Raw genomic sequence first — 42,606 nt, forward strand, 5'->3', positions numbered from 1 at the left:
TCGCCCGGCGCGCGCTCCGTGTGCTTGCTAGAGAATCCATAGGTTGCCTATGAAACGGAAAGCCATATGTCCCGTTTGCGGCAAAGAATTTGAAGCGGACCGAATCACGCAGAAATACTGCAGCAATTACTGCCGGCGCTACGCCCACCGGCACGGCGTAAACGATCACGGCCGGTCGTCGCGGAAAAAGGAAGCCCTGCGGACCTTTCACTGCCTGAAATGCGGCAAGCTGGTGCGGGTGACCGAGGCGACGGACAGGCGGACGAAATTCTGCTCGGCTCATTGCGAGCGGCTGTACTGGAAGCACTCGGAAAAAGTCAAATCCCAGACCATACGCCACGCCTTTCACTGCCGAAACTGCGGAACCTACGTGGAAATCACCGAGCCCTACGACCGGCGGATCGCCTTTTGCAGCGCCGCCTGCCGCCTGCGCTGGTTTTCCCTGCATCGAAGCAAAAAAGAACGCGTATTACCATAGCAAGGAGGAACTAGGTATGAATCGAATATATAAAGTCATATGGAGTAAAGTAAAACATCAATACGTCGTCGTATCCGAGCTGGCGCACAGCTGCACGAAGAGCGCAGGCAGCCGCGTCGGCCGGAGCGCCGCCGCCGTATTGGCCGCCTTGGTGCTGACGACGGGCCTCTGCGCCGCGCCCGTACAGGCTGAAGAACTGACGGACCCCTACGCCCTGCTCAACGCCCAGGTAGAAGAAACGAACAATACGTCTTCGGATAAGATAGTAACGCTGGCCTCAAATCCGCAAGCAAAAAGCGTCGCGCCTCTGGCGAATGAAGACGAAGGGCAGCCCGGCGAAGGCGGCAGTTCTACTGTTACGACGCCGGATGGACAGCATACGATCTATAACGAAGAAGGCTTTTATGCCCATAACGGTCAGGGCACGTATAATTCCCTGACCAAAGACGGCCTTTTCGTAGGGGGTACGGATGACGGAGAAGGCCTCTACGTCGATAACGACGGCAATATCTATACCGACGGAAATGCGGAAGTGGAAGGCTCGTTATCGGCGGCAAACAGGAACTTTGAAGTAAACGAAGATGGTACTTTATATGCGCGCGCCGGCCAAAGCCAATTCCAAGTTCGCGGCGATTTAATCGGCATTCAGCAAGGAAATAGCTATATTGCTGTAACAGAAGAAGACGGTGCTGTGTTTAGCAATGGAACAGAAGGTAAAGAAACGCAGATCAACGGCGACGTCGTTACGACGGGAACTGTCAATACAACGAATTTAAATGCCGGTAAAGCTGATATTGAAGGAACGATTACAGCTGGCAGTGCCGTTATTGAAGGCGCTGCTACCGTTGGCGGAAGCTTAACGGCTGGTAGTATCCAGACAGAAGGCCAGTTGAAAGCCGGCAGTGCGGTCATTGATGGAAACACGACCATTGGCGGCATAGCGACGGTCGGCGGCCTGACAACGGAAGGAACGGTCACGGCCGGCACTGTCAATACGACAAATCTGAATGCTGGAAAAGCTGACATTGAAGGAACCATGACAGCAGGAAGCGCAGCCATCAGAGGCAATGCTGACATTACCGGCACGGCGACAGTCGGCGGCTTGACGACGGAAGGCAAAGTCACGGCAACCAATGCGAAAATTACTAATTTGAAGGCTGGCAAGGCCGATGTTGAAGGAATTGTAAGAGGCGGCAGCTTTGCGAATACGAACGATAGCTTTACTGTCGATGACCAAGGAGACGTTAAAGCTCATAATGTAACGCTTACCGGCACGCTGGGAGTAGCTGGCGCGACAACCCTTGACAACACGCTGAGCGTTACAGGAGAAACAACTCTGACTGGCGCGTTGAAGGCTAATGGCACGGCAACATTTGCCCAAGGCGCGTCTATGGACGGTAAAAAGATCACCAATGTAGGAGAGGGAGAAGTTAACGCGACCTCAACAGATGCAGTAAACGGCAGCCAGTTAAAGAAAGTAGCCGATACGGTTAAGACCTACCAAGCTGGAAACGGTATTGCCATAGCTAAGGGCGATACGCAGACGCCGACTATATCGGCTAAAGCAGCTGACGGCGGAAACATCGTCGTAAACGCTGATGGCATCAGCTTAGCGAAAGAAGTGAGCGGCCTGACGAGCCTCGGCACTGATGCGCTGACAGTGAACAATAATGCGACGCTCAGCGGTACGCTGGGAGTAGCTGGCGCGACAACCCTTGACAGCACGCTGAGCGTTACAGGAGAAACAACTCTGACTGGCGCGTTGAAGGCTAATGGCACGGCAACGTTTGCACAAGGCGCGTCTATGGGCGGTAAAAAGATCACCAATGTAGGAGAGGGAGAAGTTAACGCGACCTCAAAAGATGCAGTAAACGGCAGCCAGTTACAGAAAGTAGCCGATACGGTTAAGACCTACCAAGCTGGAAACGGTATTGCCATAGCTAACGGCGCTACGCAGACGCCGACTATATCGGCTAAAGCAGCTGGCGGCGGAAACATCGTCGTAAACGCTGATGGCATCAGCTTAGCGAAAGAAGTGAGCGGATTGACGAGCATCGGCACGGAAACCATTACGGCTAACGGAGCAGCCAAGGTTGGCAGTCTTACGACAACAGGGGCTATCAGTGGCGGTAGCGTAACGGCAGGAACAGGACTGTTTTCTACTTCCGTGACGATTGGAAATACTGCGAGCGGTCTTAAACTTGCCGACGGAGAAATTACCGGATTAGCTACGAGCAAGATTAATGCTAGTACGGATGCCGTTAACGTAGAGTATTTGCAAGACTATGTGAGCAAAAATGGTACAGGAAAGACTTATACGGCAGGAAATGGTATAGTTATTGACGGTTCGAACGTCGTATCGGTGAAGAACGGCAACGGTATAGGATTTGACGCTAGAGGCAACGTAGAAGTGAAAGCGGCACAGGATGGAAACATCGTTGTCGATACTAAGGGAGTCAGCCTGTCGAAGACAGTCAGCGGATTGACGAGCATCGACACGGGAACCATTACGGCCAGCGGAGCAGCCTCGGTTGGCAGTCTTACGACAACAGGGGCTATCAGTGGCGGTAGCGTAACGGCAGAAACAGGACTGTTTTCTACTTCTGTGACGATTGGAAACGCTACGAACGGTCTTAAACTTACCGACGGAGAAATTACCGGGTTAGTTACGAGCAAGATTGGTGCTAGTACGGATGCCGTTAACGTAGAGTATTTGCAAGACTATGTGAGCAAAAATGGTACAGGAAAGACTTATACGGCAGGAAATGGTATAGTTATTGACGGTTCGAACGTCGTATCGGTGAAGAACGGCAACGGCATAGGATTTGACGGCAGCGGCAACGTAGAAGTGAAAGCGGCACAGGATGGAAACATCGTTGTCGATACTAAGGGAGTCAGCCTGTCGAAGACGGTCAGCGGATTGACGAGCATTGGCACGGGCGCTCTGACGGCTACGGGGGACGTTACGGCGGCTAGCTTCAAAGTAGACGATAAAACCTATATTTCGAGTACGGGACTAAATGCAAACAACCAGAAGATTACAAATGTGGAAGACGGCAAGCTTGTTTCTGGTTCGAAAGATGCCGTAAATGCCGGACAGCTGTATGATGTGAAGCAGTCTATCAAGACTTATGTGGATGGCAACGGGATTACGATTGCCGGAGACGACAATAAAATATCCGTCAATACCGGCAAGGGATTAGAAATTGCCGACGATAAAGTACAGGTCAAAGTAAACGGCAGCAACCTGACGCTGGATGAAACAAACGGATTGGGTCTGTCTACAACCTTGACTGGTCTTGAGAGCATAAAAACGGGCACACTGAATGCGACAGGAGCCGTCACAGCGGGAAGCTTTTCTACGACGAATGGTAGCGCCACTATCGGTAATATTATTATCAATGCAAATAACGGTGGAAAGATTACTGGTTTGACTGGCGGCGTTGTGAATGAAAATTCGACCGAGGCTATTAATGGAGGCCAGCTTTGGAAAGTTCAGCAAGACATCCAAGGTATTTCCGATTTGGCTGTAACGTACAGAAATAAAGATAAGCAAGCAGTCGATTTATCCTACAATAACGGTAATGGTACTACGATTACTAACGTAGCTGCTGGAGATATTAGTAGGGCAACGTCTATGGATGCTGTCAATGGCGGACAGTTGTATGCTACGAATCAGATTGTCGGTGATGGCGATTACTCGTCTAATAATTTCTTGATAGATAGCACGGCTGCTGGCGGTATGGATTTAACGGAAGCTGCCAGCGCATTGGATAAGGCTATTGGCACACTTAAATTTACAGGAAATGATGCTGTATTAGCAGATTCTTATACCAATGTTACTGATGCAGTATCTACATTGGATAGAAATATTGGTAGCTTGAAATTTACAGGACGTAACGTATTGTCGGCAGAAAAAATGCCATCTGCGACAAGCGCTCTTGATGCATTGGATCGTGCTGTTGGTTCGGTAGATTTTAAAGAGACGCCTTACTTAGGAACCGCATATACTAATTTAACATCAGCCACAGACAAATTAGCCTCAGCTATGAGTAATATTGCTGGTATTGTAGGCATTCGTACTGATGCTTCAGGTAATCCGATGAATATTGACTGGGGGGACGATCATCCTAAAATTGATCCTAGTGCGAGTGTTGTTACTGCTATTAAAGGTATAGATACCCGTGTTATGACCTTAGAAACTGCTGGCAATGCTCTTTCCGCTTTCTCCCGCTCTAATATCAGCACCCTCAGTGCGCTCAGCAATATGGATGTGAGCGCAGTCAATGCGTTGTCCAGTTTGAGCGCCGATGATCTTTCCAAGCTTTCGGAAATTTCTGTTGCTTCCGATGGCAGTGGAGCTGCGGAAACTAGCGGAACAAACACGACGAACAACAGCGGCAGACCGGACAGAGGGCCGGGCAGCGGAGCTGACGATTCCATTTCTCATGACGGCGACACCGTGACAGTAGATAATAATGTAAAAGTCACGGGCGATACGGACTTGCAGGGGAATCTGAATGTCGGCGGCGACGCAACCTTTAATGGCAACGTCGATATGAACGGTACCCTCAACATGAATGGCAACAAGATTACCGGCGTAGCCGACGGCGAAATTTCCGCAACGTCGACGGACGCTGTCAACGGCAGCCAGCTGTGGCAGACCAATCAGCAGGTTGCGGCTAATACGGAAAACATCGGCATCTTAGGCAGCGCAGTCAACAAGCTGGGCGACCGCATTGAACGGGTCGGCGCAGGGGCAGCGGCGTTGGCGGCCTTGCATCCGCTGGATTTCGATCCGGACAACAAGCTGGACTTTGCGGCCGGCTTTGGTAACTACCGCGGCGCAAGCGCAGTCGCTGTAGGCGCCTTCTATCGGCCCAGCGAAAACGTCATGTTCAGCGTCGGCGGCGCATTCGGCGGCGGCGAAGACATGGTGAACGCCGGCGTATCCTTCAAGGTAGGCGCAGGCTCGGGCAGCGCGACGACGTCGCGGACGGCTATGGCCAAGTCGCTCAAGTCCATGCAGGAAGTCGTGGCTTCCCAGGATGCCCAGCTGGCGCAGCAGCGCGAACAGATCGACAAGCTGACGGCGATGGTCGAGCTCCTGATGGAACAAAACGGCCAGGCGCAGCCGAAGGATGGCGACGCCCAGGCAGGGCAGCCGCAGCAGTAAGATTGTTTGGGCAGCCGTGACGGGCTGACCGAAGGCAAGAGAATACGGGTCGGGGGGATAGCCTCCGGCCCGTTTTTTCTGGGCAAAAATACTTTTTGAAATATAAAAAGTTCATAAAATATAAGGAATATACCTGTATAGTATTTAATCTTTTCGATATCCTGGCCTTTGCTTCGTATGTATGCTAAGAATTTCCTTCTGTTTCTTTCTATTTCTTTTTAAATTAGGGACGAAATTCCGATTTTTAAGGAAATAAATATATTTCTCGATGTCCCATATACAGTAGAGGGGCGAGCAAGGAAGAAGGCGCGCCTCACCGGAAGTATACCGTATCCTAAGAAAGGGAAAGGAGGAAGGACCGATGGCAGAACGTACGCCTGTTTCCAGCAAGCTGAAGCTGACCGTGTCGTATCAGGACGGCAGCGGCGCGCAGAAGACCCGTCAGGTCACGTTGGCTCATTTGAAATCCGGCGCAGAGCCGGCCAATATCGTCGACGTCGTGACGGCTCTCGGCACGCTGCAGGACGACCCGTTTACGGCGATCCGCGAAGTAGTGGAACACGAGATTTCGGCCTAAGGGCCCGACCATACTAGAGAAAGGAGGTACCGGCTATGGCTGTGACGAAAACGAGAACGCTCCAGCTCGAATTTCTCGACGGGGGCGGCAACAGCGTCGTCTACTCCCTGAAGGACCCGAAAGAGGGCCTGGACAAGGCGACGGTCGAAGCGGCGGCCCGGACGATTGTCGAGAAGAAGGTCTTCGCGACGGCTGACGGCGACCTGGCGTCGCTGAAGCAGGGCCAGATCGTGACCCGCAGCGTCGAGACCATCGACGAGTAAAAAAACGCGCCGGGCGGCATGTCTCGGGCCCAATGCCTGAGGCCGCCTGCCGGCGCATAGTATGTGAATAGATTGGAGGAGTTCGAAATGACCGAAGCGCTGCGGCCTTGGATTCGCGAGGCCCAAAACGGCAGCACCGAAGCTGTCGAATTTATTTTAGAGCAGTTTCATCCCCTTATCTGCAAGCATTCGCGGAAGAATCTCCATCACTACGGCTCGATGGACGAGGCCCGCTCGACGGCTCATTTGGCGATTATCGACTGCATTCACGCCTTTGACTTGGACAGCGATGAGGACGCGCCGCGGGCTTTCAACCGCACGATTCAGAGCCGGTTTCGCCGGGAAAGCCGCCAGAACCAGGTGTACTGGGCTCGGGTGGAGAAGAACATCATCGGCGAGGAGGCGGCGACGGATTTGCCGCCTATTATCGACGAGCTGGCTCCGGACCCGCATCACTACATGGATTTCGTCGGCCTGCGGGACGACCTGGATCTGCACCTGAGACGCCTGAGCGAGCGGGAACGGCGGTTTTTGCATCTGCGCTACGCCGCCGATATGACGCTGGCAGCTATCGCCGCTTTGCACGGCTTGTCGGCCTCGCAGGTCTGCAAGGTAATCAAAGGGGCGGAGAATAAATTAAAATCGGCCATGACGGCCCAGGAATATAAGGATATTTCGCCATGACAGCTATGCCGGATGATGCGGACTCGTGCGTCCGGCATCAGAGCGAACGTGGCGAAGACGGGGGAGCTGAGAGGCTCTTTTTTTTGTGCCCGGAACAGGGGGAAGGTGCCGTTTTTGGCATAGGTCATTTGTTGCCGAATCGTACATATGTTTAGTATACTATAAGTAGAAGGTGGCGAGGCCGTGAAGCGAATCAAGGACTGGGAAGAGCTGACCATACAGGACAATTTCCTGTTTTTAAAGGTCATGCAGAATAAAAGGCTGTGCCAACATCTGATTGAGAAAATACTGCAAATCAAGATCGTCGAGATTACCTACCCCGACACGGAAAAGAGCATCGACGTCCGCTGGGACAGCAAGAGCGTTCGCCTCGACGTATACGTCAAGGACGAAACGGGCCGGGTCTACGACATCGAAATGCAGTGCGAAAACGAAGCGAACAACGGCCTGGCCAAACGGACGCGGTATTATCAGGGAATGATCGACATGGAGCTCTTGAATAAAGGCGACGTATATGATAACTTAAAGCCATCGTATATTATATTTATTTGTACCTTCGACGCCTTTGCCAAGGGCCGGCCCATGTATACCTTTCGGAACCGCTGCGTAGAAGAAGACGGCTTGGAGCTGAACGACGAGGCGACGAAGATATTCCTGAACAGCAAGGGCGACAGCGAGACGCTGGACCCGGATATACGGGCGTTCCTGCGGTACGTCGATGGAAAAGCGGCGGAAGGGGCGTTTGTGCAGGCCTTGGATACGGAAGTGAAAGCTATCAAGCAGCATAAAGAAACGAGGCGAGAATATATGACGTTGGCGATGGAGTTAAAGAGAATGTTTGCCGAAGGCGAGAGAACGGGCGAGCAAAAGAAAGAGACAATGATGATATTAGAAATGCTGCGTGAAGGTATTTCTAAAGAGACTATTGCTAGATGTGCGCGTGTATCGGTTGAGTATGTAGTAGAATTAGGAAAAAGGAATCATTTGCTGTAATTTGGGCAAGGTGCCTGCGGGAGTAGACGCCTTATGTTGTAAGATAGAATTTCGTTTTTGCACAGACGACAGCGAGGCCTTGGACCCGGATATACGGGCGTTCCTGCGGTACGTCGATGGAAAGGCGGCGGAAGGGGCGTGCCTTTTGTGAAAGCGACAGCGCGAAGGATATGCAGGTGTTTTTGCAGTACGTCGACGGCGAGGCGGCGCAGAACCTGATAGAGGTCTCAATGGCTGGAGAATGGGACGATATTTCGTTGGGACTATTGTGCTGGATGATGAGGATGCGTGCGTTTGGCACCTGTGGGAAAGCGATGGCGAAGGGCTGCGTGATTTTTTCTCCGAAAATAAGCAATATCCCGGCGCAGGGCATACGAAACAGACCGAAGGACGAGGCATATAGGTCGTCTTTCGGTCTGTGTTTGCTTTCTTGTATTGTCTGTATTGATTTCTGCCGGCCTTACGGAATGCCCGGTATATTGATGGGAAAGGCGTGAGGGCGGGGTGTGTCCGGCGTGTCCGGCACGTAGACCGTCAAAAACGACGGCAGCACTTCCAAATCGAGGGGGAAGGCCGGCCCTTCGTCGCCGTCCATATTGGTCGACAGGGGATGGTCGTCTACGATGGAGATCTTGGCCCGGGTCGTCGTCATGAGGGTCATGTATTCGCTGCTCAGGGGCGCGCCGGCGAGAAATTCCGGCACGAGCTTGAGCAGGTCCAAATAGGTAAAATCCTTGAATACGGCCAGCCAGATCTTGCCGTCGTCTACGCGGGCCTGGGGGGCGATGTTGCGGAAACTGCCGACGGAGCTGGTCAGCATGGCGACGAGCAGAGGCGAGCGGTAAATCATTTTGCCATCGTCCGTTTCGATTTTAAACAGCGACGTCTGGTGGTTCTGCAGGGCCTTGATGCCCGTGAGGAAATAGGCCAACGGGCCGAGGCGGGTTTTCTGCTCGATGGAGACGTGGCCGACGGCTTCGGGCATGATGCCGGCGGCGATGGTGTTGACGAAATAGCAGTCGTTGGCCCGGGCGATGTCGACCTTCGTCGTCCGGCAGTGCTTCAGCATGGCAATGGCTGCTTCAGGGTGCAGGGGAATGCGCAGGGCCCTGGCCAGGTCGTTGACCGTACCCAGAGGGATGAATCCGAAGTTGATGGGGCGGTTGGCCTGTGCCAAGCCGTTGATGGTTTCATTCAGCGTGCCGTCGCCGCCCATGGAAAATACGGCGTGGAATCCGTCAAGGGAGGCTTCTTTCGCCCAGGCTGTCGCATCGCCGGCTTTCTCCGTCTGTCTCAGCTCTACGAAATCAAACATAGTCTCCAGCTGCGCTTTCAGTGCGTCCTTATGATATTTGGCCCGTTCCCGGCCGGCTGTCGGGTTGATAATCAGCATACACCGTTCCAAAGTACATATCCCTCCATGCTGTTAAAATACGCCGTAGCTGTAGGCTGTAATAATGTACTATTATTATAGCCAGAAACGATTCGCAAGTGAAGACGGGAAGGGGGGATTTGTAAAAAAATTTTTACAGCCAAAACATGACGGCTATGGAAAAGGAGTTGACCGCCTGCCGTCGAACTACATATTATAGTAAAATATAGCGGCAGCAACGCGTATCATAAGGGAGGAATGACAATGGATATACAATTTGACGCGGCCTGTTACCCCTACGCCTCGCGCCGCGAAGTCGTATACGGCCGCCGCGGCATGGTGTGCACGTCCCAGACCCTGGCCGCCCAGGCCGGGCTGGATATGCTCAAGCAGGGCGGCAACGCCGTAGATGCCGCCTTGGCGACGGCTATCAGCTTAGTCGTACTGGAGCCGACGAGCAACGGCCTGGGCAGCGATGCCTTTGCCCTCATCTGGACGAAGGGCAAGCTCCACGGCCTGAACGGCAGCGGCTGGTCGCCTCAGGGGCTGACGTGGGAGGACCTGCATGATAAAGGCTGCGACGCCGTGCCGCACCGGGGCTGGACGCCGGTCATGGTGCCGGGCGCACCGGCGGCCTGGGCGGAAATCCACGAGCAGTTCGGCAAGCTGCCCTTCGAGGCCCTCTTTGAGCCGGCCATCTATTACGCCGAGCACGGCTACGCCGTCATGCCGAACCTGGCGGCCATGCTGGCTGAAAGCTGGGAAAGCTTTGCGCCCTATCGGGAGGAAGCGGCCTTTTCCGGCCTGTTTTCCACCTTTTTCCCAGAGGGACGGCCGGCCCGGGCCGGGGAAATCCTGCATCTTCCCGACCACGCCGCGTCGCTGCGCCTGCTCCGCGACACGCGCTGCCGGGCCCTGTACGACGGCGAGCTGGCCGACGCCATAGACGACTGGTCGCGCAAGACCGGCGGCTACATCCGCAAGGACGATCTGGCGGAATACAAGCCCCAGTGGGTCGAGCCCATCCATACGAACTACCGGGGCTACGACGTGTGGGAGATTCCGCCGAACGGCCACGGCCTGGTCGTGCTGATGGCCATGAACATCGCCAAGGGCTTTGATTTTGCTGAGCGGGATACGGTCGAGTCCTTCCACCGGCAGATCGAAGCCATGAAGCTGGCCTTTACGGACGGCCGCCAGTACATCGCCGATCCTCGGTTCATGAAGACCGACGTGTCCTACTGGCTGTCCGATGCATATGCCGACGGGCGGCGCAGCCTCATCGGCGAGGAAGCGGTGCTGCCGACGCCGACAGATGCCAACAACGGCGGCACGGTCTACCTGTGCGCCGCCGACGCGGAAGGCAATATGGTCTCGTATATCCAGAGCAACTTCGACGGCTTCGGCTCGGGCATCGTCATTCCCGGACGGGGCATCGCCCTGAGCGACAGGGGCAGCAATTTCAGTATGGATCGCAGCAGCGACAACTGCGTCGGCCCGCGCAAGAAATCGTACCACACGATCATTCCCGGCTTCCTGACCAAAGACGGCGAGCCCATAGGCCCCTTCGGCGTCATGGGCGGGTTCATGCAGCCCCAGGGCCAGATGCAGGTCCTCATGAACACCATCGATTACCACCTCAACCCCCAGGCGGCCCTCGACGCGCCGCGCTGGCAGTGGGTCGGCGGCAAGCGCATCGAAGTGGAGCCGGCTGTTCCCGATGAAATCGTAGAAGGCCTGCGGGCCAAGGGGCACGACGTCGTCGTCAATCCCAATATCATTTCGTACGGACGGGGCCAGATCATCTGGCGAAACGACGAAGGAGTCCTCATGGGAGCGACAGAACCCCGGGCTGACGGCGTCGTCGCCGCCTGGTAAGGGACGGAGCCAGCGAGCCTGTCCCGGTTCTTCCGACGGGAAACAAGGCCTTATTTGTACCGTTTTTCACAGACAAATTTTTTGCATGACAATAAAAAATTAGGCATAACATTTCTTTGGCAAGACTGACAGCGTACGGCGCCTGCGTACGCTGCCAGTCTTTTTTGTCATGTCCTGAAAGGACAAAATATACTATAAATGCATTACTTATGGCCTGTAATTGCGATTTTAGTATATGGCGAATATTTTTTGCAAAAGACATTGCAAAAATTTTATTGCGATGATAAAATCTTATCGAAATAAGAAAGGAGGGGACGACATGAGAAAATTAGAGACCTATATACCATTAGTAGAATTTTTGGGAAAAGCCTTAGGGGAACATTGTGAAGTAGTATTACATGATGTAAGCGATCCGGAACATTCTATCGTGGCTATTGCGAATGGACATCTAAGCGGACGCAGTATCGGCGGCTCGCTGACCGATATGGTGCTGAAGCTCCTTCGCCAGGGCGACAAGGAACAAACGCAGTACGTCGTCAATTACCACGGCAAGGGAAGTACGGGTCATCTGTTTCGCTCATCTTCTTATTTTATCCGAGGCGACGAAGGCTCGATCATCGGCGTGCTGTGTCTGAACTACGACGTGCAGCCTTACATCACGGCCCGGGAGATCATCGATAAGGAAATCCTCAAGGGCCTGAAGCTGGAAGAATTCCTTCCGGCAAGCCACGAAGACGCCGTGCCTGCCGACGCCGTCGAGAATTTGTATAAAAACGCCGGCGACGCCATCGAGAGCATGATCGACAAGCGGCTGGCGGAATATCCCGTAGAGCCGAAGCGCCTGTCTATGAAAGAACGCATTCAGGTCAGCCATGATTTGAATGAGGACGGCCTGTTCCTGCTCAAAGGCGGGATTTCAGCCCTCGCCGAGCGGCTGGAGGTGTCGGAGCCGACCGTATATCGGTATTTGCAGCGCATCCGCCGGGAAGAATAAGCGGACAAGCTGATTGAATTTTGGTTGATGTATCGGATTTGGAATAGGGGACGAAGCCGGTATTCATTATATTTTTGTCATATATTTTGTAAAGGAGATGGATTTTTAACATGGCAACCACAAAGTTGACTCACGCCCAGAAAGCTGGCATGACGGAAGCGGAATGGAAAGAGGCGATTAAGTTTGACGGCACCGACTGGGGCTGGGTCATTATGAGTATCGGCATGGCTATCGGCGCCGGTATCGTATTTCTCCCCGTACAGGTAGGTATCGCCGGGATTTGGATTTATTTGTTATCTTCTGTTATCGGCTATCCGGCCATGTATTTGTTCCAGAAATTATTTATTAATACCTTGGCTGCCGCAGAAAAAGCGGAAGACTATCCCAGCATCATCGCCGGCTACCTCGGCAAGAACTGGGGCTTCTTCCTCGGCGTATTGTATTTCATCATGCTGGTTATCTGGGTATTCGTATATTCTACGGCGATTACCAACGACAGCGCGTCCTTCCTCCATACCTTCGGCGTAACGGACACGGTCCTTTCGGATAACCCCTTCTATGGATTGGCTATTATCTGCATCCTCGTAGCCCTGGCTTCCCGCGGCGAAAAGCTGCTGTTCAAGCTGTCTACGGGCATGGTTTTGACAAAGATCGGCGTTATTGCCATCTTGGGCGTCATCATGGTACAGCACTGGGATTTGGCCAACTTCGGCTCCTTCCCCGACTTTGAATACCTCATCAAGCAGACGATCATCATGCTGCCCTTTACGCTTACGTCTATCCTGTTCATCCAGAGTCTGAGCCCCATGGTTATTTCCTACCGGGCCCACAACAAGTCCATCGAAGTCGCCCGCTACAAGGCGATCCGCGCGATGAACATCGCCTTCGGCATCCTCTTCGTCGTCGTATTCTTCTATGCCATTTCCTTCAACCTCGCCATGGGTCACGACCAGGCCGTTGAAGCGTACTCCAAGAATATTTCCTCCCTGGCTATGGCCGCACAGGGCTTTGAAGGCAACTCCGTCCGCATCATGAGCCTGGTTCTGAACATCTTCGCCGTTATGACGGCATACTTCAGCGTATTCCTCGGCTTCCGCGAAGCCTGCCACGGCATCGCCCTCAACTGCCTGCGCCGCATGATGCCGGAAGAACGCATCAATAAGGGCGCTCTGAAATTCGGCATCCTCATTTTCGCCGTTCTCGTATCCTGGGGCGCTATCGTGCTCAACGCGCCGGTCCTCAGCTTTACGTCTATCTGCAGCCCCATCTTCGGCCTCGTCGGCTGCCTGATTCCGGCTTACTTAGTTTACAAAGTGCCGATGCTGCATCAGTTTAAGGATCTCAGTCTGAAGATCATCATCTTCACCGGCATCTTGTTAGTTATTTCTCCGTTCTTGGCATTTTCGTAAAAAGGAGCGCATGATAGTATGACAAACGCAAAATGGGAAAGAATGATTGAAATCATGAAGACGGACGTCGTTCCGGCAACGGGATGTACGGAACCCGTATCGCTGGCCTTCGCTGCGGCTACGGCTGCCCGTGAACTGGGCGAACCGGTCCAGTCCATCGAAGCCCGCGTATCGGCAAATCTGATGAAAAACGGCATGGGCGTCATGGTGCCCGGCACGGGCCGTCCCGGCTTATATATCGCCGCAGCTGTCGGCGCCTTGGGCGGCGACCCGTCTAAGGACCTGCAGGTTCTCAACGGCATTCCTGCCGACATCATCGAAGCCGGCAAGCAGATGGTAGACACGGGCCTCGTTACGGTCGGCATCGCCCGTGAAGTTCCCAACGTCCTCTACTCTGAAGCCCTGGTAAAAGGCAAGGAACACACGGTCAAGGCCTGCATCGCTGACTCCCACACCAACGTCATCCGCATTGAAAAAGACGGCGAAGTCATTTTCAACGCAGAACAAGAAGAAGACAACAGCCTGGAAGAAAAGAACGCCTTCCTCAACGGCTTGTCCGTCAAGGAAATCATCGAATTCGCCGAAAACGTTCCCCTGGAACAGGTCGATTTCATGAAGCAAGCCGAAGCCCTGAACGACGCCCTCTCTAAAGAAGGCCTGACGGGCAAATACGGCCTGGCTATCGGCTGCGCCCTCCAGCGCAAGCAGGAAAAAGGCCTCGTAGGCAAAGACCTGATGAACGAAGTCGTCATCCGCACGGTCGCTGCTTCGGACGCCCGCATGGGCGGCGCTCCCCTGCCGGCTATGACCAACTCCGGCTCGGGCAACCAGGGCATTTCGGCGACGGAGCCTGTCGTCGTCGTAGCCGACTACGTGAAAGCCAATGACGAAGATCGTCTCCGCGCCATGGTATTGTCCCATATGATGGCCATTTACACCCATTCCTTCCTGCCGAAGCTGTCCGCCCTGTGCGCGACCCTGACGGCATCGATGGGCTCGGCGTCGGGCATGGCCTGGCTCCTCGACAGAGAACACGCTGAACAGACCATCAGCAACGCCATCTGCAGCATGACCGGCGACGCCATCGGCATGGTCTGTGACGGCGCGGCCAACAGCTGCTCCATGAAGGTCGTAACCTCCGTATCGTCGGCATACCGTTCTGTCATGCTGGCCCTCGACAACATCCGCGTCGGCGGCGACGACGGCCTCGTAGCGCACGATGTAGACGAATGCGTCCGCAACGTAGGCTGCCTGGCCTGCCAGGGCATGAAAGTAACGGACGACGAAATCCTCAACATCATGCTTCACAAAAATAAAGGCTGCTAATCTTGCAGAATACCTGATACCTTACACCCTTCATAATACATAACAAAGAAACACGAGCTTGGGATTCTTCCCACTCGTGTTTTTTTGTTGTGTAACTTCAGGCTGCGAAACGGGATTATCGTACTTAAAACCTGCCGCGAGGCGGTTTACCGTAACTTCAGCGTGTATATATATGACATGATAAGAGCAAGTACAGCGAAAGGTCGGTTCTATTTTGGGCGTAGAACTTGAAGTGCAAAATTAGGGAAAGGGAAAAAGGCGGGGCTGGGCAATAGCCGTGTGTGGATTCATCTGAATTATGGAACCCTATGCTGTGGTAAGGGAGGGGGCAGAGACAGCGGCCTGAACGTCGATGATACGGCGGTGTCGCTTAGCCATGGAGATAACAGCGCATCTGTCGGAGCAGACGGAACGACGGTAACAGGCGATTTGAACGTGACCGGCGACTTGACTTTCAATGGTGATCGGCCTCACCTTCCGCGTCGGCGAAGGCGCGTCGGAAGCTCCGGCTGTTCAGGATACCGAAACGAAGCAGCAGATGGAAGCGATGAAGCAGGAAATCGAAATGCTGAAGGCAGAACTCGAACAGTTGAAGAATAAAGATACGGAAGGCACGAACGATAAGAACTAACTCCGTGTGACAGGGAACCATCTCTTAGGATACTAACAACGCAAAAGCATCGGGTTCAGGTATGTATATGTATCTGAGCCCGGTGCTTTTGTGCAATTCGCTGCTCGTTTTGTGTATTGCCGCTGCTATACAGGGGCGAACTTCGTCATCGTGCCTCCTCCTTTCCTTCGCAGGGCCGACGCCCCTTTTCTGCGTTGGTAGTTGCCCTTCAACATGAAATGGCGGCGTTTTCCATATACCCCCTGCATATTTGCAAAATACCCCCTATGCGTATATAAAATCGGCATACCTGCGGCATAAACCAGATAAGCTCCCTCCCCGCCATGCTGCAAAGCGGAGAAGGAGCTTATCTGGTTTTGCTGTTCACTTGTTGGTAATTCTTTTACAAAAGAAATAACCGCCCTCAGTCCCCAAACTTAGGCGGCATATTTCTTGCTTAAAATTGTAGGGGCTATACCCGTTTGTCGGTGCAATGCCTCATTTTTTATTTCATCTTTTTTATGATATCGGGCGGCGAGAAGACTGTCAAGGAAAATATAAGATCGGCATATGTATTGTTCATGGCCATTTTGATATAGGCTGTTGACATAGGCTGTTGACATAGGCTGTTGACATAGGCTGTTGACATAGGCTGTTGACATAGGTTCATCGGCCATGTATCATATTGCCACAGGCATTACACACACAACGGCAGGCGGTTATATCGCCCCTATCCATTTGAACGGAATGGGGGTGATGCCCATGAACGATATGAACATTTTCTTATTGTTGATCATCGTTTTGGTCCTTTTGACGCAAAAGAAATAACCGCCCGTAGTCGCTAAACGTTGGCGGTATATTTCTACTGTTACTATTAGGGGCTATAACCGTTTGTCGGTGTAATGCCTCATTTTTTATTTCATCTTTATTATATCGGCTATGGAAATCTTCGTCAAGGAATTTCGCCGCCCGGCTATGCATATCCTGACAGCGGTCTTAAACAGGGATTGTTCTTATCGTATCAGGCGGGACAGGCAGGGTTCGAACTGGACGCCTTCGCGGTAATCCGAGCCGGAGCGGTAGGTGTACTCGATGGCGCAGCTGACGAAATCCATGGCCTGCAGCACGGCTTCGTGGAGCGACGCGCCGTTCATCGTCGCGCCGGTCAGGACGCTGGCGAAGAGGTCGCCGGTGCCGCAGGTGCTGAAGGGGATGCGGGGCGTCGAGCTTTCGTCGAAGGTGGCCGTAGCCGCGTCGTAGCTGGCGACTTTGATTTCTTCGTTCGGAGCGGGCACGCTGGTGACGACGATTTTCTGCGGGCCCAGCTCGGCCAGTCCGCTGCATACTTCCCGGATGCGCTGGGTATTGGGAACTGTTTCGTCGAAGGACGTGCCTAACAGCAGGCAGGCTTCCGTATAGTTCGGCGTGATGATGGTCGCGCGGCTGACGAGCTTTTTCATTTCCGTGATGATATCCGGCGTAAAGACGGGGTACAGGACGCCGTTGTCGGCCATGGCCGGGTCGACGACGATCAGCGTATCTTCGCTGGCGAAGCGGCGGATGGCGTCGGTTACGATGGCGATTTGGCCGGCGTCGGCCAGAAAGCCGCTGTAGATGGCGTCGTAGGAAAGGCCCAGCTCCTGCCATTTATCCATAAAGCCGTTCATATGGGGCGTAAAATCGGAAAAGGTGTAGTTTCCGTAGGTAAGATTATTGCTGAACATGGCCGTCGGAAAGGGACATACCTGGATTCCCATGGCGGAAATAACGGGAATGGCGGCAGTCAGGGAACAGCGGCCGAAGGAACACATGTCGTGAATTGCAAGTACTCGTTTGGTTGCCATAAATATCGCGCCTCCTCGCGTAAACTGTATACCCATTTTACCGCATTATATGGCAGAAGTAAATGAGACAGATAGGGGCGATTCTGTATTCTTCGCGGCCAATCTACTCGCGGCGTCTGTCCTATGGTATAATAACAGAAAATCTGTTGGCATGGAGATGGAGGAATTAGGATGGCCCAAGAGGAACGGGTAATTATGGGACTGAGCGTAAAAGCCATGGTATTTTTTGAAGGGCGGCTGCTGCTGCTGCAGAAAAACGACGCCGAAGGGCTCCACCACTGGGAATTTCCCGGCGGCGGACTGCATTTTACGGAGGATTTCGAAGCCGGCCTGCGCCGGGAGGTGCAGGAGGAAACGGGACTGACTGTGGATCTCGAAGCGCCTGTCGGCATTTGGAGCTACCAGAAGCGGGACGGCCAGTTTTTAAACGGCGTCATCTTTTCGGCTTTGGCCGACAGCGGCGACGTCGTCTTGTCGGACGAGCATCTGGCCTATCGCTGGGTGTCGCCGGAAGAGTTTCATACCTATCGGATTCACGGCTCCCTGCGGCGGTCCCTGCGGCAGATGAAGGGCTTTGCCTACGAGCGGAGCTACGAGCTGCTGCGCGATTTTTTAGCGATAGATTGAGGATATGCAAATGGATATCAAAAGACAGGAACAGGCTCCCTTCGTAGAGGCCCTGGAAGCCTACTGCCGGCTCGGCATGACGCCCTTTCACACGCCGGGGCACAAGGGCGGGCGGAGCAGCTCAGCGTATCAGCGCGGCCTGTTCGGCGACGCCCTGCGCCGCGATTTGGGGCTGATGTATGCGCTGGACGATTTGTTCCAGCCCGAAGGGCCGCTGAAGGAGGCCATGGAGCTGGCGGCGGACCTATACGGCGCGGGACGGACCTTCTTTTCCGTCAACGGCACGACGGCCTGCATCGAAGCCATGATACTGGCTGTCTGCCGACGCGGCGATTATATCATCATTCCGCGGGAGGCCCACCGGTCGGTCATGGGCGGTCTCATACTGAGCGGCGCCATACCGGTGTACATGGAGAGCCGCTTTGCAGAAAAAGAGCAAATTTCTTTGGGACCCGATCTGGAAAGCTTGCAGGCCGCCATTGCCGCCTGCCCGCAGGCCAAGGCCGTCTTGTTTACCTACCCGACGTACGACGGCATCGCCGGAAATCTGGAGGAAATGGCCCGCTATGCCCATGAGCAGGGGATGTTCGTCCTCGTCGACGAAGCCCACGGGGCTCACTTGCCCTTTTGCGGCGATTTGCCGAAGGATGCCTTATCCTGCGGCGCCGACTGCACGGCTCAGAGCACCCATAAGCTGACGGGCTCCCTGACGCAGACGTCTATGCTCCACTGCCGCCGCGGTTTTCCCCTGACAGATAAGGTCGCCGCGGCCATGGCCCTCGTCCAGTCTACGAGTCCCCATTATTGGTTTTTGGCCTCCCTGGACAGCGCCCGCCGGCAGCTGGCCCTGCACGGACGCGAGCTCGTCGGGCAGGCCGTCGGGCTGGCCCGCCAGGTGCGCTCGGAACTCAACGGCATAGACGGTCTGTATTCCTTCGGGACAGAAATCACCGCCTACGACGCCGTGGGGGCCTTCGACGAGACGAAGGTGACCATCGATTTCTCCGGCCTGGGGCTGGACGGCAGGCAGGCTGAAAAACTGCTGAGGAAGGAAGGCGTCGAGGCGGAGCTGACGGCAGGGAATCACGTGCTGGCCCTCATGACGATGGGCGACGACGAAGAGACGGCCCGGACGCTGTGCCGGGCGTGCCGCCGCGTCGCCGAAGGGCTATCTGGACGGACGGCAGGAACCTGCCTTCAGTCGGCGGAGCTGCCCCTGCCGGTCCCCCGCGTCGTCGTGCCGCCCCAGGAGGCCTGGAATGCCGAGACGGAGGCCGTGCCCTTCGCCGAGTCCCTGGGCCGCGTCGCCGCCGAGACGGTGACCTTCTATCCGCCGGGCATTCCCGCCATCGGGCTGGGAGAAGAGATTACGGCCGATGTCATGATATATATAAAGGAAAAATTAGCGCGAGGCTATAGTTCCAACGGCCCGGCCGACGGGACCCTCGGCACGATTCGCGTGATCAAAGAAGGATGATAGATATGAGAGGAAAATTGATTATCATCGAAGGCGGCGACGGCAGCGGCAAGGCGACGCAGACGGCTATGCTCGTCGAGCGGCTGGCGGCGGAAGGCCGGCCGGTGCGGTCCGTCAGCTTTCCCGATTACGACAGTGATTCCAGCGCGCTGGTCAAGATGTACCTGCGCGGCGACTTCGGCAGCGACGCCGACGGGGTCAACCCCTATGCGGCGTCGGCCTTTTACGCCGTCGACCGCTTCGCGTCGTACCAGACGCAGTGGAAATCGTTTCTGCAGGACGGCGGCATCGTCGTCGCCGACCGCTATACGACGAGCAACATGCTGTATCAGATGATTAAAATAGACGACGCGGCGGCGCAGGAGGCCTACCTGGACTGGCTGTGGGATTTCGAGTTCGGCAAGCTGGGCCTGCCCGAGCCGGACATGGTCGTTCTCCTGGACGTGCCCCTGGCGGTGACGGAACGGCTCATGGTCGGCCGGACGGGAAAGACCGGCGGCCGCACGGGCGACATCCACGAGAAAAACGAAGGCTTCCTGCGGAAGTGCCACGACGCCTACGACGTGCTGGCGAAGCGGTACGGCTGGCAGCGCATTGCCTGCGCCGACGGCCTTGCGATGCGCACGCCTGAGGCGATTTGCGACGACGTGTACGAGGCCGTCCGGGCCTTGTGGAAATAGGGGGCCGGAAACGGCTGAATTTGGCGGTGAACCTAGACTTTACCGCCATTTTTTTTTATAATAAATTAGTTAAGATGATTTTTCCGGCGACAGGAGGCAGGCCATGTACGAGCAGTATTTTCAGGATATTATCGGCCACGGCGCCATCAAGGAGCGGCTGATCCGCCTGCTGGAAAAGGACCGCCTGCCTCACGCCATGATTTTTGCCGGTCCGTCCGGCGTCGGCAAGACGATGATGGCCTTTGCCGTCGCGTCGGCCCTGGCCGGCCGCCGCGTCTTTGCCGGTCAGGACATGAAAGGCGACGGGCCCTTCGCGGCCGACGGAGACGAGGCCTATTACGTAGCGCCGCAGGGGGCGATGCTGAAGGTGGACCAGTTCCGCCAGCTTCAAAGCCGCCTGATACTGCAGGGACGGGTCGGCTGCATGCGGGTCTGCATCATCGACCACGTAGAGACGATGAACGCCGAGTTTGCCAACCGCATGCTGAAAATATTGGAAGAGCCGCCTCGGGGCGTCTGCTTCATCCTCGTGACGGACCAGCCGTCCCTGCTGCTGCCGACCATCGTGTCCCGCTGTGCCGAGATTGCCTTTGAGCCCGTCGGCGACGCAGAGCTGACGGAAGGCCTCCTTCGCCTGCGCGGCGGCCGGCCTGCCGACTACGAGCAGGCCGTGGCCTGGGGCGGCGGCATCGTCCAGTCCGTTCTGGCCCATCTGGACGGCGGCGGGGGCCAGGAGGCGGAGCGGGCTCTGGAATTTCTCCGCATCGCGGCGACGCACCGCTGCCCCTACGCCAAGTGGTTGTCCGTCTGCGCCGATATGACCGAAACGGAAACGATAGAAACGCTGCGCTGGGCCGGCATGTTCCTGCGGGATATGGCTGTGCTGCGCAGCGGCGCCGAGCCGTCCTTGCTGCGGCTGAAACGGCATACCGAAGACATGATGAAGCTCATGACCTATTGGACAGACGAGGCCATATTCGCCATGCTGCGGGCCTTCGACGAAGGCATGGAAGCGGCAGGCCGCCACGTCAATACGCGCCTTGTATGGGATTACGTCTGTATACAGTGCATACAGGCCAAAGGAGGTATTTAGTTGATAGTAGTAGGTATACGATTTAAACCTGCTGGTAAGATATATTATTTCGATCCGACGGGCATTCCCCTGGATTTGGAAGACGGTGTCATCGTCGAGACGGCCCGGGGCATGGAATACGGCTCCGTCGTCATCGCCCCGCGCAGCGTCGACTCGGCCGAGGTGGTGCAGCCCTTGAAGCCGATCATCCGGAAGGCCACGGCCAAGGACCTGCGCCAGGTGGAACGCAACAAAGAGCGGGAAAAGAAAGCCTTCGGCATCTGCCAGGAAAAAATTGCCAAGCATAAGCTGCCCATGAAGCTCATCGACGTGGACTACACCTTCGACATGGGCAAGATCATATTCTTTTTTACGGCCGACGGGCGCATCGACTTCCGCGAGCTGGTCCGCGATTTGGCCGCCGTGTTCCGCACCCGCATCGAGCTGCGCCAGATAGGCCTGCGCGACGAAGCGAAGATGGTCGGCGGCATCGGCTGCTGCGGCCGGCCCCTGTGCTGCGCCACCTTCCTGGGCGATTTCAAGCCCGTGTCGATCCGCATGGCCAAGAGCCAGGGCATGAGCCTGAACCCGACGAAGATTTCCGGTATCTGCGGCCGCCTCATGTGCTGCCTGCGCTATGAAAACTCCCTGTACACGTCGGGCGAGCTGAAATGCGCAAGCTGCCAGCAGAAGGCGGAGCAGCAGAAGCCGCCGGCCGTAGGCCGCAAGGTCATTACCGACGAAGGGACGGGCACGGTCCTGCGGGTCCACATGAAGGACCACACCGTCAAGGTACAGCTGGAAAACGGCCATACCATCAACGTGTCCTGGTCCGACGTAGCGGAAGTGGAACATGACTGATATACTGCGGCCCCACGAGCGCCTCGACGACCTCGTATTGGACGGCATGAAGCTCATCCAGCGGGACGACCAGTTCTGCTTTTCCATCGATACGGTGCTCCTGGCTCATTTCGGCCCGGTCCTGCGCGGCCCGGCTCTCGATTTGGGGACGGGGACGGCGGCCATACCCCTCATTCTGACGGCCCGCGGGGCGGCGGACGTGACGGGCGTAGAGCTCAATCCGGTCATGGCCGACATCGCCCGCCGCAACGCGGCTCTCAACGGGCGGGACGACAGGATACGCATCGTCGAAGGCGACTACCGCCGCATCCGGGAATGGTCGCCCAGCGGCTATTACAGCGTCGTCTACGCCAACCCGCCGTACCGGGAAAAGAGCCGCGGCGCCTACAGCGAAACTGACGGCATTCGCCGGGCCCGCCACGAAGAGACGGCTACCTTGGACGACGTGATGGAAGCCGTCAAATATGCCTTGAAATACAGGGGACGGTTCCGCATGGTTCATATTACGGAACGGCTGGCTGATATTTTGGAATCTATGCGCCGCCACGACGTAGAGCCTAAGGCCCTGCAGATGATTCACGGCCGGCCCGATAAAAAGGCCAAGCTCTTTCTCGTCGAAGGCGTCCGCGGCGGCAGCGCCGGCTTAGAAATATGGCCGCCCCTCATCGTCCACGAAGCAGACGGCTCGTACAGCCGGGCCGTGTTGGATATGTACGGAAAGGAATAGGGGAAAGGAGATACGATGGCTGAAGTTTTTCAAAAGGGAACGCTCTATTTGTGCGCGACGCCCATAGGAAATTTGGAAGATATTACGTACCGCGTCGTCCGCTGCCTGCGCGAGGCCGACGTCGTCGCCGCCGAAGACACGCGACACACGAAGCAGCTTCTGGCGGCCTACGATATCGACACGCCTCTGACGAGCTATCATGAGCACAACAAGGCCGAAAAGGGGCCCCAGCTCATCGACCTGCTCCGCCAGGGGCAGATGGTGGCCCTGGTCAGCGACGCCGGCATGCCGGCCATCTGCGACCCCGGCAGCGACCTCGTGCGGCTGGCTATCGAGGCCGATATCCCCATCGTGCCCCTGCCCGGGGCCAACGCCGGCCTGACGGGCCTCATCGCGTCGGGCATGGACACGACGCAGTTTACCTTTATCGGCTTTCTGCCCAAGACCCAGAAGCATCGCCGGCCCGTGCTGGAGCGCGTGAAGAGCTACGGCGGGACGCTCATCTTTTACGAAGCGCCCCACCGCATCCAGACGGTGCTCCGGGAGCTCCTGGATGTCCTGGGCGACCGGCAGGCCGTACTCTGCCGGGAACTGACCAAACGGTACGAACAATATATGCGCGGCCCCCTGAGCCAGGTGACGCAGGAGCTGGCCGAACAGGGCGCGCGCGGAGAATTTGTCATTCTCGTCGCCGGGGCGGCCGATTCGGAAGACGCGCCTGCCGGCGACGGCGATTACGCCGCCCAGGTCCGGGAGCTCATGGATCAGGGCGTCGATAAAAAAGAAGCCGTCCGCATCGTAGCCAAGCGCTGCGGCGCGCCGAAACGCAGCGTCTATCAGGCTGCGCTCACGTTATCATAAGCCGGCTCATTTGCCGGTATAGGAGGAACAGAACTCATGGCTGAAAAGAAGACCTATTACATTACGACTCCCATCTACTACCCCAGCGCCAAGCTGCACATCGGGCATACGTACTGCACGACCATCGCCGACTCGCTGGCCCGTTTCCACCGCCTCCGCGGCGACGACGTCTTTTTCCTGACCGGCTCGGACGAACACGGCCAGAAAATCCAGCGTGCCGCCGAAGCCAAAGGCGTCAAACCTATCGAATACGTCGACGAAATCGTCGCCCTCTTCCAGCAGCTCTGGAAAAAGCTCAACATTTCCAACGACGACTTCATCCGCACGACGGAAGAACGGCACGAAAAGGTCGTACAGAAGCTCATGCAGATTTCCTACGACAACGGCGACATCTACAAGGGCGAATACGCCGGCTGGTACTGCACGCCCTGCGAATCCTTCTGGCCGGAAAACAAGCTGCCAGAAGGACAGCACATCTGCCCGGACTGCGGCCGTCCCCTCGAATTGGTCAAGGAAGAAGCCTACTTCCTGAAAATGAATAAATACGCCGACCGCTGGCTGAAATTCATCGAAGAAAATCCCGATTTCATCCAGCCCGAATCGCGGCGCAACGAAATGATCGCCTTCGTCAAGAGCGGCCTCGAAGACCTGTGCGTATCCCGCACGTCCTTCGACTGGGGCATCAAGGTACCCTGGGACCCGAAGCACGTCGTATACGTCTGGTTCGACGCCCTGGCAAACTACCTGACGGCGGCGGGCTACATCGACGACCCGGAAAAATTTGAAAAATTCTGGCCGGCCAACCTGCACCTCGTCGGCAAGGAAATCGTCCGCTTCCATACGATCATTTGGCCGATCATGCTCATGAGCTGCGGCCTGCCCCTGCCGAAGAAGGTCTTCGGCCACGGCTGGCTCATCGTCGACGGCACGAAGATGAGCAAGTCCCTGGGCAACGTCGTCGACCCCATCCCCCTCATCGAACGGTACGGAGCCGACGCCCTGCGCTACTACCTGCTCAAGGAAGTGCGCCTCGGCCAGGACGGCAACTTCTCCCTGCCGTCGTTCATCAACCGCATCAACTCCGACCTGGCCAACGACCTGGGCAACCTCCTGCAGCGCACCCTGGCCATGGTCGAAAAATACGAAGGCGGCGTCGCCGCCGGCCCGACGGTGAAGGAACCTGTCGACGACGAACTGGCAGCCTGCGCCGTCGAAACGGCCAAGCAGTTTGAAGCCCTCATGGACGACATGAAGATCAACGACGCCATCAACGACGTCTGGGGCCTCATCCGCCGCAGCAATAAATACATCGACGAAACGACGCCGTGGGTCCTGGCCAAAGACGAAGCCAAGGCCGAACGCCTCCAGACCGTCTTGTACAACCTCCTCGAATCGCTGCGGGTCATCGCCCTCCTCGTCAGCCCCTTCATCCCCGTCAGCGCCGCCGACATGTGGAAACAGCTCGGCCTGGCTGACTTCGACAAGGCCCTCCTTTCCGACGGCCAGACCTGGGGCGGCTATCCGGCCGGTACGAAGGTCTGCAAGGGCAATGCCCTCTTCCCGCGGTACGACTTGAAGGAAGAAATCGCTGAAGACGAAGCGGCTAAGAAGGCGGCCCAGGCCTGCCCGGCAGCGCAGGAACCGACGAAGCCGGAAATCTCCATCGACGATTTCGGCGCCGTCGATCTGCGCGTCGGCAAGGTCGTCGCCTGCGAAAAAATTCCCAAGGCGAAGAAGCTCCTGAAGCTGCAGATCGACCTCGGCACGGAAACGCGCCAAGTCGTCAGCGGCATTTCCCAGTACTACGAACCGCAGGACCTCGTCGGCAAGAGCGTCGTCGTCGTGACGAACTTGAAGCCCGTGAAGCTGTGCGGCGTCGAATCGAAGGGCATGATTTTGGCAGCCTCCGACGGCAACGGCAACCTGCAGGTCGTCTTCGCCGACGGCATGGCGCCGGGAAGCCGGGTGCGCTGATGCTGTTCGATACGCACTGCCACATTACGTCGGGCTCGTATAACAAAGACCGGGAAGACATGATCCAGCGGGCCTTTGACGCCGGCATGAAATATATGATGTGCCCCGGTACGGACGTGCCGTCGTCTGCGGCGGCCGTCGCCCTGAGCCATCAGTACAAGGAGGTCTACGCCGCCGTCGGCATCCATCCCGAAGACGCGGCATCGGCGACTCCCGAAGGCTTCGAGCAGATTCGCCAGTGGCTCAAAACGGAGCCGAAGGTCGTAGCCATCGGCGAAGTCGGCCTCGACTACTACTGGCCCAAGCCGTCCCATGAAATCCAGCAGGAAGTATTCATCGAGCAGATCAAGATGGCCCTCGAATTCGACATGCCCCTGGATATTCATGACCGGGAAGCCCACGGCGACACGATGGACCTCCTGCGCAAATACGGCAAGGGGACGCGAGGCGTCTTCCACTGCTATTCGGGGAGCCTCGAAATGGCCGAGGAGCTCATCAAGATGGGCTATTACATCGGCTTTACAGGTACTATGGTCTTTCCGAAGTCGACGAAGCTCAAGCGCATCGCCGCCGAACTGCCCATCGACCGCATCCTCATCGAAACGGACTGCCCGTACCTTACGCCGCCGCCGTACCGGGGCAAGCGGAACGAACCGGCCTACGTCCAGTACGTAGCCGACGAAATCGCCCGCCTGCGGGGCATGACGACGGAAGAAGTGCGGCAGATTACCCTGGAAAACGGCAAGCGCATCTTCGGCATCACCGGTGACGAAGGATGACGCGGCCGAAGATCAAGCTGACGCTCATCGATAAGAAGGGCCCCTGCCGATGCCATCGGGGCCACCGCATCGGCGATACCTTTGATTACGACACGGAGCGGGGCAAGCTCTGCCCCATGGCGATGCACGTCGCCTTTCCCTACGTCGATATCCTGCGCTATGGCGGCGCCATTCCGGGACAGCCCGAGGGCACGGCTGTCTTCTGCTGCCCCGACGCCGACGTCATCAACGTATTCAAAGCGGAAATCGTAACGGAATAACAACGAAGCAGCAGGCCGGTCCCGCGGGGCAGCCTGCTGCTTGCTATATCCTGTGATATTATTTGCTGCAAAGGAGCGAATCGGCATGATCCAACAGCTGTACCACAACCCCGACATCTACCAGATTCACGTAGATTTGCCGGACAACCCCCTGAAATACCTCAACTCGTACGTCGTCAAGGGGCCGACGCGCCACCTGGTCATCGACACGGGGTTCAACCGGCCCGAATGCCAGGCGGCCTTGTGCGGCGGCCTGCGCGAGCTGGACGTCGACCTGAGCCGGACGGACTTGTTTCTGACCCACCTCCACGGCGACCACAGCGGCCTCGTCGGCTTGTTTACCGCCGCCGGCTGCCCCGTATACATGAATGAAATAGACTATACCTATTTGTGCGACGAACACGCCGGACAAGCCTGGCAGTTCATCGAAGACACGTACATGAAGGAAGGCATGCCGCCGGAGGACATCAAGAGCCAGTTCACCAATCAGGCCCGCCGCTACTCGCCGCGCATCGATTTCCCCATCCATGCCGTAGCCGACGGCGACGTCGTGCGCCTGGCCGACATCGACTTTCACGTCATTCATACGCCGGGCCATACGAAGGGCATCTGCTGCCTCTACCTGCCGGAACAGGAAATCTTCTTCACCAGCGACCACATCCTCTTCGACATTACGCCGAACATCCAGGTGTGGCCCAACATGAGCGATTCCCTGGATCATTATCTGGAAAGCCTGGAAAAGGTGCGAAGCCTGCCGGTCAAGCTGGCCCTGCCGGGACACCGCAAGGGGAATACGTCCATCGTCGGGCGCATCGACGAAATCAAGGAACACCACCGCCGCCGCCTGAACGAAGTCCTGTCCATCGCCGCCGCCCAGCCGGGCTCGACGGCCTACGACATCGCTCCCCATATGACCTGGTCCATGCGCGGCAAGAAGTGGCATGAATTCCCGCCGACGCAGAAATGGTTCGCCATGGGCGAGACCCTAGCCCACATCGAATACCTGCTCCATCACGGCCAGCTGCGCCGGGAAGAGCAGGGCGGATTGTTCCGCTATTATCCCGTATAAGGGAATGCAAAAAGACTCGTACTGCACGGAAGCGTACGAGTCTTTTTATGAAGAGGGGACACTTATTTTGCAATCAAGTTCAAAGCTTGTTCCAGGTCGGCGATGATGTCTTCTGCGTTTTCTAGCCCTACGGACAGGCGGACCAGCCCTTCGCTGATGCCGGCCATTTTTAATTCGTCCGGCGTATAGGTCGAATGGGTCATGGATGCGGCGTGCTCGATGAGGGTTTCGGCGTCGCCTAAGGATACGGCCAGCTTGCAGAGCTTCACGTTGTCCATGACGACGGCTCCTTCGGCCTTGCCGCCCTTGAGCTCGAAGGAAATCATGCCGCCGGGCAGGGCCATCTGCTTCTTAGCCAGGTCGTACTGGGGGAAGCTCTTGAGGCCGGGATAGCTGACCGAGGCTACGGCCGGGTGGCCTTCCAGGAATGCGGCTACTTTCATGGCGTTGGCGCAGTGCCGTTCCATGCGGATTTCCAGCGTTTTCAGGCCGCGGGCGATGAGGAAGGCGTCGAAGGGGCTCAGGACGGAGCCCGTCATGTCCTTGATGCCGAAGAGGCGGACCTGGTCGATGTAGTCCTTGCGGCCGCAGACGAAGCCGGCGATGACGTCGCCGTGGCCGTTCAGGTACTTCGTCGCCGAGTGGACGACGATATCGGCGCCCAATTCGACGGGCCGCTGGATGTAGGGCGTGCAGAAGGTGTTGTCGACGACGACCTGGCAGCCCTCGATCTGGTGGGCCATGGCGCTGATTGTCTCGATGTCCATGATCTTCAGCGTCGGGTTGGCCGGCGTTTCCAGATAGACGGCCTTCGTGTCAGGGCGCAGGGCCTTCTGCACGGCGTCCAGATCGGTCATGTCGACGAAGGTCACGTCGACGCCGTAGCGGGTCAGGCCGTGGTTCATGAGGGCGAAGGTGCAGCCGTACAGCGTTTCGCTGGCTACGAGGTGGCCGCCCTGCTCCAGAAGGGTCCACAGGGCCGAGGAAATAGCGCCCATGCCCGAACCGGCAGACACGCAGGCCTCCGTGCCTTCCAGCAGGGCGATTTTTTCTTCGGCGACGGCGCAGGTCGGATTTCCCAGGCGGCTGTAAATGTAGCCGTCCTCCTGCAGGGCGAAGCGGCTGCCGCCCTGGGCGGCCGAGTCGAACACGAAGGTCGACGTCTGATAGATCGGGGCGGATAAGGCTCCGAACGTGTTGGGCGCGGCTCCGCCGTGAATAGCCCGCGTGGCAAATCCTAAATTCATCAATTCTTCTCGTTTCATAAGTACCAGCCTCCTTGTCATACTATCGGCATGTATATAAATCCGAATGGCGAGAGCTTATCGGGCCCTCTTGCTATCTCAAAGTATATCAGCTATACTTTGACTTGAATAATATCGGGTAATGCCAATAAACCATAGATAAAAACTATGGAATAACGAGGAGGCGACAAAATATGACGCTGCAGCAGCTTAGGTATATCGTGGAGGTGTATAAGTGCGGGTCCATTACGGAGGCGGCTCACCGGCTGTTTATTGCCCAGCCGAGCCTGAGCAAGGCCATTAAGGACGTAGAGGACGAATTTCACATTACGATTTTGAAGCGCGGCCGCCACGGCGCGTCGTTTACGGAGGACGGCATGAAATTTCTCCAGTTTGCCCATCGGGTTCTGGACGCGTCCGACGACATCTACGAGTATTTCTCTCAGGGCCAGCCTAAGGAAAAGGATATCTATCTGTCCGTATCGTCGCAGCACTATATGTTCCCCGTCGACGCGCTGATCCGGTTCATGCAGCGGAAGGCCGGCGCGGCAGGCTACGTCGCGCGCATTCGGGAGGTCAAGACGCTGCAGGTCGTACAGGACGTCCTCGTGCAGGACAGCCAGATCGGGATTTTATATGTGTCCGACCTCATTGCCTCGTATATGCACCGGCTGTTTGAGAAAAACAACTTGGAGTTTATCCCCTTTTATAAATTCCCGCCCTACGTCTATCTCAGCAAGCGTCATCCCCTGGCGGGGCAGAAATCGCTGACCGTGCAGAAGCTGGCCCGCTATCCCTATGTGCGGTATGAGCAGGGAGGCGATCCCTATCAGTTTTCCGAAGAATTCGTCATACCGGAAATCTGCTCCCAAAAGGTCGTCTACGTGACGGACCGCTCGACGATGTTCAGCATCTTGTCCCATACGGACGCCTACAATCTGGGCACGGGCTGCCTGATTCCTTCCGTTGCCAGCGACGATATTACGGCCATTCCCCTCAAGGGGGAATTCGGCGGCATGACGATCGGCTGGATACAGCTCAAGAACATGTCTCTCAGCGCGGAAATGGAAGAATACATCCGCCTCCTGCGGGAATCGCTGTGCCAGGTAGCCCATGTCAGGTCATAGGATATATCCTTGGATGGATTTTCTATCCATATAAAATATCTATGGAATACTGTTACGGATATATATTTTTTGTTTGCCGCCGTTCATGGTATCATGAAGGAAAAATACATATGCCGCGGACGTATGTATATCTTGCGTGAAGAGTTTGATTATTTTTATACAGGAAGGAGCGAATACATGGATATTAAGGAAGAAATCAAAACGGGGAAAAAGCTGCTTCGCCAATCCGCCGTCGAGCCGAGCGGAAAGGCCCTGATTCCCTTCGCCATCTTTGTCATCGTGTATTTAGGATGCGGTGTCATCTTGGAATATCAAGGGGCGGACATGGCCTTTTATCAGTTCCCGGCGCCGCTGGCGGCGATTATCGGCGTCATGGCCGCCTTCGTCCTACTGGCCGGGAGCTTCGACGAGAAGTTTGAGACCTTCGTCCGGGGCTGCGGCGATTCGAACATCCTCATCATGTGCATTATCTACCTGTTGGCCGGGGGCTTCGCCGCCGTGTGCAGCGCCAGCGGCTGCCTGGACTCGACGGTCAACCTGGGCCTGACCTACATTCCGGCAGAATACCTGGCCGCAGGGATTTTTATCATTTCCGGCTTCATCGCGACGGCTACGGGCACGTCCTGCGGCAGCGCCGCCGCCGTCGGGCCCATCGCCATTGCCGTCGCCGACAAGGCGGGCATTTCCCTGCCCTTTATCATGGGCTGCGTTATCGGCGGCATCATGCTGGGCGACAACCTGTCCATCATTTCCGACACGACCATCGCGTCGACGCGGACTCAGGGCTGCGAAATGAAGGACAAGTTCAAGCTGAATTTCTGGCTGACCTTGGCGCCGGCAGTCATTACGGTCATCTTACTCATCGCCTTCGGCGAATCGGGAGCCGGCGCGACGTCGGGGCCTTACGAATTCGACTGGATTAAGGTCTTGCCGTATATCGCCGTATTGGTGACGGCCGTCATGGGCGTGAACGTGTTCGTCGTCCTCGTAGGCGGTATTTTCCTGGCTGGGGCCATCGGCCTGTGGTACGGCGCGCTGGCTCCTTTGTCCTTTGCCCAGGCCATTTATAAGGGCTTCCTCAGCATGAGCGACATTTTCCTCCTGTCCTTATTCACCGGCGGCCTGGCGGAAATGGTCAGCCGCGCCGGCGGCATCGCCTTCCTGCTGGACCGGGTGCAGCGCTTTATCCACGGGAAGAATTCGGCCGAGCTGGGGATTTCGGCCCTCGTGTCCATTACGGACATCGCCCTGGCCAACAATACCGTGGCCATCATCATCAACGGCGAAGTCGCCAAGGGAATCTGCTATACCTTCCGCGTCGACCCGCGCCGCAGCGCCGCTCTGCTCAGCACCTTTTCCTCCATCTTCCAGGGCCTCATCCCCTACGGCGCCCAGATGCTTATTGTGACCAGCTTCGCCGCCGGCAGAGTTTCGCCGCTGGAAGTCATTCCCTACGCCTGGTTCATTTACCTCTTAGCCATTTCAGCTATCGTTTCGGTTTTCATTCCCTTTTCTGACGGCTTTATCAAGAAAGACCCATGGAACTTTGAAACGGGGAAGCCGCAGAGCAAGTCGGCTCTGTAATTTCATAGAATGTTGTGCAGACCTGCCCTCGTATTGCCGGGGGCAGGTTTTTTCTGTGTGAACTAGTTGACCGAAAAAAGAATACTTTGCTATAATGAGTAACATAAAAGAACAAATAAAAACATAAAATTTAGAAATCTATGATATATGCCTTAAAGGAGGAGTACCTATGCTGCCTGTAGAACGACGGCAGTTCATTTTGGACGAACTGTATAAGAACAAGGCCGTGGCAGTAAACGAGCTGGCGCAGCAGCTCGGCGTCACGACGATGACCATACGAAGGGACTTGCAGCTGCTGGAAGATAACGGATTGGTGGAAAAGAGCCACGGCGGAGCCGTGCTGACGGAATCGCTGGTCAAGGAAGCGACGTATCACAACCGCAAGCTGGTGCGGATACAAGAAAAACGGCAGATTGCAGAAGCCGCTCTGCCGCTCATCGAATCGTCCATGAGCATTTACCTGGACGCCGGGACGACGAATTACGAATTGGCTGAATTGATTGCCAAGAAGCGCTGGGACGGGCTGACCGTCGTCACGAACGACCTGGCCATCGCCCAGGTATTGATGCCGGCGGCGGGGCTGGACGTGATTATGCTGGGCGGCTACGTCGATGAAGAATCGGGTTCGACCTGCGGCGCCTTGGCTACGAACATGGTCCGGCAGATGCATTTCGACTTGAACTTCCTGGGGACCCAGGCTGTGACGCCTGATTGGCGGGTTATGACGGCCAACGCCCAGAAAATTGATTTGAAGCGGGCCTGCGTGGAGGCCGCTGACAAGACCGTGCTGGCGGCAGATCATTCCAAGTTCAAAAAGCACAAGCTGCATTATATTTTTGATATCTGGGCCATGGATGTGGTCATCAGCGATTACGTCCTGGAGCCGGAGGAAGAAAAGCTGTTTCAAGAGCATAACGTGACGTTTATACACGTGTAACGGAGGGATACCATGCATGAATTTGTTGTAATTGCCGACGATTTTACCGGCGCGAACGACACGGGCGTCCAGATTTGCAAGAAAGGGATTCCCGTACAGGTGGTATTGGATGCGGCGCAGGTTGCCGGCAACGCAGACAGCCTCGTCGTCGATACGGAGAGCCGCGTCGTATCGCCCCAGGAAGCGTACGACAAGGTCTTTGGAGCGGTACAGGCCGTCATGGCCGCCGGCGGCTGCCGCTATTTGTATAAGAAGGTGGATTCTACCCTGCGCGGCCATATACGGGAAGAAGTCCGGGCCGCTATAGACGCCTATGAGCCGGAAACGATTCTTTTCGCGCCGTCCTATCCGGCCCAGGGGCGATGGGTGCAGGGACAGCGGCTGTATGTGCAGGGAACGGCGCTGCTGGATACGGAAATCGCAAAGGACCCGCGCAATCCGCTGCAGTGCGATAATATTGCCGAGCTGCTGGAGCCCTGTACGGGACCGGTTCGTCATTATGCCGTGTCCGATTTAGAGCAACAGGCCGTGGGCATTGGCGCAGGAGCCTATACGTTTGACGCCGTGTCGCCGGACCATTTGACGTATATCGCCCGGCAGGCCGTAGATTCAGGCCGCCGGATTCTGTGGATTGGTTCCGCCGGCTTGGCAGAAGCCCTGCTGAACGTCCTGTATCCGCCGAAACCGGCCGTCGCCGTCGTCGGCAGCATCAGCGGCAAGACGATGGAGCAAATCGCCTATTGCCGGGCCCAGGGCATGCCTGTCGTTCGCATCGACATGGCGAAGGCCCATCAGACCGGCAGCATACGGGAAGAGCTTGCTCAGGCGGCGGCGCTCCTGAAGAGCGGTACGGATGTCGTCGTTACGGCGGCAGCTTGCCGGCAGGACTATGAAGACTTCGTCGCCTATGGACAGCAGATTGGCTTGTCGACAGATGCCTTGGCTGAATGTACGAAGCGCACCCTGAGCGAGGCCGTCCCGCAGCTATTGCAGGAGGCCGACGCGGCGGGATTATTCCTGACCGGCGGAGATACGGCGATCGCCGTCATTCAGGCCCTGCAGTGCGCAGGCTCGCATATTCAGCAGGAAATCCTGCCGGGATTTGTGCAGGGACGCCTTTGCGGCGGCCCATGGGACGGCATGGCTGTCGTCACGAAAGCCGGGGCCTTCGGCAGCAAGGCGGACATATGGGCCTGCATGCAGCGCTTGCGGATGCTGTAACAGAACATAAAGCCTAAACGGAACGGGCTGCGGAATGGGGAGACGATCTTCATTCTGCAGTCCTTTTTGTTTGAATATGTTTTATTCTGTTTTAATCATGTTAAAATCGCATAACGCGGCTATCCTCGCTGGTTCAACATCGTGAACTAAAATCGTCGTGCGAGCAGAAATATTGCAGAGTATCAGTCGTTACAGCACATGATAAAAAAGCATGTTGTCGATATGACTTTTGTATTGACTTATAGGGCGTTGAAATTTATAATAAAAGCAACAAAAATAAACAAAACAAAACAACATAAAACTTGCATATCTGTTGCTTTGTGGAAGGAGGAGCTGTCTTGGCAGCAAAATTTGTCGGCATTACGATGGGCGATCCTGCCGGTATCGGCCCTGAAATATCGTTAAAAGCTCTGGAATATCATCATGAATATCAGCAATCTACGGTGATTTACGGCAGCTACGGCGTGTTGAAATACTATCATGACGCGCTGAAGATGAAGACGCCCTTGGCGCGCATCGACAATGTGGGAGATTTTAAACCGGGCTGCATCAACGTCATTTCCGTCGCAGAGCTGGAAGTGGGAAAGGATTTTGAAATCGGCCAGGTTTCCGCCGCCGCCGGCGACGGCGCGTATCAGTATATCGCCCGGGCTATCGACGACGCCATGAAAGGCGATATCAGCGTCGTCACGACGGCGCCGCTCAATAAGGAAGCCCTTCACAAGGGCGGCCATAACTTCGACGGCCACACGGAAATATTCGCGACGCTGACCGGCACTCAGACGTATACGATGATGCTCTGGTGCGAAACGATGTCCGTCGTCCACGTTTCGACGCACTGTTCCCTGCGGGAAGCCTGCGACAGGGCGACGAAGGCCCGCGTCCTCGAATGCATCCATTTAGCCGACGACGCCATGAAGCGGCTGGGAAAACCGTCGCCGCGAATTGCCGTCGCCGGGCTCAATCCGCACAGCGGGGAAGCAGGTATCTTCGGCCGGGAAGAAATTGAAGAAATCACGCCGGCCATTGAAGCGGCGAAGCAGGAAGGACTTTGCGTAGACGGGCCCGTATCGCCGGACACGGTATTCTTGAAGGCCCATAAGGGCGTATACGACATCGTCGTAGCCATGTACCACGACCAGGGACATATCCCCATGAAGATGATGGCCTTTGATTCGGGCGTCAACGTCACCCTGGGCCTGCCGATCATCCGCACGTCCGTCGACCACGGCACGGCCTTCGATATTGCCGGAAAGGGAATCGCAAACGAAGAAAGCATGCTGTACGCCTTGGATTTAGGAAAAAACTTTGCCAATACCTAATTATTTTTTAGTACTCCATGATAATAAAAAACAGGCAGCTAATTAGTAATATAAAAAGCTGCCTGTTTTTTTGTTACAAATGCATGCTCTCCTGATTGTTCATGGAGAAGCCGCCCCGTTCTACGTTGTCGAAGTCCAGGGCCGGGTCGTATTCTATTTTGATGGCTTTTAATTTTTTTACAAGGCCCCAGGGTTCCTGGACGGACAGGGTTTCGCCGCGGCCGGAGAGGACCCACAGGACTTTATAGCCTCGCGGCGGTTCGGCGAGTTTGGCTTCGCCCTTGCCGTCGGTGAAGTAAATGAGGAGGTCGATGTCCTTGGCCTCGTTGGCGTATTGGAAGACGGGCGAGTAGGACGTGCCGCCGCGGACGTCGAGGCGGTTTTTGATGTCGGCCAGCTCGCGGACCTGATAGACGCGGCGGATTTCGTCGTCGCATTCGATGAGGGTGATGTCGTGCTTATAGTTGCGGACGATGTGGAAGACTTCCTGCATGGCCTGCTTGAACTCGCTGTCGCTGATGCTGCCGCTGATGTCGACGGCGACGATGAGCCTGGCCACGTGGGCCCGCAGGTGGCCGGGCAGGTCCAGCCGCTCCGGCTGGCGGCGGTTGCGCCGGGCCGTCGTCTTTTTCTTGCCGCTGGCAATGGAACCGACCAGCTTTTTCAGGTACCAGTGCCAGGGCAGGTCTTCGTCTTCGGCTTTCAGGGCGGAAATCATGCTTTCCAAGTAGTTGGAGAGCTGGCCCTTGTGGGCGGAGTCGATGTATTTGGCCGTAAACTTCCGCAGGGTTTGTTCGTCTATGTCGTCCGATTCGTCCCAAGCGTCGTGGGTCTGGTCGGGGCTGTAGGACACGGCGATGGTTTCGTCGCGGCGGCTCCCTTCTTCGGGGGCGTCCTTTTTATCCGTCCGCAGGTCCAGGGCCGTCTGTATTTTTTCCACGTAGTATTCAAAGGACTCGAACGGCGTCAGCAGGAGGTCGAAGTTGATGTTGACCCAGTCGATGGTCGTGGAAAAGGGCGGCAAATGGTCCAGGTAGGTATTGACGACGACGTCCATGGCCAGGTTGATGGCCTGCTTGCTGTAGCTTCCCTTCAGCTCCTTGGCTCGGACGAGATGCATGGAAACGACGTGCAGGATTTGATGCTTGATAGACGTTTCCATTTGCTCCGGCGACAGGGCGAGGAAGATGAGGGGGTTGAAATATAAAATATACCGCGTGCCTTTAAAGGTGACGCTGGTGGCATCGGCAATGCTGAAGCGGATTTCCTTTCCCATCTGAAACAGGAAATAGCCGAAAAAATTGTCCTTGTCTTCCATGAGATGCAGGTTCAGCCTGTCGATGAAGGAGAAAAATTCCCTGGCGAAGGCTGTCGGTACGGGAGCTCTGTTTCCTTGATTTTGCTGTTTCCGCAGGTCGTCGGCGACGAGGGAGGCCTTTTGGTACAGCAGGATGGCTTCGACGGTCAGATTGTGTTCCATAGGATCACCTGATAGGGCGGTACGCCTTGAAGTAGGCGTCGACGAAATTGGCGTTTTCAATGGCGTAGGCGTAGACCCGCTCGTTCGTTGCCTTGATGTCCTTCATGATGCCGATAAGGAGATCGACGGGATAGAGGGACAGGTATTCCATGAGGCGGTCTATCGCTTCATCGGCTTGGCCGTCGTCGATGGCATCGTCCAGGCGGCGGAGGATATTCTTGGCTGCCAGGTACAGGCGCGTGTGGCTTTCGCCGGCGACGCGCTCTGCCAGGGATGGGTTCAGGGCCGGGCCGGAGAACACGTCGTCGTAGCTGATGAGGGGCTGGGCGTCCGATTCGATGAAGTTTACGAATTCTTCGGCGATGAGCTTGCCTACGTTGCCGCGGATGACGTTGAAGAATACGGCCTTCGGCACGTCGCCCTGCTGCGTGTAGAGCTTATACAGGTCGGAAATGCGCTCGTAGCTGCGCGGCGTGGCGTTGATGTCGCCGTCGTTGTGTTTATCCAGGTATTCCGGGAAGGTGGAAATAAATTCCATGACCTTCGGGTCGATGCCGGCGTCGGCGGCCCAGTCCAGCCACTGCAGGTAGTCCGCTTCCATATACAGCCAGACGAAGCGGTTTTCCTGGGCGGCATCCATGGCGACGGCTTCGTAGTCGTATGAGTCTGCCGGGTTCATGGCGGCGACGATGCGCACGTCCTTCGACAGGACGTAGCCGTTGATTTCCCTGTTGAGGATGAGGTTCATCAATTCCTGCTGCACGGCGTGCTCGCAGCGGTTGATTTCGTCGATAAACAGCAGTACGGTGCCGCCGCCGGCGATGACTTCGTCGATGGCCCGCAGCTTATGATGGACGGCGTAGACCGTCGTCTTTTCTTCGACGGTCTGTCCCGCGTCGTCGCGGCGCGTGTAGGAAGCAATGGTCGGCAGGCCGCCGATTTCCCCTTCCTTCAGGAGGTTGCCATCGATATTGATGAGGGTCCAGCCGTGTTTCTCCGCCAGCTGATGAGCCAGGGAGGTCTTGCCGATGCCGGTCTCGCCGACGAGAAGGGGCACTTCGCCGGCGGCCAGGACTAATTCTACGCTTCGTAAGGTGTCGATAAAATTCATGATAGTCTCCTATTTTATGGTTAATTTTTCGTCTACGGTGATTTTTTTGGCCTTGGCGCTGCCCCACTGGTCGACGAATAGGACCTTGTCGACGGGGCTCATGTCCAGGGCGCTGCAGTTGATAAAGGCGCGGACGTACGGCTCCGATACGTCGTCTTGAGACAGGACACGCCGCAGCACTTCTTTGAGCTCGTCCCGGCTGATGACGCAGTCCTTGGGCACGTATTTCATGACCATCGGGTTGAGGGCGAAGAAGGACAGCATTTGTTCCTTCGTCGGATGGGAGAGGAGCAGGACGGCCTGCTCGGCCTTCTGCACGGCGGCGAAGACTGCTGACGGGGCTGGGGCGTCGATATAGCGCAGAGCCTCGTAGTTTTCGGCGACGGCCGCTTCCTGAACAGCTGCGCTGGGGTTCTTGATGTATTTTACGGCGTCGTAATTCTTGCGCACGGCCTGCAGCTGCAGCTCTTCGCTGGGATTGGGGATGTAGCGGATGGCCCATCCCGACTGGGAGAGCGCCGCCTGAATGAGGGCCGGCGACGGGTTTTCCACGTAGGCCAGGTTGTTCCAGCCGCTCTGCACGGCATGGAGCAGCAGGTCTTCCGGCGGATTGTCGATGAACTGGATGGCCCGCGCCGTATTGGCGATGGCCGCTTCTTCCATCTCCCGCGTCGGATTGTCGATGTACTGGAGGGCCAGGCCGTTGGTCTGGACGGCGAGGAGCTTCATGGCGTCGGTCGGGTTTTCTATGCGGGCGATGACGTACGGGTTGTTTCGTATCATCTTCATGTATTTTTCAGTTTCCATAGAACGCTTCCTTTTCTTCATATACTATAAAACAATACAATGGGCGTATGGTAAGGCCCATACATGATTATATTAAACAAAAAAAAACAGGCCTGCAACTACATTTTGAAAAATGCGTTGGGCCTGCTGTCAAGGGCGGCTTATTTCCGTATCAGCGCCGCTGCGCGATGGATGTTGATGAACGTTCCCATGACGTCGCGGAGGCGGAGGGGATCGGCCGATGTATTGACGTAAAAAGATTGGCCGTCCGGCGCGTATACGCCGGTCAGGGTGCTGTCGAAGGAATAGGACTGCTCCCGCTTATTGGCGTGGAACGACGCCTTGTATTCGTTGATCTGGCGAATCAGCCGGCCCGATTGATAGGCTTCGGCGTCTAAGGGGTCGGCATACGTTTCGACGTAGAGGGTGCAGGACAGGTTTTCGAGGCTGTTGGGATAATCCATGGTCTGAATGGCCTGAATGGTATTGATATCGACGTAGACGACGCTGTCGTTCTGGGCGCTGACGACGCGGTAGCGGTCGGGCGACTGGAGCAGCGTGTCCGAATCCATAGCCTGGGACGCAGTGGAACCAGCTAGGAGCAGGAACGACAGGGATAAGAGGGAGAGAAGTTTTTTCATAGGGCTTCATCCTTTCTTCAGAGCGTATAGTATAAGAGAATTGTACATATTGTACCATACTCCAGAAGAAACGCAACGTCGGAAACGGTCGGGGCATGGCAGCCCCCGGCGGGAAAATGGAAGAAATATATTGAAAAATATATAAAGAATAGATATAATGGCAAGGTATTGTAAACGTCTGCGTGGGAACGCATCAGTCCCGATAACTAAGGCGTTTTCAGCCGTATTCCACTTGCGGAATCAAGGAAAATATCATAAAATACTCCTATGGAAAACGTAAATCCGTAATGTTGAATGGAGTTCTTGATGACCATATTGTAGTATACGGGAAAGGATTGGTTCATATGTTAGATTTTCGTATCCATACATTTTTATGCGTTTGCCGCCACATGAATTATACGAAGGCTGCCGCCGAACTGCAGATTACGCAGCCTGCCGTATCGCAGCATATCCGGCATCTGGAAAAAGAGTATCAGACTAAATTGTTCGACTACACGGGCAAGCGGCTGGAACTGACCCAGGCCGGTCAAATTCTGCTCAACGCGGCGACGACGATCAGCCATGACAACGTCATGCTCAAGCAGCGCCTGCAGGACCTGCAGCAAAACAATAAATCCGTCGCCTTTGGGGCGACCCACACGATCGGCGAATTCGAGATCATCGACCGCCTGGCCGATTTCCTCCACGAGCACGCCGACGTGAACATCTGGATGAAGATTGCCGATACGGACAAGCTGCTGAAAGCCGTTGACGAGGGGATTATTGATTTTGCCATCGTCGAAGGGTTCTTCGACCAGGACCAGTACGAAACGCTGCTGTTTTCCAACGAGCCGCTCATCGCCGTATGCGGGCCCGATTACGACGCGCCGTCGGAAATGTCTTTGGCCGACTTGATGCGCTATCGGCTCATCGTCAGGGAAAAAAGCGCCGGCACCCGGGAGCTCCTGGAACGGAGCCTGGCCGAGCACAGCCTGACGATTTCCGATTTCCCCCTTCGCCATGAAGTAGGGAGCCCCCAGGCCGTAAAGGGACTGACGTGCCGCAACTGCGGCGTCGCCTTTTTATATGAAAAGTCCGTGCGGCAGGAAGTAACGGACGGGCGGCTCAAAGAAATCGCTATCCGCGATTTTTCCGTCACCCACGCCGTGACGTTTTTGTGGCGTAAAGGCAGTATGTACAGCGCGATGTTCCGTCAGATGTACAATCAGCTCAAAGGATGAAGGACGCGGCGCTGATTTATGATGTAGTAGTTTCTATGTTTTCTGAAAGGGTGAAATATCATGTTATATTCGACAGAAGTAAAGAATATGTGTCCCGTGAAAAAGGGCGCGTATCACGGCCCGGCACCGATTCCTGAAGAAGGCAAATGGGTGCAGGTCAAGGAAATTAAGGATATCAGCGGTCTGACTCACGGTGTAGGCTGGTGCGCTCCCCAGCAGGGCGCCTGCAAGCTGACGCTGAACGTAAAGGACGGCATCATCGAAGAAGCCCTCGTAGAAACCCTCGGCTGCTCCGGCATGACCCATTCGGCAGCGATGGCTTCGGAAATCCTGCCGGGCAAGACTCTCCTCGAAGCGCTGAATACGGACCTGGTATGCGACGCCATCAACGTAGCCATGCGCCAGCTCTTCCTGCAGATCGTATACGGCCGTACGCAGACGGCCTTCTCCGAAGGCGGCCTTCCCATCGGCGCCAGCCTGGAAGACCTGGGCAAGGGCCTGCGCAGCCAGGTCGGCACGATGCTCGGCACGAAAGCCAAGGGCACGCGCTATCTGGAAATGACCGAAGGCTATGTCACCCGCATGGCTCTCGATGAAGAAAACCAGGTTATCGGCTATGAATTCATCCACCTCGGCAAGATGATGGACGCTATCAAAAAAGGCGTAGAACCGGCAAAGGCCATGGAAGACGCCAAAGGCCATTACGGCCGCTTTGACGAAGCAGCTTCGTACATCGATCCGAGAAAAGAATAAGGAGGGCTCATCATGGAATTGTTTGAAAGCTACGACAGAAGAATAGATAAAATCCTCGGCGTGCTGAAAGAATACGGCATCGGCAGCGTAGAAGAATGCCGCGACATCTGCGCCGCCGCAGGCATCGACCCGTACCAGATCGTAAAGACCGTTCAGCCCATCGCCTTTGAAAACGCCGGCTGGGCCTATACGGTAGGCGCGGCCATCGCCATCAAGAAGAACGCCCGCACGGCTGTAGAAGCGGCGAAGGCTATCGGCGAAGGCCTTCAGGCCTTCTGCATTCCCGGCTCCGTCGCCGACGACCGCAAGGTAGGCCTCGGCCACGGCAACCTGGCGGCGATGCTGCTCCAGGATGAAACGCAGTGCTTCTGCTTCCTCGCCGGCCACGAATCCTTCGCCGCCGCCGAAGGCGCTATCGGCATCGTCCGCAACGCCAACAAGGCCCGCAAGGTGCCCCTGCGCGTTATCCTGAACGGCCTCGGCAAGGACGCCGCCCAGATCATCTCCCGTATCAACGGCTTTACGTACGTACAGACCCAGTTTGACTACGGAACAGGCGAACTCCACATCGTCCGCGAAATCCCCTACTCCAAGGGCGAACGGGCTAACGTCCGCTGCTTCGGCGCCGACGACGTCCGCGAAGGCGTAGCCATCATGCATCACGAAGGCGTCGACGTATCCATTACGGGCAACTCGACGAACCCGACCCGCTTCCAGCATCCCGTTGCCGGCACGTACAAGAAAGAATGCGTCGAAATGGGCAAGAAGTACTTCTCCGTCGCTTCCGGCGGCGGTACGGGCCGCACGCTCCATCCGGACAACATGGCTGCCGGTCCGGCTTCGTACGGCATGACCGATACGATGGGCCGCATGCACTCTGACGCTCAGTTTGCCGGCTCGTCTTCCGTACCGGCTCACGTAGAAATGATGGGCTTCCTCGGCATGGGCAACAACCCCATGGTCGGCGCGTCCGTCGCTGTCGCCGTAGCCGTAGAAGGCGCGGCTAAGGAAGGCAAATTCTAATTCGGCATTGCTTCGTATTCGCAAAGTGCAAAACGCAGTTTCCCAATCGGGAAGCGTTAGTGTAAAATAATTGTGGGAAAACTTTACTGCACAAAAGTGAAGAACATATAAAAAGAGAAGGAACTTCTTTGGTATAATGAAATCACCACAATCTCACGCAAAGGAG

37 protein-coding genes are annotated in these 42,606 nt (G+C 56.1%); 30 read left to right on the forward strand and 7 right to left on the reverse strand.

Annotation, left to right across the window (positions count from 1 at the left end):
• Positions 1 to 49 precede the first annotated feature (49 nt).
• From OCV58_RS04735 to OCV58_RS04760, 6 genes are all read left to right on the forward strand, one after another.
• Complete coding sequence (locus tag OCV58_RS04735) at positions 50 to 478, forward strand: hypothetical protein (protein ID WP_087478462.1); 429 nt, start codon at positions 50 to 52, stop codon at positions 476 to 478.
• A 16-nt stretch (positions 479 to 494) separates the two neighbouring features.
• Complete coding sequence (locus tag OCV58_RS04740; protein WP_154877106.1) at positions 495 to 5,654, forward strand: ESPR-type extended signal peptide-containing protein; 5,160 nt, start codon at positions 495 to 497, stop codon at positions 5,652 to 5,654.
• Positions 5,655 to 6,015: 361 nt separating this feature from the next.
• On the forward strand, positions 6,016 to 6,231 hold the full coding sequence (locus tag OCV58_RS04745) for a DUF1659 domain-containing protein (RefSeq protein WP_087478557.1): 216 nt from the start codon (positions 6,016 to 6,018) through the stop codon (positions 6,229 to 6,231).
• 35 nt (positions 6,232 to 6,266) lie between these two features.
• A complete protein-coding gene (locus tag OCV58_RS04750) occupies positions 6,267 to 6,494 on the forward strand; it encodes a DUF2922 domain-containing protein (RefSeq protein WP_087478558.1) in 228 nt (75 codons plus the stop codon).
• 87 nt (positions 6,495 to 6,581) lie between these two features.
• A complete protein-coding gene (locus OCV58_RS04755) occupies positions 6,582 to 7,178 on the forward strand; it encodes a sigma-70 family RNA polymerase sigma factor (RefSeq protein WP_267312793.1) in 597 nt (198 codons plus the stop codon).
• A 183-nt stretch (positions 7,179 to 7,361) separates the two neighbouring features.
• Positions 7,362 to 8,171 (forward strand): Rpn family recombination-promoting nuclease/putative transposase, encoded by an 810-nt coding sequence (locus OCV58_RS04760; protein WP_154877108.1) that lies wholly within the window; start codon positions 7,362 to 7,364, stop codon positions 8,169 to 8,171.
• 460 nt (positions 8,172 to 8,631) lie between these two features.
• On the opposite strand, the gene OCV58_RS04765 is transcribed toward OCV58_RS04760, so the two are convergent.
• The gene (locus OCV58_RS04765) at positions 8,632 to 9,576 is read right to left on the reverse strand and encodes a diacylglycerol/lipid kinase family protein (RefSeq protein WP_267312794.1); all 945 of its coding nucleotides are present in this window, start codon (positions 9,574 to 9,576) and stop codon (positions 8,632 to 8,634) included.
• 231 nt (positions 9,577 to 9,807) lie between these two features.
• On the opposite strand from OCV58_RS04765, the gene OCV58_RS04770 reads away from it, so the two are divergent.
• The 5 genes from OCV58_RS04770 to OCV58_RS04790 all read left to right on the forward strand — a co-directional run bounded on the left by OCV58_RS04770 (position 9,808) and on the right by OCV58_RS04790 (position 15,781).
• The gene (locus tag OCV58_RS04770; RefSeq protein ID WP_267312795.1) at positions 9,808 to 11,421 is read left to right on the forward strand and encodes a gamma-glutamyltransferase family protein; all 1,614 of its coding nucleotides are present in this window, start codon (positions 9,808 to 9,810) and stop codon (positions 11,419 to 11,421) included.
• Positions 11,422 to 11,740: 319 nt separating this feature from the next.
• Positions 11,741 to 12,415 carry a helix-turn-helix transcriptional regulator gene (locus tag OCV58_RS04775; protein ID WP_095629054.1) on the forward strand — a complete coding sequence of 225 codons (675 nt, stop codon included), beginning with the start codon at positions 11,741 to 11,743 and terminating at the stop codon, positions 12,413 to 12,415.
• A gap of 149 nt (positions 12,416 to 12,564) precedes the next feature.
• Positions 12,565 to 13,824, forward strand: coding sequence for an SLC5/6 family protein (locus tag OCV58_RS04780; protein ID WP_087478592.1), 1,260 nt, complete (start codon positions 12,565 to 12,567; stop codon positions 13,822 to 13,824).
• A gap of 18 nt (positions 13,825 to 13,842) precedes the next feature.
• Complete coding sequence (locus OCV58_RS04785; RefSeq protein WP_154877110.1) at positions 13,843 to 15,150, forward strand: L-cysteine desulfidase family protein; 1,308 nt, start codon at positions 13,843 to 13,845, stop codon at positions 15,148 to 15,150.
• Between the two features lie 457 nt (positions 15,151 to 15,607).
• Positions 15,608 to 15,781, forward strand: coding sequence for a DUF5320 domain-containing protein (locus OCV58_RS04790; protein WP_267312796.1), 174 nt, complete (start codon positions 15,608 to 15,610; stop codon positions 15,779 to 15,781).
• 992 nt (positions 15,782 to 16,773) lie between these two features.
• Here OCV58_RS04790 and OCV58_RS04795 read toward each other — a convergent pair.
• The gene (locus OCV58_RS04795) at positions 16,774 to 17,604 is read right to left on the reverse strand and encodes a pyridoxamine kinase (protein WP_154877111.1); all 831 of its coding nucleotides are present in this window, start codon (positions 17,602 to 17,604) and stop codon (positions 16,774 to 16,776) included.
• A 171-nt stretch (positions 17,605 to 17,775) separates the two neighbouring features.
• Between OCV58_RS04795 and OCV58_RS04800 the strand changes: the two genes are divergently transcribed.
• The 11 genes from OCV58_RS04800 (at position 17,776) to OCV58_RS04850 (ending at position 27,991) form a co-directional block, all read left to right on the forward strand.
• Positions 17,776 to 18,231, forward strand: a complete 456-nt coding sequence (locus OCV58_RS04800) for an NUDIX hydrolase (RefSeq protein ID WP_087478566.1) — start codon at positions 17,776 to 17,778, stop codon at positions 18,229 to 18,231.
• Between the two features lie 10 nt (positions 18,232 to 18,241).
• Positions 18,242 to 19,708, forward strand: coding sequence for an aminotransferase class I/II-fold pyridoxal phosphate-dependent enzyme (locus tag OCV58_RS04805; RefSeq protein ID WP_154877112.1), 1,467 nt, complete (start codon positions 18,242 to 18,244; stop codon positions 19,706 to 19,708).
• A 5-nt stretch (positions 19,709 to 19,713) separates the two neighbouring features.
• Positions 19,714 to 20,388: a dTMP kinase gene (locus tag OCV58_RS04810; protein WP_154877113.1), complete on the forward strand. Its 675-nt coding sequence runs from the start codon at positions 19,714 to 19,716 to the stop codon at positions 20,386 to 20,388.
• Between the two features lie 103 nt (positions 20,389 to 20,491).
• Entirely contained in the window at positions 20,492 to 21,481 is a 990-nt protein-coding gene (locus OCV58_RS04815) for a DNA polymerase III subunit (protein WP_154877114.1), read from the forward strand.
• On the forward strand, positions 21,482 to 22,321 hold the full coding sequence (locus OCV58_RS04820) for a PSP1 domain-containing protein (protein WP_087478570.1): 840 nt from the start codon (positions 21,482 to 21,484) through the stop codon (positions 22,319 to 22,321).
• Complete coding sequence (locus OCV58_RS04825; protein WP_154877115.1) at positions 22,314 to 23,048, forward strand: tRNA1(Val) (adenine(37)-N6)-methyltransferase; 735 nt, start codon at positions 22,314 to 22,316, stop codon at positions 23,046 to 23,048. Before OCV58_RS04820 ends, OCV58_RS04825 begins: the two co-directional genes overlap by 8 nt.
• A gap of 15 nt (positions 23,049 to 23,063) precedes the next feature.
• A complete protein-coding gene (rsmI, locus tag OCV58_RS04830; protein ID WP_154877116.1) occupies positions 23,064 to 23,909 on the forward strand; it encodes a 16S rRNA (cytidine(1402)-2'-O)-methyltransferase in 846 nt (281 codons plus the stop codon).
• Between the two features lie 36 nt (positions 23,910 to 23,945).
• Positions 23,946 to 25,883 carry a methionine--tRNA ligase gene (gene metG, locus OCV58_RS04835; RefSeq protein ID WP_154877117.1) on the forward strand — a complete coding sequence of 646 codons (1,938 nt, stop codon included), beginning with the start codon at positions 23,946 to 23,948 and terminating at the stop codon, positions 25,881 to 25,883.
• A complete protein-coding gene (locus tag OCV58_RS04840) occupies positions 25,883 to 26,662 on the forward strand; it encodes a TatD family hydrolase (protein ID WP_154877118.1) in 780 nt (259 codons plus the stop codon). The genes metG and OCV58_RS04840 overlap by 1 nt, the downstream gene beginning before the upstream one ends.
• Entirely contained in the window at positions 26,659 to 26,922 is a 264-nt protein-coding gene (locus tag OCV58_RS04845; RefSeq protein WP_154877119.1) for a TIGR04076 family protein, read from the forward strand. Before OCV58_RS04840 ends, OCV58_RS04845 begins: the two co-directional genes overlap by 4 nt.
• A gap of 85 nt (positions 26,923 to 27,007) precedes the next feature.
• Positions 27,008 to 27,991, forward strand: a complete 984-nt coding sequence (locus tag OCV58_RS04850; protein ID WP_154877120.1) for an MBL fold metallo-hydrolase — start codon at positions 27,008 to 27,010, stop codon at positions 27,989 to 27,991.
• Between the two features lie 62 nt (positions 27,992 to 28,053).
• On the opposite strand, the gene megL is transcribed toward OCV58_RS04850, so the two are convergent.
• Positions 28,054 to 29,256, reverse strand: coding sequence for a methionine gamma-lyase (gene megL, locus OCV58_RS04855; RefSeq protein ID WP_154877121.1), 1,203 nt, complete (start codon positions 29,254 to 29,256; stop codon positions 28,054 to 28,056).
• Positions 29,257 to 29,429: 173 nt separating this feature from the next.
• Here megL and OCV58_RS04860 point away from each other — a divergent pair, with 173 nt between their 5' ends.
• The 5 genes from OCV58_RS04860 (at position 29,430) to pdxA (ending at position 35,426) form a co-directional block, all read left to right on the forward strand.
• Complete coding sequence (locus tag OCV58_RS04860; RefSeq protein ID WP_154877122.1) at positions 29,430 to 30,362, forward strand: LysR family transcriptional regulator; 933 nt, start codon at positions 29,430 to 29,432, stop codon at positions 30,360 to 30,362.
• A gap of 177 nt (positions 30,363 to 30,539) precedes the next feature.
• Complete coding sequence (locus OCV58_RS04865) at positions 30,540 to 31,946, forward strand: Na+/H+ antiporter NhaC family protein (protein ID WP_154877123.1); 1,407 nt, start codon at positions 30,540 to 30,542, stop codon at positions 31,944 to 31,946.
• Positions 31,947 to 32,115: 169 nt separating this feature from the next.
• Positions 32,116 to 32,883, forward strand: a complete 768-nt coding sequence (locus tag OCV58_RS04870; RefSeq protein ID WP_087478579.1) for a DeoR/GlpR family DNA-binding transcription regulator — start codon at positions 32,116 to 32,118, stop codon at positions 32,881 to 32,883.
• Between the two features lie 12 nt (positions 32,884 to 32,895).
• Positions 32,896 to 34,104 carry a four-carbon acid sugar kinase family protein gene (locus tag OCV58_RS04875; protein WP_154877124.1) on the forward strand — a complete coding sequence of 403 codons (1,209 nt, stop codon included), beginning with the start codon at positions 32,896 to 32,898 and terminating at the stop codon, positions 34,102 to 34,104.
• Between the two features lie 338 nt (positions 34,105 to 34,442).
• Positions 34,443 to 35,426, forward strand: coding sequence for a 4-hydroxythreonine-4-phosphate dehydrogenase PdxA (gene pdxA / locus OCV58_RS04880; protein WP_095629070.1), 984 nt, complete (start codon positions 34,443 to 34,445; stop codon positions 35,424 to 35,426).
• Between the two features lie 73 nt (positions 35,427 to 35,499).
• Here the strand turns inward: pdxA and OCV58_RS04885 are convergent, their stop codons facing one another.
• From OCV58_RS04885 to OCV58_RS04900, 4 genes are all read right to left on the reverse strand, one after another.
• Positions 35,500 to 36,906, reverse strand: a complete 1,407-nt coding sequence (locus tag OCV58_RS04885; protein WP_154877125.1) for a vWA domain-containing protein — start codon at positions 36,904 to 36,906, stop codon at positions 35,500 to 35,502.
• Positions 36,907 to 36,910: 4 nt separating this feature from the next.
• Positions 36,911 to 38,017 carry an ATP-binding protein gene (locus OCV58_RS04890; protein ID WP_154877126.1) on the reverse strand — a complete coding sequence of 369 codons (1,107 nt, stop codon included), beginning with the start codon at positions 38,015 to 38,017 and terminating at the stop codon, positions 36,911 to 36,913.
• Positions 38,018 to 38,026: 9 nt separating this feature from the next.
• Positions 38,027 to 38,824, reverse strand: coding sequence for a hypothetical protein (locus OCV58_RS04895; RefSeq protein WP_154877127.1), 798 nt, complete (start codon positions 38,822 to 38,824; stop codon positions 38,027 to 38,029).
• A 140-nt stretch (positions 38,825 to 38,964) separates the two neighbouring features.
• Positions 38,965 to 39,444, reverse strand: a complete 480-nt coding sequence (locus OCV58_RS04900; protein ID WP_154877128.1) for a hypothetical protein — start codon at positions 39,442 to 39,444, stop codon at positions 38,965 to 38,967.
• Positions 39,445 to 39,788: 344 nt separating this feature from the next.
• Between OCV58_RS04900 and OCV58_RS04905 the strand changes: the two genes are divergently transcribed.
• From OCV58_RS04905 to OCV58_RS04915, 3 genes are read left to right on the forward strand one after another with little or no spacing between them, the layout of a single operon-like run.
• On the forward strand, positions 39,789 to 40,664 hold the full coding sequence (locus OCV58_RS04905) for a LysR family transcriptional regulator (protein WP_154877129.1): 876 nt from the start codon (positions 39,789 to 39,791) through the stop codon (positions 40,662 to 40,664).
• 60 nt (positions 40,665 to 40,724) lie between these two features.
• Complete coding sequence (locus tag OCV58_RS04910) at positions 40,725 to 41,417, forward strand: iron-sulfur cluster assembly scaffold protein (protein WP_087478587.1); 693 nt, start codon at positions 40,725 to 40,727, stop codon at positions 41,415 to 41,417.
• Between the two features lie 12 nt (positions 41,418 to 41,429).
• Positions 41,430 to 42,440, forward strand: coding sequence for a GGGtGRT protein (locus tag OCV58_RS04915; protein WP_087478588.1), 1,011 nt, complete (start codon positions 41,430 to 41,432; stop codon positions 42,438 to 42,440).
• The last annotated feature ends 166 nt before the right edge of the window (positions 42,441 to 42,606 follow it).

Source organism: Megasphaera stantonii, from assembly GCF_025567065.1.
Lineage (GTDB): Bacteria > Bacillota > Negativicutes > Veillonellales > Megasphaeraceae > Megasphaera > Megasphaera stantonii.

What these genes read in the sequence shown, in the direction of transcription:
- OCV58_RS04815 (WP_154877114.1), top strand. Translation starts at nt 20,492, where the DNA reads ATGTACGAGCAGTATTTTCAGGATATTATCGGCCACGGCGCCATCAAG.
- OCV58_RS04805 (WP_154877112.1), top strand. Translation starts at nt 18,242, where the DNA reads ATGGATATCAAAAGACAGGAACAGGCTCCCTTCGTAGAGGCCCTGGAA.
- OCV58_RS04780 (WP_087478592.1), top strand. Translation starts at nt 12,565, where the DNA reads ATGACGGAAGCGGAATGGAAAGAGGCGATTAAGTTTGACGGCACCGAC.
- OCV58_RS04875 (WP_154877124.1), top strand. Translation starts at nt 32,896, where the DNA reads ATGCATGAATTTGTTGTAATTGCCGACGATTTTACCGGCGCGAACGAC.
- metG (WP_154877117.1), top strand. Translation starts at nt 23,946, where the DNA reads ATGGCTGAAAAGAAGACCTATTACATTACGACTCCCATCTACTACCCC.
- OCV58_RS04790 (WP_267312796.1), top strand. Translation starts at nt 15,608, where the DNA reads ATGGTGATCGGCCTCACCTTCCGCGTCGGCGAAGGCGCGTCGGAAGCT.
- OCV58_RS04810 (WP_154877113.1), top strand. Translation starts at nt 19,714, where the DNA reads ATGAGAGGAAAATTGATTATCATCGAAGGCGGCGACGGCAGCGGCAAG.
- OCV58_RS04840 (WP_154877118.1), top strand. Translation starts at nt 25,883, where the DNA reads ATGCTGTTCGATACGCACTGCCACATTACGTCGGGCTCGTATAACAAA.
- OCV58_RS04900 (WP_154877128.1), bottom strand. Translation starts at nt 39,444, where the DNA reads ATGAAAAAACTTCTCTCCCTCTTATCCCTGTCGTTCCTGCTCCTAGCT.
- OCV58_RS04785 (WP_154877110.1), top strand. Translation starts at nt 13,843, where the DNA reads ATGACAAACGCAAAATGGGAAAGAATGATTGAAATCATGAAGACGGAC.
- OCV58_RS04850 (WP_154877120.1), top strand. Translation starts at nt 27,008, where the DNA reads ATGATCCAACAGCTGTACCACAACCCCGACATCTACCAGATTCACGTA.
- OCV58_RS04755 (WP_267312793.1), top strand. Translation starts at nt 6,582, where the DNA reads ATGACCGAAGCGCTGCGGCCTTGGATTCGCGAGGCCCAAAACGGCAGC.
- megL (WP_154877121.1), bottom strand. Translation starts at nt 29,256, where the DNA reads ATGAAACGAGAAGAATTGATGAATTTAGGATTTGCCACGCGGGCTATT.
- OCV58_RS04860 (WP_154877122.1), top strand. Translation starts at nt 29,430, where the DNA reads ATGACGCTGCAGCAGCTTAGGTATATCGTGGAGGTGTATAAGTGCGGG.
- OCV58_RS04795 (WP_154877111.1), bottom strand. Translation starts at nt 17,604, where the DNA reads ATGGCAACCAAACGAGTACTTGCAATTCACGACATGTGTTCCTTCGGC.
- OCV58_RS04865 (WP_154877123.1), top strand. Translation starts at nt 30,540, where the DNA reads ATGGATATTAAGGAAGAAATCAAAACGGGGAAAAAGCTGCTTCGCCAA.
- OCV58_RS04915 (WP_087478588.1), top strand. Translation starts at nt 41,430, where the DNA reads ATGGAATTGTTTGAAAGCTACGACAGAAGAATAGATAAAATCCTCGGC.
- OCV58_RS04750 (WP_087478558.1), top strand. Translation starts at nt 6,267, where the DNA reads ATGGCTGTGACGAAAACGAGAACGCTCCAGCTCGAATTTCTCGACGGG.
- OCV58_RS04770 (WP_267312795.1), top strand. Translation starts at nt 9,808, where the DNA reads ATGGATATACAATTTGACGCGGCCTGTTACCCCTACGCCTCGCGCCGC.
- rsmI (WP_154877116.1), top strand. Translation starts at nt 23,064, where the DNA reads ATGGCTGAAGTTTTTCAAAAGGGAACGCTCTATTTGTGCGCGACGCCC.
- OCV58_RS04870 (WP_087478579.1), top strand. Translation starts at nt 32,116, where the DNA reads ATGCTGCCTGTAGAACGACGGCAGTTCATTTTGGACGAACTGTATAAG.
- OCV58_RS04885 (WP_154877125.1), bottom strand. Translation starts at nt 36,906, where the DNA reads ATGGAACACAATCTGACCGTCGAAGCCATCCTGCTGTACCAAAAGGCC.
- OCV58_RS04895 (WP_154877127.1), bottom strand. Translation starts at nt 38,824, where the DNA reads ATGGAAACTGAAAAATACATGAAGATGATACGAAACAACCCGTACGTC.
- OCV58_RS04735 (WP_087478462.1), top strand. Translation starts at nt 50, where the DNA reads ATGAAACGGAAAGCCATATGTCCCGTTTGCGGCAAAGAATTTGAAGCG.
- OCV58_RS04910 (WP_087478587.1), top strand. Translation starts at nt 40,725, where the DNA reads ATGTTATATTCGACAGAAGTAAAGAATATGTGTCCCGTGAAAAAGGGC.
- OCV58_RS04825 (WP_154877115.1), top strand. Translation starts at nt 22,314, where the DNA reads ATGACTGATATACTGCGGCCCCACGAGCGCCTCGACGACCTCGTATTG.
- OCV58_RS04800 (WP_087478566.1), top strand. Translation starts at nt 17,776, where the DNA reads ATGGCCCAAGAGGAACGGGTAATTATGGGACTGAGCGTAAAAGCCATG.
- OCV58_RS04775 (WP_095629054.1), top strand. Translation starts at nt 11,741, where the DNA reads ATGAGAAAATTAGAGACCTATATACCATTAGTAGAATTTTTGGGAAAA.
- OCV58_RS04740 (WP_154877106.1), top strand. Translation starts at nt 495, where the DNA reads ATGAATCGAATATATAAAGTCATATGGAGTAAAGTAAAACATCAATAC.
- OCV58_RS04905 (WP_154877129.1), top strand. Translation starts at nt 39,789, where the DNA reads ATGTTAGATTTTCGTATCCATACATTTTTATGCGTTTGCCGCCACATG.
- OCV58_RS04845 (WP_154877119.1), top strand. Translation starts at nt 26,659, where the DNA reads ATGACGCGGCCGAAGATCAAGCTGACGCTCATCGATAAGAAGGGCCCC.
- OCV58_RS04745 (WP_087478557.1), top strand. Translation starts at nt 6,016, where the DNA reads ATGGCAGAACGTACGCCTGTTTCCAGCAAGCTGAAGCTGACCGTGTCG.
- OCV58_RS04890 (WP_154877126.1), bottom strand. Translation starts at nt 38,017, where the DNA reads ATGAATTTTATCGACACCTTACGAAGCGTAGAATTAGTCCTGGCCGCC.